Below are 56,093 nucleotides of genomic sequence, written 5' to 3' on the forward strand. Positions count from 1 at the left end.
GGATCAGCTGGTTCTGGTCGCCGATCGCGTTATGGAACACGAAGGCCGTCACCAGCGAGAATGCCGCCAGGCCGGCCGCGACGAGGCGGGTCTTGTAGCCGAGAGCCAGCAGGGCGCCGCCGCCGACCTCGATGGCGATCGCGCCGATCAGGGCGAGCGAGGCGAAAGGCAGGCCGACCGACTGGATGTAGCCCAGGGTGCCCTCCGGCGCCAGCGCCTTGCCGACGCCGCTGAAGACGAAGATCGTGGCCATCAGGATGCGGCCGATGGCGGGGACGATGGATTGGCTGGTGTGGGTGGCGTTGGCGGTCATGGTCGTTCCTTTCAATGGTTGTTTTGGTTGACGCCATTGCGTGTGCGGCGTCCATGAAGATCATCTTAGACCCATCTGATCGATCCAAGAAGCCTATATAATTCGATATCAACTATCGATGGAGTAGATGGATGCTTGACGGGATGTCCATGGACCAGCTGCGCACCTTCATTGCCGCAGCCGATGAGGGCAGCTTTTCCGCCGCCGGCCGCAAGCTGCGGCGCGCGCAGTCGGTGGTGAGCCACACGCTGGCCAATCTCGAGGCGCAGGTGGGCTTTGCGCTGTTCGACCGCTCGGGCCGTTATCCGCAGCTGACCGAGGCCGGACGCGCCCTGCTGGCCGAGGCGCGCCACGCGGCCGACAGCATGGATGCGTTCAAGGCGAAGGCGCGCATGCTGGCCGAGGGCCTGGAGCCGGAGCTCTCGGTGGCGGTCGACGTGATGTATCCGATCGCGAAGCTGACCGAGGCGGTACAGGCCTTCCACCGCGAATTTCCATCGACGCCGCTGCGCCTGTACGTCGAGGCGCTCGGCGCCGTGGTGCAGCCGCTGCTCGATGGCCAGTGCCGCATCGCGGTGATCGGTTCGTTCCCGGAAGTGCCGGCCGCATGCGCCTCGGAATACCTGCTCGGCGTGCAGGCGGCGACCGTGGTCGCGCCCGGCCATCCGCTGGCGCGCACCGAGGGCACGGTGATGCGCGCAGAAGCGCAGAACTACGTGCAGCTGGTGCTGACCGACCGTTCGACGCTGACGCGGGGCCGCGACTTCGGCGTGCTGTCGCCGCGCATCTGGCGCCTGGCCGACCTCGGCGCCAAGCACGCCTTCCTGCGCGCCGGCCTGGGCTGGGGGAATATGCCGCTGCATATGGTCGAGCAAGACCTGGCGAGCGGCGCGCTGGTGCGCATCGAACTCGAGACGCATCCGGTGCTCGGATCGGGCTTTTCGATGCACGCGATCTTCATGCGGGACCAGCCGCCGGGGCCGGCGGGGCGCTGGTTCATCGAGCGTCTGAAATGCGACGGCTGACGGCGAATGCGTTCTCCTGACGCGCCGGCAGCGGCGGCGCGGCGCGCCCGGAAGCGCAGATCGCACTCGCCAGCATGGGATCGAAGTCCGGGCCGTCCGTGCTGCGCTCCGGTGCAAGCGCATGCCGGGAGGCGAGCGTCGCGCCACTGATGACGGCAGCGGCGATGGCGAGGCCGCCCACGCCGATGAGGATGCGTGCGGCCGGCGACTCCTTGCGGCGTGGCATGGCCTTACGCCCGGTGGATGGTTTCGCGCCCGCCCGGCATCCGGTCGAGCGCGTAGCGGCCCGCGCCGAATGCCGCCACCTGCAGCAGGCCGCCGGCGATCGCGATGTTCTTGACCAGCTGGATGGCCTGCGCAATGCCGCCGAACGGATTGTGGAAGATGATACCGGCGACCAGGCAGTACACCGCAAGGACGAGCGCCACCATGCGCGTCCTGATGCCCAGGACGAGCATGGCGCCGCCGCCCAGCCCAAGCAAGACGGCAATGGCCAGGCCGAGATGGGCAAAGGGCAGTCCTACCGCGCGGATTGCCTCGATGGTGTGGCCAGGGTCCAGTACCTTTTCGATGCCGCTGAAGAGGAAGATGATGGCCATCATGATGCGGCCGAGTGCCGGGACGGCTGAGGGACTGTCGTGGAGCAAATGGGATGACATGGATGGTCCTTTCGACTGGCGTAATTGGGTGAGGAAAGTGAGCTTTCGCGTACAGCCAGACTTACTCGGATGACGTTGATTCAGATGCAGTGGTATGTGGGCGGGTGCTTTGCGGACATGCGGCGCTGGAAACTGGAATACGGCCCGCTGGCGGAGGCAAGATGCCGGCGTGATTCCAGCTTATCGATCAGTTGAAATGCGATAGGTAAAGGCGGCAGCGCATGCGGGGCATGTCGCCGATTGGCGCTTTGGTGCGCAATTCACCGTCCCAATCACGCGACTTTTTTTGCGATTCACGGTTGCGCGCTCACAAAGAATGCGCGTACTTTACGTGATTGAATTTGTCAAATCGAGAAGATGTGATATTGTCGCGGGCATCGGGCAAAATCGATCGAATAATAGGACGCTGAACCAAACAGTATGCACGGAAGCGAAGCGAAAAGAACAAGCCGGCTTGTCTGACCAATTGCTCAGGCAAGGCGGCTTTTTCTTTTCGCACCCGCAAGGGTAGCGATGTGAAACGCTGGAACGGTGACCTGTCGACGTTGGCTGAAGCGCTGCAACTGTGAGGAGTTGCAGCAGTTCAGCCGGTGCCGGATTCATTGGCCTAAATCGACGCTTGCTTTGGTCCGATGAATAATTCGCCGGGTTTGATCCGGCGGGTTTTAAACCTTGAGCGTATTTCTCATCGCAGATGAAGGAGAACAAGAATGGCAACCGCTAAGAAACCAGCAGCAAAGGCAGCAGTAAAGAGCGCGCCTTCGTCCACGACGAAGTCGAATGCAAAGACTGCAGCAGAGAAACCAGTCGCAAAGAAAGTCGCGACCAAGACCACCACCACCAAGGCAGTCGCCAAGCCGGCAGCCAAGGCAGTGAGCAAGCCGGCAGCGAAAACCGCTGCTAAGCCTGTTGCAAAGAAAGCTACTGCTACCAAGACCGCCGCGACCAAAACCACTGCTACCAAAGCAACGGCCAAAACCGCGACCAAATCGGCAGCAAAGCCTGCAGTGAAGAAAGCCGCTGCTAAACCAGCAGCTAAGTCGGCAACCAAGCCGGCAGCGAAGAAAGCTGCTGCTAAACCGGCAGCGAAGAAAGCCGTCGCTAAACCGGCAGCGAAGAAAGCCGCCGCTAAACCGGCAGCCAAGCCGGCAGCAAAGAAAGCCGCTGCTAAACCAGCAGCTAAGTCGGCAACCAAGTCGACAACTAAGTCGGCAACCAAGCCGGCAGCAAAGAAAGCCGCCGCTAAACCAGCAGCCAAGCCGGCAGCGAAAAAGGCCGCCGCTAAACCAGCCGCCAAGTCGACCGCTAAAACCGCGACCAAAGCCGCAGCTAAACCTGCAGCCAAAAAAGCGACTGCAAGCAAGGCAGCCGCTAAACCGGTAGCGAAGAAAGCGACCGCCACCAAGGCAGCCGCCAAACCGGCAGCGAAGAAAGCGACCGCGACCAAAACCGCCGCCAAACCGGCAGCGAAGAAAGTCACCGCAAGCAAAACCGCCGCCAAACCGGCAGCAAAGAAAGCAACCGCGACCAAAACCGCCGCTAAACCGGCAGCGAAAAAAGCGACTGCGACCAAAACCGCCGCAAAACCGGCAGTAAAGAAAGCGACCGCGACTAAAACCGCCGCCAAACCGGCAGCGAAAAAAGCGACCGCCACCAAAACCGCCGCAAAACCAGCTGTGAAGAAAGCGTCGCCCGCAGCAAAAAAAGCCTCGCCGGCCGCTAATAAAGCTGCGCCGGCTGCAAACAAGGCTGCTCCAGCCGCTAAAAAAGCTGCACCAGTGAAAGCTGCAGCAACCAAGACCGTTGCCGCAAAGCCAGAAGTCAAGCCAGCAGTCGTGACCAAGGCCGAAGCCAAGCCGGAAGCGAAAGTCGACACCAAGGCCGAAACCAAGCCGGAAGTGAAGACCGACGCCAAGGTCGAAGCCAAGCCGGAAGCGAAAAAGCCAGCGGCCAAGAAGCCGGCCGCCAAGCCGGCAGCGACGACCACCGCCGCGCAACCGGCAGCCGCACCTGCGGCCGCTCCGGCAGCGCCAAGCGCCGCTCCTGCAGCAAAGACCGTGCTGGCGCCGACCGCCTGGCCGTTCCCGACCAGCAGCCGTCCTTAATACCGGACGACGCCCAACCTGCCGCGCACCATGTGCGCATGGCAAGTCGGGTCTGCTTCAGGCACAATGCCGCTGTGTGATTGTTCGCACAGCGGTTTTTTTTTGAGGAGAGTCCGTGCTGTCCATTCTTCAGTTTATCGTCGATATCATCGCAGGCTTGCTGGGTGGGGTGCTGCTGCTGCGCTTCTGGACGAACGCCATCCGCGTGCGCCTGCCCGACCAGATCCGCCAGTTCGTGCACACCATTACCGACTGGCTGGTGATGCCGCTGCGGCGCGTGGTGCCGGGCACCAAGGGCTACGACTGGGCGAGCCTGATCGGCGCCTTCCTGGTGGTGCTGGTGGCCAGCACGCTCCTGCTGCTACAAGGCGGCAGCGGCGAGATGGTGCTGCTGTATGCGCTGCACCGCTTCCTGAACTGGATCCTGTACGGCTTCATGGCGCTCCTGATCATCGAGGCGATCTTCAGCTGGGTGAACCCGAACGCGCCGCTGGCGCCGTTCGTGCACGCCCTGAACCAGCCGGTGCTGCGCCCGATCCGGCGCGTGGTCCCGCCGATCGGCGGCATTGACCTGTCGGTGCTGGTGGCGCTGGTGCTGATCCAGATCCTGCTGTTCGTGTTGAGGCAGGTGTTCGGCTTCTGACCGTCGACCCCCACAACAAAATGGCCCTGCATCGCAGGGCCATTTTTTTATCCTGCGCAGGCGGGAAAATCAGCGGAAGGTGAAGCCGAACGCCGCCTCGAACTGCTGGTCGAATTCCTGCGGCGTGAAGCTGTGGTTCTGGCCGCCTTGCGAGGCGATCTTGATCGCGCCCAGCAGGCTGGCGATGCGGCCGCTGGTCGGCCAGTCGAGGCCATTGGTGATGCCGAACAGCAGGCCGGCGCGGTAGGCGTCGCCGCAGCCGGTCGGGTCGACCACGTTGGCTGCCTGCACGGCCGGGATGCGATGGTGCTCGCCACCGGCGTGGATGTCGGAACCTTCGGCGCCGCGCGTGATGATCAGCGCGTCCAGGCGCGCCGCGATATCGGCCTGGGACAAACCGGTGCGGTCCATCACCATCTCGAATTCATAGTCGTTGCACGCCAGGTAGCTGGCCTGGCCGATGAAGGTGATCAGCTCGTCGCCCGAGAACATCGGCAGCTGCTGGCCCGGATCGAACATGAACGGCACCTTCAGTTCGGCGCAGTCGCGTGCGTGCTTGATCATGCCGTCGCGGCCGTCCGGCGAGATGATCGCCACCGCCAGCTGGCCCTGGTCGGCCACGTTGTTCTCGTGCGAGAACTGCATCGCGCCCGGGTGGAAGGCGTTGATCTGGTTGTTGTCCTGGTCGGCGGTGACGAAGCACTGCGCGGTATAGGCGTCGGCGATGGTGCGGATGCCGCGCGTCTGGAGTCCTTGCTCCTGCATGCGTTTAAGGTAGTCGCCGCCGTCCATGCCCAGGGTGCCCATGATCAGCGGTTCGCCGCCCAGCAGCTGGAGGTTGTAGGCGATGTTGGCCGAGCAGCCGCCGTATTCGGTGCGCAGGGTCGGCACCAGGAACGACACGTTCACGCGGTGCAGCTGGTCGGCCAGCAGGGTGTCGCCGAAGCGGCCGTGGTATTGCATGATCTTGTCGAATGCGAGCGAGCCGCAGATCAGGGCGGTTTTGGTCATGGGGTCAGCCTTCAGGGGTAGAAAACGGCAATGTGGTAGCCGGAAGGTTCGAGTCCTTCCAGCCTGAAATGGATCTTGACCGGCTGCTCGGCGCGCGCGCCGAAGCCGGTGATGGAGTCGGCAAGCTGGGGAACGTAGTCGCGCGGACCGAACACGCGCCGCACCAGCGGCTTGTCGTCGGCGTCGTTCAGGGTCAGTTCGATGCTGGGCCACGCCAGCGCCAGGTCGCCGCCGTTGCGCAGCACGGTGCTCAGGGTATAGGCGTTGCCGCCCAGGGTAATCAACTCTCCGGTCTCGATCACCAGCGCATCGGGCCGCGCCGGCAGCCCGACCTGGCAGCCGAACAGGGCGCAGGTCGAGACCAGGGCCGGACGCAGGCCCGGATAGCGGGCGGCCAATACGTCGCGGAAGCTCACCATGGCCTGCAGGGCGAGCGCCAGCAGCAGCAGGATGCTGCCGGCGATCATCGCGATGCGCATGGCCCTGCTCGATTGCTCGCGCTGGCGGCCGCGGCGCACGAACTCGGGTTCGTCGATCTCGGGCACGCGCAGCTTGGGCGTGTCTTCGATCCGGGTCGGGGTCAGCTTGGAACGGCGCGAACGGGCGTCGGCGGCGCGTGCGCGCGGGGATTTCGCTGGCAGCGAAGGCGCAGGCGAGACGATCGGCGGCGAGCCGCCGGCCGATTCGCGCAGCAGCAGCGGCGGCGCGTCGGGCGCTGGCTGGCGCGCTGCGGGTTCGGACTCGGGGGCGGACTCAGGCTCGTCGCGCCCATCGTCCGGCGGCGGGGCGGCCACGATCTCTTCGTCGACCGGTAGCTCGGCCACCGCGGCGCCCGTATCCGGCTCGAGATCGACCGTGGCCTGCCCGTCGTTGGTGGCATGCGGCAGGATCCCGAACGGCGACAGCGTACGGTCGAATTCGAGCGTATAGATCGGTTGTTCGGTGTCGTCGGTCGCGGGAAGGTCTGGCGCAATGGCCGGTTCGGCGACTGAAGGAGGCGGAGGGGATGGGGGAAAAGACGGCGGGGCGTTCAGGTCGACCAGCCCCGTATTGCCGTCAAAGACCTGCTGGCAGGCGCCGCAGCGCACGATGCCCCCACGCAGCTTGAGCTGGTCCGCGGCGACGCGGAACAGCGTGCCGCAGTGGGGGCATTGGGTGGCGAGCGCCATGCCTGCCTAGCCGCCAGAGCGGGGCGGCGGCGCGCTGTCCTGGCCGAGCGTCCCGTGAAGGGCAACCCAGCCGTCCTGCTCGGCCCAGACGCCCAGCTTGATGAAAGGTGCATAGGCGGCGGCGACTTCTTCCGCCTGGCGCGCCAGCACGCCCGACAGGATCAGCGAACCGCCAGCGGCCACGCGGCCGGCCAGCATCGGCGCCATCAGCTTCAATGGGCTCGACAGGATGTTGGCCACGACGATGTCGAACTTGCCGCCCGCATGACGCTCGTTGCCGGAGGCAGCGAAGGTGTCGGGCAGGTAGTAGTCGATCTCGACTTTGTTACGTTCGGCGTTGGCGCGCGCCGATTCGATCGCCTGCGGATCGATGTCGACGCCGGCGACGTCTTGCGCGCCCAGCTTCTTGGCTACCATCGCCAGGATGCCCGAGCCGCAGCCGTAGTCCAGCACCGACTTGCCCGGCGCAGGATGGGCCTCGAGCCACTCCATGCACAGGCGGGTGGTCGGATGGCTGCCGGTGCCGAAGGCCAGGCCCGGATCGAGTTCGAGGATCAGGCCGGACGGATCTGGCGCTTCGTGCCAGCTCGGCACGACCCAGATGTTCTTGCCGATGTGGATAGGCTCGAACTGCGATTGCGTCAGGCGCACCCAGTCAGCGTCTTCGACCTTGCGGGTGGTGAAGGCCGGCACCACGGCCAGCTTGACCGCCTGCGCGGCCTCGGTGACGATTGCCAGCTGGTCGGCGTCGGTGTCGGTCAGGGCCACGACGCGGCTGTGGTCCCATGCGGCCTCGGTCGGCTCCATGCCCGGCTCGCCGAACAGGGGTTTTTCGTCCTCGGTGCCTTCATCGGCGTCCTCGACGGACACCGACAGCGCGCCGGCTTCCATCAGGGCGTCGGACAGCGCTTCCGCGTGGTCGCGGGCGATCTCGATGACGACTTCAGTCCAGCTCATTCTTGTACCTTGGCTTCCGATTTGGCGCCGAGCGCCGTTTCCTTCGGCAGGTCGGGCTTGGCGGCCAGCTTCTGCTCCAGGTAGTGGATGTTGGTGCCGCCTTCGATGAAGCGGGCGTCGACCATCAGTTCGCGATGCAGCGGAATATTGGTGAGGATACCTTCAACCACCATTTCGGAGAGCGCGATTTGCATGCGGCGGATTGCCTGCTCACGGGTCGCACCGTACGAAATTACCTTGCCGATCATCGAGTCGTAATGAGGTGGCACATAGTATCCCGCATACGAGTGCGAATCGACACGGATGCCAGGGCCGCCCGGCGGATGCCAGCCGGTGATGCGGCCTGGCGACGGGGTGAACTTGAACGGATCCTCGGCATTGATGCGGCACTCGATCGAGTGCCCCGACAGCATGATGTCGCGCTGGCGGAAGCGCAGCTTCTCGCCGCAGGCGATGCGGATCTGCTCCTGCACGATGTCGATCCCGGTGATCATCTCGGTGACCGGGTGCTCGACCTGGACGCGGGTGTTCATCTCGATGAAGTAGAACTCGCCGTTCTCGTACAGGAATTCGAAGGTGCCGGCGCCGCGGTAGCCGATCTTGCGGCAGGCTTCGGCGCAGCGGTCGCCGATCTTCTCGATCAGTTTGCGCGGGATGCCCGGCGCCGGCGCTTCCTCGATCACCTTCTGGTGGCGGCGCTGCATCGAGCAGTCGCGTTCGCCCAGCCAGACGGCGTTCTTATGTTCGTCGGCCAGGATCTGGATCTCCACGTGACGCGGATTCTCCAGGAACTTCTCCATATAGACTTCCGGATTGCCGAAGGCGGTGCCGGCTTCGGTCTTGGTCATCTGCACGGCGTTGAGCAGCGCGGCTTCGGTATGCACCACGCGCATGCCGCGGCCACCGCCGCCGCCGGCGGCCTTGATGATGACCGGGTAGCCCACGCGGCGCGCGGTCTGCACGATTTCCTTCGGGTCGTCCGGCAGGGCGCCGTCCGAACCGGGCACGCACGGCACGCCGGCGCGGATCATCGCCTGCTTGGCCGAGACCTTGTCGCCCATCAGGCGGATCGAGTCGGAACGCGGGCCGATGAAGACGAAGCCCGATTTCTCGACGCGCTCGGCGAAGTCGGCGTTCTCGGACAGGAAGCCATAGCCCGGGTGGATCGCTTCGGCGTCGGTCACTTCGGCCGCGCTGATAATCGCGGGCATGTTCAGGTAGGACAGGGTCGATTGCGCCGGTCCGATGCAGACCGATTCGTCCGCCAGTTTCACGTACTTGGCGTCCTTGTCGGCCTCGGAGTGGACGACGACCGTCTTGATGCCCAGCTCGCGGCAGGCGCGCTGGATACGCAGCGCGATTTCACCACGGTTGGCGATGAGGATTTTTTCAAACATGGTAGGTCCGGTATTCAGTGAAAACCGGCGCGGCTGAAACAACAGGCGGCGCCGGACACGTCATGGAGGTTAGCCGGCGGCGCGTCATGCGCGCGGCCGGCTTGGAGAAGCAGATCAGCCGATCACGAACAGTGGCTGGCCGAATTCGACCGGCTGGCCGTTTTCCACGAGGATCTTGGTGACGGTGCCGGAGACATCGGCATCGATTTCGTTCAGGAGCTTCATCGCTTCGATGATGCACAGGGTGTCGCCTTCCTTGATGTTCGCGCCGACTTCGACGAAGGCGGCGGCGCCAGGCGCGGACGAACGGTAGAAGGTGCCGACCATCGGCGACTTGACCACGTGGCCGGTCGGTTCGGCGGCGACGGCCGGCGCGGCTGCCGGCGCTGGCGCGGCGGCAGGAGCCGCGGGCGCCGAGTATTGCTGCACGCCCTGGTGCGGCAGCATGACCATCTGGTTCTGCGGGATTGCGGACGACTTGACGATGCGAACCTTGCTTTCGCCTTCGGTCACTTCGAGTTCGGCGATGTCCGATTCAGCGACCAGGTCGATCAAAGTCTTGAGTTTTCGTAGATCCATGTGAAACCCCTTGGAATTATTCGTTTTAGAGAGCAGGCCGCTACCATCAGGATAGTCGAACGGCCGCTGTTACATGAAGTTGACGTAGATTAACGCTATTTAAGTGCGAAGTCGATGGCAAACCGATATCCGTCCGTCCCCAGCCCGCAGATCACGCCGCGCGCGATTCCCGACAAATAAGAATGGTGCCGGAAGGACTCGCGTTGGTGGATATTCGAAATATGCACCTCCACGAAGGGAATGGCCACCGAGGCGAACGCATCGCGCAGGGCTACGCTGGTATGGGTCAGGCCGCCAGGGTTGATGACGATAAAATCCACGCCCTCGCTGCGCGCGGCATGGATACGGTCGATCAACGCTCCCTCATGGTTGCTCTGGAAGTGTTCCAGTGCTGCGCCAGCTGCCTGGGCTTGTGCGACTGCCGCCTGCTCGATGTCGGCCAGTGTGGCCGTTCCGTACACCGCCGGTTCCCGCGTCCCCAATAAATTGAGGTTGGGGCCGTTCAGCAGCAGGAGCTTTTTCGCCATGGTGAGTGTCTGGTTGCCCGAAAGTCAGGCATTGTGCCGCCTAGCTCAGCTATTGGCAAGCGGTAAAATTGCCGGTCGATAGGAGGAATTGGCAGCAGTTATAATCGTACGACCGTTCGCAATTTGCCCGGGTCACGAGCCCAACTTTGCAAGGTCGGCGCGCAATTCGTCGAACTTCAGTTCGCCGAGATACGTCTTGATCACCTGGCCGTCGGCGCCGATCAATACCGTATACGGCAAGCCGCCATTCGTATTGCCGAACCCGCGCGACAGCTCGGTGCCGCCCATGCCGCCCACGTACAGCGGATAGGTGACATTCATCTTGGCGGCGAACTCGCTCATATTGGTGGGCGAATCGATGCCGATGCCGATCACGTTGAAGCGCTTGCCGCCATCCTCGCTCGCCAGGTGCATCAGTTCGGGCATCTCGCGCACGCAGGGACCGCACCAGGTGGCCCAGAAATTGACCAGCAAGGGCTTGCCCTTCCACTGGGCCAGCGGCTGCGGCTTGCCTTCGAGGTCGTTGAGCGATTGTGCATACAGGTTGATGGCCGGGTTGGTGACCTGGCCGTCGTGGGCGACAGTCGCCGGAGCCACGGTCGCCGGTTTCTTGTAGACCGCCACCAGGGCGCCCATCACGCCGAACAGTGCGGCGACTGCCGCATACGCGGCCAGATGTTTCTTGTTCATTCTTCAGCTTTCACTGGGTTCACTCTTGTCGTCCGCCGCGATCAGCGCGCGCAGGCCGCCGATGTCGACGCGTTGCACACGGCCGTCGGCGCGCGGCTTGAGCGCGCCGCGCAGGTCTTGATACTCATACAGTTCGGCATGCACCGTTTCCTTCATCCAGGGGAAGGTCACGGTCTCGACCGCGGCATGGCGGCCCCCCTTGAAATGCGGGGTTTCCGAAATGTCGATATTAACATTGCGGTTGAGCAAGTAGATTTCCACCTCTTTGGCACTGTCGGCGAACAACTGAAGGTGGATGTGGTCATGCTCGCCCGCGGTGCCGTTGAGGACGGCGCCGGTGAGATAGGGATGGAAGTCGGCCAGCGCTTCCATCACCTGCAGCGCGGTGGCGCGCAGGTGCGCCAGGCGTTCGGTATGGGCGGCGCCGCCGAACAGGGCCAGGTATTTACGCACCTCGTCCTCGATCTGCCCGTCGTCGGGCAGCATATTCGGTTTAGGTGGGGTGACGCCCAGCACCTGGCGGGCGGCCTTGCGGCGGGCGGTATCGAGATCGGCGCCGTCCTGCGCGATCATGCGCGCAGCGGACAGGGCGATCTCGTTACGCAACTGGAGGAGATCGTTGTTCAGATTCGGCATCATGCCTGGGATCATACTCTTGAACGGAAAATGACAGCGGCTCGGGTAGAATCGCGTATTCGTCCATTCATTATTGGCTAGACATTCTCTCCATGCACATTCATATCCTCGGCATCTGCGGCACCTTCATGGGCGGCCTGGCCGTCCTGGCCAAGGAGGCGGGCCACCGCGTGACCGGTTGCGATGCCAACGTCTATCCTCCGATGAGCACCCAGCTGGAAGCCCAGGGGATCGAATTGATCCAGGGCTATGGCCCGGAGCAGGTAGCGCTGGATCCCGACCTGTATGTGATCGGTAATGTCATGACGCGCGGCAATCCGCTGATCGAAGAGATCCTGAACCGCGGCCTGCCTTATGTCTCGGGCCCGCAGTGGATCGGCGAACACATCTTGCGCGAAAAATGGGTGCTGGCCGTGGCCGGCACGCACGGCAAGACCACGACCACCTCGATGCTGGCCTGGATCCTGGAAGACGCGGGCTATGCGCCTGGCTTCCTGATCGGCGGCGTGCCGATGAATTTCGGCGTCTCGGCGCGCCTGCATGGCGACCAGCCGAGCGACTTCTTCGTGATCGAGGCCGACGAATACGACACCGCCTTCTTCGACAAGCGCAGCAAGTTCGTGCACTACCACGCCAAGACCGCGGTGCTGAACAACCTGGAATACGACCACGCCGACATCTTCCCCGACATCGGCGCCATCGAGACCCAGTTCCACCACCTGGTGCGCACCGTGCCGGGCGTGGGCCGGCTGGTCGTGAATGGCGACGAAGCGTCGATCGGCCGCGTGCTCAAGCGCGGCTGCTGGAGCGACAAGGAAAGCTTCGGTTCGGCCGACGGCGTCGACTGGGCGATGGTCGAACATCCGGGCGGCGCCAGCTTCGACGTCCTGTTCAAGGGCGAGCTGCAGGGCACCGTGCACTGGGACCTGAGCGGCAAGCACAACCGCTCGAACGCGCTGGCCGCGATCGCCGCCGCGCGCCACGTCGGCGTACCGACCGCCCAGGCCATCGACTCGCTGGCGCGCTTCCAGAACGTCAAGCGCCGCATGGAAGTGCGCGGCGTGGTCAATAACATCACCGTGGTCGACGACTTCGCCCACCATCCGACGGCGATCGCCACCACGGTCGGCGGCCTGCGCCAAAAACTGGGAACGGGCGGGCGCATCCTGGCCGTGCTCGAGCCGCGCTCGAACACGATGAAGCTGGGCGCCATGAAGGATGCGCTGCCGGGCAGCCTGAAGGATGCCGACCTGGTGTTCGGCTTCGGCAGCCAGCAGGCGCTGGGCTGGTCGCTGGCCGACGCCCTGAAACCGCTGGGCAAGATCGCGCACAGCTTCGACCAGATCGACTATATGGTGCAGGCCATCGTGCAGCAGGCGCAGCCGGGCGACCACATCCTGGTGATGAGCAACGGCGGCTTTGGCGGCGTGCACCAGAAACTGCTGGACGCGCTGGCGCCATGAGTTCGGCCCCGTACCTGCTGTACCTGCACGGCTTTCGCTCCTCGCCGCGCTCGTTCAAGGCGCGCGTGGTGCAGGAAAAGCTCGAGCAGGCAGGGCTGGGTGAGCGCCTGATCTGCCCGCAGCTGCAAGCGTCGCCGAAGGCGGCGATGGACCTCGCGCTGGCGCTGGCCGAACGATATGCGCCGGATAATCTAACGATCGTCGGCTCTTCGCTGGGCGGATTTTATGCATGCTGGCTGGCCGAACGCCTGGGCGTGCGCGCGGCCGTCATCAATCCTTCGGTCGACCCGACGCGCAACCTTGAGAGGCATGTCGGCGTGACCACCGCCTGGCACTCCGACGAACCGTTCGAATTCCGCCAGGAGTACATCGGCGAGTTGCAGGCGCTGCGCGTGGCGCGGATCACCCGGCCGGAGCGTTACTTCCTGCTGGCCGCGACCGGCGACGAAGTGCTGGACTACCGCGATATGGTGGCCCACTATGCCGGGGCGCGCCAGCACGTGATCGAGGGCAGCGACCATGCGATCCCGGAATTCGCGCAGTATGTGGATGAGGTATTGGCGTTCTGCGGCTTTGGCCCGGTGGACGCGGCGCAGTGAAGGGCAAGTCTTTACGCCTGGCTGCGTGGCAGCCGCATGCGCGCGCGGTGCGCGCGCCGGAAGGCATGCACGACTGGCTGCTCACACAAGGTTCGCTGACGGCGCGCCTGGTGTCCTGCAGCGCCGTGTTCCGGGTGCGCCGCCTGCACCAGCGCAGCGCCACCTGCCTGGCGGACGAGGCGCAGGCGATTGGCCTGGCGCGTCCCCAGCGGGCGTGGGAACGCGAAGTGCTGCTGGAGTGCGATGGCAAGCCGGTGGTATTCGCCCACACGGTGGTGCCGATGGATTGCGACGCCACCGATTGGCCGCTGTTCTCGGCGCTGGGCGAGCGCTCGCTGGGCTCCACGCTGTTCTACGATCCGCTGGTGCGACGTGGGCAACTGGAATTTGCGCGTCTGTCTGCCGACCATCCACTGGTGCGCCGTGCGCACGCGGCGCTCGGCAAGCCAGGCGACACTGACACGAACATTTATTACGCGCGGCGCTGCGTCTATCGCCGCCGTCAAGGCCTGCTCCTGGTCACCGAGGTATTCTTGCCCGCGGTGCTGAGTCTGAGAGCGGCCGCAACCATGAAGAACATTACTTAACTATGAACGTATTTTTCGAGGAATCGGGCGACTTCAAGGTCGGCGCCATCCTGTCGCAAGCGGGCGAGGCCTATCAGGTGGAGATGCCGAGCGGTAAGCGCACCAAGGTCAAGACGCGCGACGTGCTGCTGCAGTTCGAGAAGCCCGAGCCGCAAGCCCTGCTGGACGCGGCCAAGGCGATCGTCGCCGAGGTCGATCTCGATTTCCTGTGGGAAGTCGCAGGCGAAGAAGAATTCGGTTTCGCCGAGCTGGGCGCCGAATATTTCGGCCACGCGCCGCTGCCGCACGAAGCCGCCGGCCTGGTGCTGGCCCTGCATGGCTCGCCCATCTATTTCTACAAGAAGGGCCGTGGCCGCTACAAGGCAGCGCCGGAACAGTCGCTGAAGGCGGCGCTGGCCGGTATCGAAAAGAAAAAGCAGCAGGCCATCGTCCAGGCCGGCTATGTGGAAGAGCTGAAAGCGGGCAAGCTGCCCGCTTCGATGCAGCAGATCGTGCACCAGCTGCTGTTCAAGCCCGACAAGAACACCATCGAATACAAGGCATTCGAGACGGCCGCCAACGAACTGCAGACCAGCGCGCCGCGCCTGATGCTGGACGTCGGCGGCCTGGCCTCGCCGAAGGAGCTGCACATGGGCCGCTTCCTGTTCGAGCACTTCCCGCGCGGCGCCGGTTTCGCGCCAGTGGAGATCCCGAAAGCGCCGGGCGACCTGCCGCTGGCCAATGTTGCCGCCTTCTCGATCGACGACGTCACCACCACCGAGATCGACGACGCCTTCTCGGTCGTGCACCTGGACGACGGCAACGTGCAGGTCGGCATCCACATCGCCGCGCCGGGCCTGGGCATCCGCCCGGACGACGCGATCGACAAGATCGCCCGCGCGCGCATGTCGACCGTGTATATGCCGGGCGACAAGATCACCATGCTGCCGGACGAGGTGGTCAATGCCTTCACCCTGGCCGAGGGCAACGATTGCCCGGCCTTGTCGCTGTACGCCGTGCTCGATCCGAGCGACTGGAGCGTCAAGTCGACCACGACCCGCGCCGAGCGCGTGCCGATCAAGAACAATCTGCGCCACAACGACCTCGATCACGTGGTCAATGAAGAAACGCTGGAGAGCGGCGAGGGCAACTATCCGCACAAGGACGAACTGGGCCTGCTGTGGAAGTGGGCGCTGCAGCTGGAAGCGGGCCGCATGAAGAAGCGCGAAGCCTTCGGCCTCAAGCCGGAGCAGGCGAACCGGGTCGACTTCAATTTCTACGTCGAGGACGACGTGGTCTCGATCGTGCGCCGCAAGCGCGGCGCGCCGCTGGACAAGATCGTGGCCGAGCTGATGATCTTCGCCAACAGCACCTGGGGCAAGCTGCTGCACGACTCGGGCGTGCCGGGCATCTACCGCTCGCAGACGCCAGGCGCCGGCGGCTGGGCCGCCAAGATGCAGGTGCGCATGGTCACGCACGCGGCCCCGCACCAGGGCCTGGGCGTGGACCAGTACGCCTGGAGCACCTCGCCGCTGCGCCGCTACACCGACCTGGTCAACCAGTGGCAGATCCTGGCCGCCGCCGAGCACGGCGTGACCGCGCCGCTGGTGGCGCCGTTCAAGCACCGCGACGCGACCCTGTTCGCGATCGTCTCGAGCTTCGACGCTGCGTACTCGGCCTATAACGACTTCCAGCAGAATATGGAGCGCTACTGGTGCCTGCGCTGGCTGGCGCAAGAGCAGGTGAAACAGGCCGAGGCCGTCGTGCTCAAGGACGAGCTGGTGCGCCTGGTCGACGTGCCGCTGGTGGTGCGCCTGACCGGCATGCCGCAGGTGGCGCGCGGCGCCCAGGTGAAACTCGACATCGTGCGCTGGGACGAGATCGAGCTGAACCTGGAAGCGCGCCTGCTCGAGGTGGCGTCGGCCGAACCGGATGCATCGCTCGACTACGAGGAAGAAGCGGACACCGGCGAAGCGGCGGTGGCCGAGGTGGTCGAGGCCGAAGGTGCGGTAGCGGCGGTCGATACCGGGGATGCGCCGCAGCCGGCGCCGGCGTCGGCTTCGTAGGGTTGGCGGGTCACCCGCGACGCGGTGATGGTTATCTGTGCCGATTTCGCGCCGGATGATCCCGCCGCTAACCGTCACTAGAAGGCAACGACATCCAGCTCGCGTCCGAGCGCGGCCATCGCGTTCGCGACGGTATCGATCTTCGTGTTATGGCCCAGGTCGATAATGCGATTCACTTCCTGCGGCTTGATGCCCATGAGGCGGGCCAACTGGGACGGGCCGACCTGGCGCTCGATCATCGCGTTCAGCAACAGCACCTTGGCCGACACGCTCAATGGCAGCGCGACCAAGCGCTCGCCTCTGCGTGCTTTCGAAGGCGCGGGTACAAGGCGGCTGTCCTCAAAGTAGAAGTCCATCGCGGTGACGAGCGCATCTTGCGCTTCCTTGATCGACTCATCCTCATCGTCGCCTTGGGCAATCGCCTCAGGGATATCTCGGAACGTGACGACGAATCCGCCTTCGTCGGCTGGGGTGAAGGTTGCAGGGTATTTCATACACACACTCCATGGCTTGCATTTAATTTACTGTGGTACGGTGCTACGGGGCAAAGACTTAATCGCGTGTATTACTTGAGCTTTAACTGCTTTTTTACGCCCTCGACAAGGCCTGTCTTGAGTTCCTTGCTCGGGTGCCTAGGCAGGATGGTCTGCTGCCCGTTCAGGTAGACCTTCAAGTGGTTGGCGCCATCCTTGAACGTCGCGCCTTGAAGCTCAGCCACCTGACGAACTCGCTCTGTTTCACCGCGTGTCCCCAGTGTGCTTCGACACGTCTAAGTTAGACAGGTTTGAGTGAGAGCGCAAGTGGATTTTTAAACATATTTGTTTAAATTTTCATCCTCCAAATTTGATTGTCGGCTGTTTTTGCCTGACTTGCAGCATTGATGCGTCCGAAGTTTGGAAAAAACGCCCGAGTCTTTAGCCACTAAGCGTTATCGAACCGACCACGTTCCCGGTCCTTCACGTTTTCAACCTCCCTCAACCGTTCCTGCCGGGTTAGAATTGGTCAATTCTCTGATTCAATTGCCTCACTAGGCCACCCGTAGCGCGTGAAGTCTTTCCTCCAAAACCGTCCCCTGATGATCGCCCTGGCCGTATCGGTGGCAGCCCACGCGGGCCTGCTGGCGCTGCGGTTCGCCGCGCCGGAGGCTTTCCGCCACCAGCCGGCCGATCCCGGACTGGAAGTGGTGCTGGTCAATGCCAAGCACGACCGGGCGCCAGCCAAGGCCGACGCGCTGGCGCAGGCCAACCTGGACGGCGGCGGCACGGCCGAGGCTGGCCGAGCGAAGTCGCCGCTGCCCGACCTGCGCAAGGTCGAGGACGGCGACAGCATCAAGGCCCTGCAGCGCCGCATCTCCGAACTCGAGCGATTGCAGCAGAACGTGCTGACACGGGCTCGCGGCGGCGGCAATTTCACCGCGCCGCCGGTCACCGAGCGCGAAAAGCCGGATCCCACCCGCCAGGGTGCCGACAACATCGACACCACGCGCGCCATCTCGCGCACCAGCGCCGAGATCTTCGAGCGCATCGAGGAAGAAAACCGCCGCCCCAAGCGCACGAAAATCACGCCCAGCACGCGCCAGGTCGGCTACGCGCTGTATTACAAGACGATGCAAAAGCGCATCGAGGAAGTCGGCACGCTGAATTTCCCGCAGCAGGCGGGTCGCAAGCTGTACGGCGACCTGGTGGTCTATATCCCCGTGTTCCAGGACGGCACCCTGTACCTGGGCGATGGCGGCCCGCGCGTCGAGCGCAGCTCGGGCAACCCGGCCCTCGACAAGGCCGCGCTCGAGATCGTGCGCCGCTCGGCCCCGTTCGGCGCCTTCCCGGCCAATATGCGCACCGAAGGCAAGGACGACCTGTGGGAAGTGTTCACCCGTTTCCGTTTCACCCGTGAGGACAAGATGCAGGCAACCCTTGGAGAAGCCGCCAAATGAGCGACCGCTATTGCGTCATCGGCAATCCGATCGCCCACAGCAAATCCCCGCAGATCCACGCCGCCTACGCGCTGCAGACCGGCCACGACCTGCTATACGAGCGCTGCCTGGCGCCGCCCGACGGCTTCGAGGCCACCGTGCGGCGCCTGGTCGCCGAAGGCTATCGGGGCGCCAACGTCACCTTGCCGTTCAAGCTCGACGCGGCGCGGCTGGCGACCCGGCTGGCGCCGCGCGCCCAGGCCGCCGGCGCCGTGAACACCCTGATTTTCGACCAGGGCGAGATCGTCGGCGACAACACCGACGGCCCCGGCCTGGTGGCCGACATCGTGCGCAATGCCGGCGTGCCGCTGGCCGGCAAGCGCATCCTTTTGTTGGGCGCCGGAGGCGCCGCGCGCGGCGCGCTGTTGCCGCTGCTGATGGAAAACCCGCGCCAGATCGTCATCGCCAACCGCACCCTGGCGACCGCCGAACGGCTGGCGGCCGATTTCGCGGCGCACGCCGACCGGCTGGCGGTGAGCGGTTTCCAGGACGTGGAGGGCGGCTTCGACGTGGTCATCAACGCCACCTCGGCCAGCCTGGCGGCCGACGTGCCGCCGGTGCCGGCGGCGGTATTCGGCCCCGGCGTGCTGGCGCTGGACATGATGTACGGGAAGGAGCCGACCGTGTTCATGGCATTCGCCGCGCGCCACGGCGCAAATGTGCGCGACGGCCTGGGCATGCTGGTGGAGCAGGCGGCCGAGGCCTTCCTGCTGTGGCGCGGCGTGCGGCCGGAGACGGACGGCGTGCTGGCCGCGATGCGCCAGGCAGGCTGACCATGGCCAAGTCGCGCAAGGCCGCGCCGACGCGGCGCCGCTGGATCAAGTGGATCTTCCTGGCCCCGCTGCTGCTGGTGCTGCTGGTCCAGCTGTATTTCTTCGCCATGGTGTGCTGGTATTCCCAGTTCAATCCCGGCTCGACCAGCTTCATGCGCGAGCAGCTGTCCCAGTTGCGCGAAAAGAATCCGAACGCGGCCCTCAAGCACCAGTGGGTGCCGTATGAGCGCATCTCGCGCAACTTGAAGCGCGCGGTGGTGGCCTCGGAAGACGCCAACTTCAGCGTCCACGGCGGCGTGGACTGGGAAGCGATCGAACGCGCCTATGAGCGCAACAACCGGCGCAGCAAGGTGGTCGGCGGCGGCTCGACCATCACCCAGCAACTGGCCAAGAACCTGTTCCTGTCCGGCTCGCGCAGCTATGTGCGCAAGGGGCAGGAAATGGTGATTACTTTCATGCTCGAGACGGTGATGAGCAAGGAACGCATCCTCGAGCTCTACCTGAACGTGGTCGAATTCGGCCGCGGCGTGTTCGGCGCGGAAGCTGCTGCGCGCTACTACTACAAGACCTCGGCGGCCAACCTGAGCCAGGCCCAGGCCGCCCGGCTGGCGGTGATGCTGCCCAATCCGCGCTACTACGACAAGCACCGCTCGACCAATTACCTGCAGCGCCGCACCAACGCGATCATGCGCCAGATGCGTTTCGCCGAGGTGCCTTGACGCGAAATTCTCGTTACTGAGTTGGCTCAGTGCACGGCGAACGGTTACACTTGCGCTACTTTCCGACCCGGCCAAAGATTTGCAAGAACAGCGAACGAGACCCAGCGCATGATCAACGTATTTGTCCTACAGAATGGCCGCCTGAACCAGGCAACGATCGCTTCCCGGGAAGACCTGGAAAACGTCGCGCCGGTCTGGGTCGACCTGACCGATCCGGACGAAGAAGAGCGCACCTGGGTCAAGTCCAAGTATGGCGTCACCCTGCCGGGCGAGGACGAAGTGCAGGACATCGAAGCCTCGGCGCGCTACTACGAGGCCGAAAACGGCGACCTGCACCTGCGCACCGACTTTTTGCTCGAAGAAGAAGACGGCCCGTCGCGGGTGGTCACGGTGGCCTTCATCCTGTCCGGCAAAATCCTGTTCTCGGTCCATAACGACGACTTGCCCGTGTTCCGCCTGGTGCGCATGCGCGCGCGTTCGCGGCCCGGCTCGATCGAAGACTATATGGACGTGCTGCTCGACCTGTACGCGACCGACGCCGAGTATTCGGCCGACGCGCTGGAAGGCATCTACGAAAGCCTCGAGGAAGTCTCGACCCGCGTGCTGCAGAAGGAATTCACCGACAATGACGCGGCTGCCGCGCTGAACGCGATCGCGCACGAGGAAGACTTGAACGGCCGCATCCGCCGCAATATGATGGACACCCGGCGCGCGGTCAGCTTCCTGATGCGCGGCCGGCTGCTCAATTCCGACCAGTTCGAGGAGGCGCGCCAGATCCTGCGCGACATCGAGTCGCTCGACGGCCACACGTCCTTCCTGTTCGACAAGGTGAACTTCCTGATGGACGCCACCGTCGGCTTCATCAACATCAACCAGAACAAGATCATCAAGATCTTCTCGGTGGCCTCGGTCGCCTTCCTGCCGCCGACCCTGATCGCCAGCCTGTATGGCATGAACTTCGCCCTGATGCCGGAACTGAACTGGCGCTTCGGCTATCCGTTCGCGATCGCCCTGATGGCGGCCAGCGCGGTGGCGCCGCTGCTGTACTTCCGCCGGCGGGGGTGGTTGAAGTAAGGCGTGGGAATGCGCGGCAGTTTTTCTGCCAGTGGCCTCTGCAACGTCATTCCCGCGCAGGCGGGAATCCAAGTCACTAGCGCCGCCACCAGCATTCGCTTCAGTGGTAGGGCAAGAAACTTAGGTTCCCGCCTGCGCGGGAAGTCGTTATCTCCAGTGGAGATAACGACGTGCGAGGGCCAACAATAATGCTTAGCCGATCCGCTTGAACACGCGGCGCGCCGCCTCGATCGTCTCGTCAATGACCGCATCATCGTGCTGGATCGACACAAACCCCGCTTCGAACATGGCCGGCGCGAAGTACACGCCTTCTTCCAGCATGCCGTGGAAGAAACGGTTGAAGCGTTCCTTGTCGCCCGCCATCATTTCGCTATAACTGCCCGGCACGTCCTTCGAGAAGTAGAAGCCGAACATGCCGCCCACCGAGTCGCCGCAGAAATCGATGCCCGCTTCCTGGGCCGCCGCCGTCAGCCCCGTCACCAGGCGATCCGCCGTCGCCGTCAGCTGCTCGTAGAAGCCGTCTTCCTGGATCAGCTTCAGGGTGGTCATGCCGGCCGCCACCGCCACCGGATTGCCCGACAGCGTGCCGGCCTGGTACACCGGGCCGATCGGGGCCATCTTCTGCATCAGGTCGGCGCGTCCGCCGAAGGCCGCCACCGGCATGCCGCCGCCGATCACCTTGCCCAGTGCGGTCAGGTCGGGGGTGATGCCGTACATGCCCTGGGCGCCTTCGAGGCCCACGCGGAAGCCGCACATCACCTCGTCGAAGATCAGCACCGCGCCGTGTTCGGTGCACAGTTCGCGCATGCGCTGCAGGAATTCAGGGGTGGCGCGGATCAGGTTCATATTGCCGGCCACCGGCTCCACGATCACGCAGGCGATGGTGTCGCCCATCGAGGCGAAGGCGTCTTCCAGCTGCGGGACGTTGTTATAGTCGAGCACCAGGGTGTGCTTGACGAAGTCTTCCGGCACGCCGGCCGAGGTCGGGTTGCCGAAGGTGAGCAGGCCGCTGCCGGCTTTCACCAGCAGCGAGTCGGCGTGGCCGTGGTAGCAGCCCTCGAACTTGACGATCTTGTCGCGGCCGGTGGCGCCGCGCGCCAGGCGCAGCGCGCTCATGCACGCCTCGGTGCCCGACGAGACCAGGCGCACCTGTTCGATCGACGGCAGCAGGCGGCAGATTTCCTCGGCGATCTCGATCTCGCCCTCGGTCGGCGCGCCGAACGACAGGCCATTCTCGGCCGCGGCCTGCACCGCCTTGACCACCTCAGGACGGGCGTGGCCGAGGATGGCCGGGCCCCAGGAGCCGATGTAGTCGATATAGCGCTTGCCGTCGGCGTCCCAGAAATGCGGGCCCTTGGCGCGCTCGATGAAGCGCGGGGTGCCGCCCACCGAGCGGAAGGCGCGCACCGGCGAGTTGACGCCGCCAGGGGTCGATTGCTGGGCGCGGGCAAACAGGGTGTCGTTGCGCGAGGTGGATTGTTCAGTGGTCATGATAGCTGCTTCGTGATTGGAAAGAACCCGTCCCAGCGCAGAACGCCTAGGGACGGAAGAATTTACTGGGAATGAACTTGCCCATGCCGAAGCGCTGCGCATGTTCGAGTGCGCCGGTGGTGTATTCCTGGGCCAGCGCCAGTGCCTGCGGCGCATCCATCCCGCGCGCCAGGCAGGCGGTGAAGGCGGCCGAATAGGTGTTGCCGGCGCCCAGGAAGGGGCCGGGCAGGTGCTGCCAGTCGACCCGCGCGACTTCGCCGCTGGCGTCGTACAGGCGGTTCGAGCAGGCGCCGTGTTCGTCGCGGCTGCCGGTCACCAGCACGTAATGCAGGCCGCTCGAGGTGAGCTCGGCCACGTCTTCCTCGAAGTCGCCGTCCTTGCCCTCGGCGCCATCGCGCCACAGTTCGGCCATGCGGCCCAGTTCGGACTGCGACAGGATCAGGGCGGTGGCCTGCGGCGCCAGGATCGAGCGCAGCGCGGACAGCATTTCCTCGTCGCCCAGGCCGGCGTCGGGCAGGGCCGACAGGAAGGGGTCGAGGACCAGCGGCGCATCCGGGTAGTCGGACACGATCTCGGCGATCGCAGCCAGGTGCAGGGCCGAGCCGACGGCGCCGACCTTGAAGGCGGCGATCGGCATGTCTTCCAGCAGGGTGCGCGCCTGCTCGGCCATCCAGTCGCTGTCGAGCTCGTACATATTCTCGATGCGTGCACTGTCCGAGACCAAGAGGCCGGCGATGGCCGACAGCCCGTGGCACCCGAGGGCGGCGAATGCGGCGCAATCGGCCTGCACGCCGATGGCGCCGACGGGATCGCAGACGCCGAAGCTCAGGATGAGGGGGAACGTTTGGTTTTGCACGTCGGGTAGATTAAGATGCCGGATTCCGATTCCACATTTTACTAGATACAAGGACCAATACTGTGAGTACCGAATCCACCGCGCCTTTCCAGACCTGGATGTGCCTGATTTGTGGCTGGGTCTATGACGAGGCTACCGGTTCGCCAGACGATGGCATCGCTCCCGGTACGCGCTGGGCCGACGTTCCGATGAACTGGACCTGCCCGGAGTGCGGCGCGCGCAAGGACGACTTCGAAATGACGATGATCTGAACCCCGATTCATGCAATAAAGATCACAATGTGATCAGCTTGCCAATGGCATCTCGTCCACTCTCGGGATGCCATATTACGCAATAGTTGACTCCCTGCAACACTTTGCGCACAAGAAAGATGCGCTGTGCTATCGTGGCGCTTCAAGCCGAAGTGAAACGAAAATGACGACATCGCCGCAATCCACGGCCCTGACCATCATGGTAATCGACGACAGCAGCACGATCCGCCGCTCCGCCGAGATTTTCCTGAACCAGGCCGGTTACCAGGTGGTGTTGGCCGACGACGGCTTCGACGCCCTGGCCAAGATCAACGACCATCATCCGGCGCTGGTGTTTTGCGACATCCTGATGCCGCGCCTGGACGGTTACCAGACCTGCGCCCTGATCAAGAAGAGCGCGCGTTTTCGCGCGACGCCGGTCCTGATGCTGTCGTCCAAGGATGGCCTGTTCGACCGCGCGCGCGGCGCGATGGTCGGCGCCAGCGCCTATCTCACCAAGCCCTTTACCAAAGACAGCCTGCTGGCGGCCGTGCGCGAGCATGCCATGTCCCAGGCCTGACCTATCTACCGAGCCGGAGCCGTAAGTGGCCATCAACAAGATCCTCATCGTCGACGATTCCCCGACCGAACGCCTGTACCTGACCGACATCCTGGTGAAGAACGGCTTTGCCGTCAGCACCGCCGTGAACGGCGACGAAGCGATCGAGCGCATCCGCGCCGAACGTCCTGAATTGATCCTCATGGACGTGGTCATGCCGGGCGCCAACGGCTTCCAGGTCACGCGCGCCATCGCGCGCGACCCGGAGCTGGCGGCGCTGCCGGTCATCATCTGCAGCAGCAAGAACCAGGAAACCGACCGTATCTGGGGCCTGCGTCAGGGCGCGAAGGACTACCTGGTCAAGCCGGTCGATCCCGAGCGCCTGCTGGCCAGCATCGCGGCCCTGGCGACTGCCGGCGGCGTGAGCGCATGACGGTCGCGGCGGACGACGTCGGCGAGAGTGAAGAGGGCGGCCGGCGCGATCCCGCGGCGCGCCGTACCCGCCTGCGCCTGTACCAGGAGCAGCTGCTGGAAAAGATGCAGGCGGCCAAAACCGGCGCCGGCGCCAGCACCGGCCAGCTGGGCCTGGCGATCGGCGCCACGCGCTACCTGGTCGACCTGCTCGAGGCCGGCGAGATCGTCGCACCCCCGCCCCTGACCGCCGTCCCGCTGACCCAGCCCTGGTACCTGGGCCTGGCCAATGTGCGCGGCAGCCTGCTGGGCGTGATCGACCTGGCGCGCTACCTGGGCGAGGAAGCAGCGCCCGATGGCGCCGCGACGCCGCGCCTGGTGGTGTTCGCACCCCATCTTGGCTTCAACTGCGCCTTGCTGGCTTCGAACGTCTACGGACTGCGCCAGGCCAGCGCGATGGAACGCGTGGGGGATGCCTTGCGCGATGCCGACGGCAACACCTGGACGCCGCTGTCGCTCGCGGCGCTGGTGCGGGAAGAGCGTTTCCTCCAAGTCGCACGCTAACAACAAACACACTCACAGCAGGAAACAGGGAGCAGCAATGGGATTCGCTTCGAAACTGACCACGAACTTCTTCGCGAAGGGCGACGCCGCCCTGGAGCCGGCGCCGGCCGGCGAGTCCCCTTCGGCGCCGCACCTGGATGCGGGCGGTTCGGCCACCGCGGCCGCGCGCCGGCTCGGGGGCTTTCGCAGCCGCAGCGCGAGCGAGGCGCTGGCAGCGGAAAGCGGCGGCGACCTGCGCGCCGTCCCGATCGGCGGGCAGTTCCAGCCCGGCCGCCTGAACCTGCTGCTGGGCGCCTTCGTCGGCGGCGTGCTGCTGACCATGCTGGCAGCCTGGCAGAATTCGGCGATCGATGCCCGCCTGGCCGGGCAGAGCCAGGTGACCGGCGACGCCGTGATGCACTCCCAGCGTTTCGCCAAGGCGGCGCCGATCGCGCTGCGCGGCGACGCCGCCGCCTTCGACCAGCTCGAAGACAGCCGCACCCAGCTGGGCCGCGAACTGGACCTGCTGGCGCGCGGCGGCCAGTCGCCGACCGGCCGCATCCCGGCCGCCAGCGGCCAGCGCGCCGACGACCTGCAAAAGGCGATCGTGCTGTGGAACGCCTCATCCAAGGCGGCCGCCAGCATCATCGCCAACAAGCGCAACCTGCTGGCCTTCGGCGTCAGCCTGCGCCAGTATGAAGAGGTGGGGCCAGAGTTGACCGCGATCGCCGAGCGCCTGCAAAAGGACGAGTCGAGCGACGCCCGGCGCCAGGTGGCGGCGCTGAGCATGCAGTCGCTGGCCCAGCGCTTGTCGGCCGGCACCCAGACCTTCACCACCCCGGGCTCGGCCCAGAACGCGGTGACCTACATCATGGGCGACATCGAGTCGCTGCGCGCGATCGTCGACGGTCTGCTCGATGGCGGCGGCAAGCTGGGCCTGGCGCCGCTGACCGACCTCGAACAGCGCATGCGCCTGGCGCGCACCCGCGACAGCTTCGACGAGTACGTCAAGACCATCACCCCGTTGCTGGGCAATCTCACCAACTACGCCAGCGCGCGCGCCGCCGAGCGCGTGATCTCGCGCGACAGCGAACAGCTGCGCGTCATGCTGGCCAAGCTGCACGGCGACTATCAGCGCGACCAGGCCGGCACCAGCGGCTGGTTCTGGCTGACGGTCGTCGCCGCCCTGTTCACCCTGGTCGCGGCGCTGGGCATCTCGCGCGCCATGCTGAACGATGCCGCCGCCCGTGCGCGCGCGGCCGAGGAGCGCCGCCGCGAAGCGGAGGCGATGCGCCAGCTGGCCCAGGCCAAGGAAGAAGAAGCCAAGGCCACCAACGACCAGAACCAGGCCGCGATCCTGCGCCTGATGAACGAGCTGCAAGAGGTGGCCGACGGCGACCTGACGGTGCAGGCCACGGTGTCGGAAGACATCACCGGCGCGATCGCCGACTCGGTCAACTACACGGTCGAGGAATTGCGCGAGCTGGTGGTGCGCGTCATCAAGACCTCGGAACAGGTGGCGCGCGCCTCGAACGGCGCGCAGCAGGTCTCGACCGAGCTGCTGGGCGCGGCCGAACGCCAGTCGAGCGAGATCCAGGAAGCGTCCAGCACCACCATACGCCTGGCCGGCCTGATCACCGACGTGTCGCGCTCGGCCCTCGAATCGGCCAATGTGGCGCGCCAGTCGGTGGCGGCGGCGGAGCAGGGCGCAACCGCGGTGCAGAACGCGATTCGCGGCATGCAGGAGATCCGCGAGCAGATCCAGGAAACCTCGAAGCGCATCAAGCGCCTGGGCGAATCCTCGCAGGAGATCGGCGAGATCACCGAGCTGATCTCGGACATTACCGAGCAGACCAACGTGCTGGCGCTGAACGCCGCGATCCAGGCCGCATCGGCCGGCGAGGCCGGTCGCGGCTTCTCGGTGGTGGCCGAAGAGGTGCAGCGCCTGGCGGAACGCTCGGGCGAGGCGGCCAAGCAGATCGGCGCGCTGGTGCGCACCATCCAGACCGACACCCACGACGCGGTGGCGGCCATGGAAAAATCGACCCAGGGCGTGGTCGAAGGTGCGCGCCTGTCGGACGCCGCCGGCGCCGCGCTGTCGGACATCTCGCGCGTGTCGAACCGCCTCGGTGAACTGATCGGCGACATGTCGCACGCCACCGAGCGCCAGGCCACCAAGGCCACCGGCGTGGCCGACAAGATGCAGGAGATTCTCTCCATGACCGAACATGCCCAGCAGGGTACCCGCCAGACCGCGCAGTCGATTCATGAACTGGCCACCCTGGCCCAGGAGCTCAAGGATTCGGTGTCGCGCTTCCGCGTGGTATCCTGAGCGGCCCATGGCTACCCCGATCCCGACCTTGCAACGTTCCAGCTTCGACACCGGCCCGCTGTCCTGGGTCATCGGCGAAATCCGCGACGCCCTGGCGCGCGCGGCCACCGCCTTGCGCGAGGCCGCCGGGCGTTCGCCGGAGGCCCAGCCTACCCTGCTGCTGCACGCCAAGACCCACCTGCACCAGGCGCACGGCGCCCTGCAACTGGTCGACGTCGAGGGTGTCGGCGTCTACACCGGCGCGGCCGAGGCGGTGCTGGATGGCTTCAAGAATGGCGAACTGCCATGCACCGTGGATAGCGTGCAGGTGGTGCTGGACGCCTTCGGGGCGCTCGGCGAATACCTCGACGAACTGCTGGCCGGCATGCCGCAACAGCCGGCGCGCCTGTTCCCGTATTACCGCGACATGGTCGAACGCCAGGGCGAACGCAAGGTGCATCCGTCCGACCTGATGCCGCTCGACCTGTCGGTGCTGCCCGAGTTGCCCGCGCCGGAAGATGACGACCAGGTCGATATCGCGGCCTGCCGTGGTCGATTCGAAAAAGCCTTATTGCCCTACCTGAAGGCCGAGGACGACGCCGGGCGAAAGAATCACGCCGCCGACCTGGTGGCCGCGATCGCGCCGATCGCAGCGACGCAAGACGAAGGGCGCGCGCGCCTGTTCTGGCAGGCGATGCATGCCTTCGCCACCGTGGTGGCCGATGGCCAGGTCGAGAGCGACCTCTACATCAAGCAGCTGTTCGGGCAGGTCAACCTGCAATTGCGGCGCCTGGTCAAGGGCGAGACGGACGCGCCCGAAGCGATGCTGCGCGACGCGCTGTTCTTCATCGCCGCCGCGCGCGAACCGGGACCGGAGGCGCGCGCGCTGCGCCAGGCCCTGGGCCTGGATGGCGCCGTGCCGCCCGACTATGCCGAGCGCCGCTACGGCAAGCTCGACCCGCAAGCCCTGCAAGAGGCGCGCGAAGCGCTGGCGCGCACCAAGTCGGACTGGGACCGCATCGCCGGCGAGGGCAAGCCCGACGCCGAAGTCGAGAGCGATTTCAACGACGCGCTGGCGCGCCTGGCCGGCGCCAGCGAAAAGCTGGGCGCCCCCGCGCTGGCCCAGCTGCTGCGCGAACTGGGCCGCGCGGCCAGCGACTCGGTGCAGTCGGGCCGCGACGACCAGTTCGGGCTCGAGATGGCGGCCGCCATGCTGTTCGTCGAGAACGGCCTGGACCAGCTGCGCCAGCTGCCCGAGGATTTCTCGGAGAATGCCGAAGCCGTCGGCGCGCGCCTGCTGGCGCTGGCCGCCGGCGAGACGCCGCCCGACGCCCCGCACTGGCAGGGCGAACTGGCGCGCCAGATCCAGCAGGGCCAGACCGTGGCCGTGCTGGCGAACGAAGTCAAGGCAGGCTTGCGCCAGATCGAGAAGCTGCTCGACGATTACTACGACGACCCGGGCAAGCGCCAGGTGCTCGGGCAGGCGGCGCCGATCCTGCACCAGTTGCAGGGAGCGTTCGCCATCCTCGACCAGGACCAGGCGGTGCTGGCCGTGCGCCACGTCGAGGAAGCGGTGCGCGCTTTGGCCGCCAGCGAGGCCGACGTGACCGACCAGCATGCGTCGCTCCACAACATCGCCCAGAACATCGGCGCGCTCGGTTTCTTCGCCGACCTGCTGGCCCAGGACAGCGAGGCCGCGCGCGGCCGCTTCACCTTCGACACCGACAAGCTGCTGCTGCGTGAGCTGCCGTTCGAGTTCGTCGAGGCCGCGGCCGAAGCCGCGCCTGTGGACACGCCGGAGGCCGTGGACGGCGTCGACGCCGAACTGCTGGGCATCTTCATCGCCGAGGCGCAGGAAGTGCTGGCCTTCGTGGTCGAGACGCTGCCGCGCGCGGCCGACGAGCCGTCCAACCAGGAAATCCTGACCCAGCTGCGTCGCGCCTTCCATACGCTCAAGGGCAGCAGCCGCATGGTGGACCTGGAGGCCTTCGCCGCCACCGCCGCCGCCATCGAACGGGTGATGAACGTGTGGCTGGCCGACGGCCGTTCGGCCACCGCCGACCTGCTGGCCCTGCTGGCCCATGCCTATGCCGAACTCGATGCCTGGGTGGCCGAGCTGGCCGCTGGCCGCAGGCCTGAGCGCGACGGGGCGGCGCTGATCGAGGCTGCCGCGCGGGTGCAGGATGGCGGACCGTTCGAACCACTGACGTTCGAGCCACCGCGTGACGAGCCACTGGTGCTGGACGACATCATCGAAGCGCCGGCGCTCGACGATATCCCGCTGCTTGACCAGCCGTTGGAAATGCCGGGCGACGATGGCGTGAAGCGCGTCGGCGACCTGGCCATCCCGCAGGCCTTGCACGACGTCTACCTGGGCGAAACCGAGACGCTGTGCGCCACCCTCGAACAAGGCTTCGACGCGCTGCGCCACGGCCTGGACAAACAGGTGGTGCAGGACGCGGTGACGGCGGCGCATACCTTGTCGGGCACCTCGGCCACGGTCGGCTACGGCGCCCTGCGCGACCTCGCGCACGAGCTGGAGACGACGCTCGAGAAACTGGCGGCGCCGGGCACGAAGCTCGAGGACGGCCAGTTCGACCTGTTCGATGCGACCCTGTCGCGCATGCGCACCATGCTGCAGGTGTTCACCCTGGGCGAGCTGGCCCCTGGCCAGCCCGACCTGGTGGAACAGTTGACGGCGCTGCGCGAGCGCCTGGCCAGCCAGCAGGCGGCCGCCTTGTATGGCGAGGCCGATCCGGCCCTGGCCAACCAGCTCGACGCGCTGTTCGCGGCCGCCTACGAGCAGTTGCTGGCCGCGCCGCCCGCATTCGAAGCGCGCCGGGCGCCAGAGCCCGCGCCGAAGACGGCCGAGACCGACGACATCGACGATCTGTTCGATTCCTTCCTCGACGATACCTTCGCCGCACCGGAACTCGACCAGGCAGCTCCGCAGGCGCAGGAAGCCGCGCCGGAAGCCGCGCGGGCAGCCGATTTCGTGGCCGTCACCCCGGACGAAGCGGTGCTGGCCGAAGCGGTGCTGGAAGCCGAACCTGAACTTGAGCCGGAGCCCGAGCCCGAACTGGTCGGCGCCAGCTATGCCGACGAGATCGACCCGGATCTGCTGCCGGTATTCCTGGAAGAGGCCGCGGACCTGTTGCCGCGCATCGGCCACGACCTGCGCCAGTGGCAGCAAGAGCCGACCAATACCGCGATCGCCCAGGGCATGCAGCGCGACCTGCATACGGTCAAGGGCAGCGCGCGCATGGCCGGCGCGATGCGCCTGGGCCAGCACGCGCACGAGCTGGAAACCCAGATCGAGAACATGGTCCACGCCGGTACGTCCACCTTGCCGGCCACCGCCTTCGACGAGCTGCTGGCCAACTACGACGCGGCGATGCTGCTGTTCGAGGCGTTGCAGCAACCGGCTCAGGCGCAAGCCGCACCGGAGCAGGCGCCGGCGCACACACCGGCGCCGGCCGAGCCGGTCCGTTCGCCGCTGGTGCGGGTGCGCGCCGACATCCTCGACCGCGTGGTGAACCAGGCCGGCGAGGTGTCGATCACGCGCTCGCGCCTGGAAAACCAGATGGGCGCGCTCAAGGGTTCGCTGGGCGACTTCTCGGACAACGTGGCGCGCCTGCGGCGCCAGTTGCGCGAGATCGAAATGCAGGCCGAATCGCAGATCGCATCAAAGCTGTCGATCTCGGGCGAGCGCGAATTCGACCCGCTCGAATTCGACCGTTTCACGCGCCTGCAGGAACTCACGCGCATGCTGGCAGAAAGCGTCGACGACGTCGCCTCGTTCCAGGAAAGCCTGGTGCGCACGGTCGATGGCGCCAACGAGGAACTGGCCAGCCAGGCGCGCATGACGCGCGACCTGCAGCGCGACCTGATGCGGGTGCGGATGGTGCCGTTCGCCAGCCTGTCGGAACGCCTGTTCCGCGTCGCCCGCCAGACCGCCAAGGAAACCGACAAGCGCGTCAACCTCGACATCCGCGGCGGCGCCGTGGAGATCGACCGCGGCGTGCTGGAACAGATGGCCGCGCCCTTCGAACACCTGCTGAGGAATGCGATCGTGCACGGCATCGAGCCGTGCGCGGCGCGCCAGGGAGCGGGCAAGGCGGAGACGGGAGAACTGCTGGTGCAGGTCAGCCAGCATGGCAACGAAGTCATGATCGTGTTCGGCGACGACGGCGCCGGCCTGGACCTGGAGCGCATCCGCGCCAAGGCGCAGGCCAACGGCCTGCTCGAGGGCGGCGAAGACGCGTCCGACCAGGAGGTGACGGAACTGATCTTCGAGCCCGGCTTCTCGACGGCGGACACGCTGACCGAGCTGGCCGGCCGCGGTGTCGGCATGGACGTGGTGCGTTCCGAAGCCCAGGCGCTCGGTGGACGCGTGGCCGTCGTGTCCGAGCCGGGGCAGGGCGCGCGCTTCACGATCACGCTGCCGTTGACACTTGCTGTCGCCCAAGTGGTGCTGGTGACGGCCGGCGGGCGCACGCATGCGGTGCCGTCGACTCTGGTCGAGCGGGTGGAGCAGGTGCGCGCGCTGGAGCTGGCGGCGGCGATCGAGGCCGGCCATATTTCGTTAGCCGGCACGACGCTGGCGCTGCATGCCTTGCCCGGCCTGCTGGGCGAAGACGAGGACGAGCGCACCGCGAACCAGCGCTCGACACCGGTGCTGGTGCTGAACGGCGGCGCCAGCCGCATCGCGCTGCGCGTGGACGAGGTGCTGGGCAACCGCGAGGTGGTGGTCAAGCACATCGGCCCGCAGCTGTCGCGGGTGCCGGGCATCGCCGGCGCGACGGTGCTGGGCTCGGGCGAGATCGTCCTGATCCTCGATCCGCTGGCGCTGGCGCAGCAGCCGCAGGCCGCCGCGCAGGTAAAGCAGGAAGTGGCGCGCCAGGTGCGGCGCCCGACCGTGATGGTGGTCGACGACTCGCTCACGGTGCGCCGCGTGACCCAGCGCCTGCTGGAGCGCGAAGGTTATCGGGTGCAGCTGGCCAAGGACGGCGTCGAGGCGCTCGAACTCTTCAAGCAGGGCGCGCCCGACCTGATGCTGGTCGATATCGAGATGCCGCGCATGGACGGCTTCGACCTGACGCGCAATGTTCGCGGCAACGAGGCCACGAAAGACATCCCGATCGTCATGATCACCTCGCGCACGGCGGACAAGCACCGCAACGTGGCGCTGGGGCTGGGTGTGAATGCCTATTATGGCAAGCCGTATCAGGAGCCGGTACTGTTGGCGGCGATCGAGGGGTTGTTGAATCGCGACGGGGTGTGATGTGGTGGCTGGGTGACGGACTTGGGTTCCCGCCTTCGCGGGAACGACGTGCTTGGGCAGTGGGTGCGATCACGCGGCCTGATGGTTTGTACCGCTAGCCTCCAAACCGTCGTTCCCGCGCAGGCGGGAACCCAAGTCAACACGCCCAGCCACCACCATCAATCGCCACCCGCATCCCCCTTGACACCAACCGTCTTCTTGACCACCGCAAACCGTTCCAGCGTGCGCCTGCGCGCCGCGTCGTGGTCCACGACCGGCGCCGGATAATCCTGGCCCAGCACCACGCCGCGCTCGGCCAGCGCTTCCGGCTTGACCAGCCAGGGCGCGTGGATCTGCTTGCCATCCAGCTTGGCCAGTTGAGGCAGGTAGCGCCGGATGAATTCCCCGCGCGCGTCGAAGCGCGTCGATTGCGTCACCGGATTGAAGATCCTGAACCAGGGCTGGGCATCGCAGCCGGTCGATGCCGCCCATTGCCAGCCGCCGTTGTTCGAAGCCATCTCGTAGTCGTTCAGCTTCAGGGCGAAATAGCGCTCGCCGCGGCGCCAGTCGATGCCGAGGTCCTTGGTGAGAAAACTGGCCGTCACCATGCGCAGCCGGTTGTGCATGAAGCCGGTCGTGTTCAGTTGCACCATGGCCGCATCGACCAGCGGATAACCGGTGCGGCCCTCGCACCAGGCCGCGAACAGCGCATCGGCGTCCGGGCCGTCGTCCCACTGCACCGCGTCGAAGGCCGGCTTGAAGGAGCGCTCGACCACGTGCGGGTGCTGGGCCAGCACCATCGCATAGAAATCGCGCCAGATGAGTTCGGAGAGCCATACCGAGGCGCCGCTGCCGCCGGCGCCCGACAGCATCAATTGCTGGGCCGTGCGCACCAGGTGACGGATCGAGGTGGTGCCGAAACGCAGATGGGTCGACAACCGCGACGTGCCATCCTCGGCCGGGAAGTCGCGTGCGCGGCTGTAGTCGGCGATGTCTTCCATGAAGGCTTCGAACAGCGCTTCCGCGCCTTCCATCCCGGCCGGCAGCGGCGGTTCGCCGGCCTCGAAGCCGATGTCTTCCAGCGCAGGCAGGGCGGACGGTGCGGCGGGCGGCGCGAACGCATGCGCATAGGCGTCGACCGGATATGCCGCCAGCGTCTCGGGACGCGCCGCCAGTCGCTTGAGCCAGGCGTTCTTGTAGGGCGTAAACACCGAGTACGGCTGTCCCGCCAGGGTCAGCACTTCATCCTTCTCGAAGATGACCTGGTCCTTGTATGCATGGAAGGCGCACCCTTGCGCCGCCAACTGTTGCGCCACCTCGCGATCGCGCGCGATCGCCGCCGGTTCATAGTCGGTACAGGCATGCACCGCATCCACGCCCAGTTCATTCGCCAGTGCAACAAGCTCATCCCGGGCGCTGCCATGGCGCACGATGAGGTAGCCTCCAAGACGTCGCAATTCCTCATCCAGGCTGGCCAGGGTGGCGTGAATGAAGCGCAGGCGCCGATCGTCGCGCGGCAAGCCGTCGAGAATGTCGGTGTCATACACGAAAACACAGAACACTTGTTGCGAACAGCGCAAGGCGTGGTGCAGCGCGGCGTGGTCGAAGGCGCGCAGATCGCGCCGGAACCAGACTAAAGACTTGCTCAAATTCATCACTGTGTGCAGGGTCAAGGTGGGAGCAGATTTTACTGTCTAGGATCGGACCGTGGTGTGCGCGTCGTGATGGTTCCGGGGGGCCTCTCGGCCAAATGGGTGTAAACTAGGGAAAAGCGTAACGTTGTGCTGCAGAACGTTGGCAGTCGATCATGTTTTAACGCAAGAGTGCGCCTTTTGAGAGTATCCGTATGAAAAAAACCAAAGTTGGCAAAACTCTACCGATGCCGGGTATGCCCCGGGAGCAGGATGAATCGCTCGCCAAGGCCGGTCCGGCAGCGTCCGGACTTAATCTTGCGAACCATTTCCTGATCGCCATGCCATCGATCCAGGACCCGATCTTCGGCGGCACTGTCGTCTATGTCTGCGAGCACAACGACAAGGGCGTGCTGGGCGTGGTCATCAACAAGCCGACCGACATGACGATGGAAACGCTGTTCGACCGCGTCGACCTGAAGCTGGCCGAAGGCTTGCGCGCGACCGTGGTGGACGAGCCGATCATGTTCGGCGGGCCGGTCCAGGACGACCGCGGCTTCGTGCTGCACTCGCCGGGCGGGCGCTATTCCTCGTCCCTCAACGTCACCGACGACGTCGCCTTCACGACCTCGATCGACGTGCTCGAAGCCGTCGCCAGCGGCGGCGGCCCCGCCCGCATGCTGGTTTCGATCGGCTACGCCGGCTGGAGTCCCGGCCAGCTCGAAGAAGAACTTTCGCGCAACGGCTGGCTGACGGTGGGCGCCGACGCGCGCGTGCTGTTCGACCTGCCGATCGAGGAACGCTACAACGCCGCCATCAAACTGCTGGGGATCGATCCCTTCATGCTCGCCACCGAAGCCGGCCATGCTTGATCTGACGTACCAGCATGGTTGACATCGTTCTTGGCTTCGACTTTGGCGTCAAGCGGATCGGCATCGCCATGGGCAACACCCTGACCGGGCAGGCACAGCCGCTGCGCGTCATCGCCGCGATCGACAACGCCACCCGCTTCAAGATCATCGGCGAGCTGATCGCCGAGTGGTCTCCGGCGCGCCTGGTGGTGGGCGAGCCGCGCCATCCCGATGGCGCCGAGCACGACATGACCCTGCGCAGCCGCCGCTTCGCCAATCAGTTGCATGGCCGCTTCAACCTGCCGGTCGAGCTGGTCGACGAGCGCTATTCGTCGGCCGTCATCGCGTCCAAGCGCGGCGACGTCATCGACGACAAGGCGGCCGCCATCATTCTGCAACAATACTTTGACGCATTTTCCCCACCTAATGCCAACTTCTAACCTCAACCTCGACGCCGAAGCGCTCTACCGCGAGCTGCTGGGCCAGGTCCGCGCGGGCCTGGACGGCGTGTCCGATGCCGCTGTCGTCGGCATCCATTCCGGCGGCGCCTGGCTGGCGGAACGCCTGGCGCGCGACCTCGACCTCACCGCCCGCCTGGGTTCGATCGACGTGTCGTTCTACCGCGACGACTATGCGCGCAAGGGCCTGCACCCTGACGTGAAGCCGACCCACATCCGCTTCGCCGTCGACGGCGCCACGGTGGTGCTGGTCGACGACGTGCTGCAGACCGGCCGCACCACGCGCGCCGCGATCAATGTGCTGTTCGACTACGGCCGGCCTAGCTGCATCAAACTGGCCGCGCTGGCCGACCGCGGCGGGCGCGAGCTGCCGGTGGCGGCCGATTTCGTCGGCACCCGCGTGTCGCTCGCGGCAAACCAGTCGCTGTGCCTGCAGCGCGACGAAACAGGCCAACTCTCGCTGACCATCGAAGAAGACAATGCCGACCCTGCACAATAATCCGCAACTGAACAAGAACGGCGAGCTGCAACACCTGCTCACCATCGAGGGACTCAAGAAGTCGCACATCGACCACATCCTCGACACCGCATCGAGCTTCGTCGGCATCTCCGACCGCGAAGTCAAGAAGGTCCCGCTCATGCGCGGCAAGAGCGTGTTCAACCTGTTCTTCGAAAACTCGACGCGCACCCGCACCACCTTCGAGATCGCCTCGAAGCGCCTGTCGGCCGACGTCATCAACCTGAACATCCAGGCTTCGTCGACCACCAAGGGCGAGTCGCTGCTCGACACCATCGACAACCTGGCGGCGATGCACGCCGATATGTTCGTGGTGCGCCACGCGCAATCGGGCGCGCCCTACATGATCGCCCAGCACCTGAACCGCACCCGCTCCGACGTGCACGTGGTCAACGCCGGCGACGGCCGCCACGCCCACCCGACCCAGGGCCTGCTGGACATGTACACGATCCGGCACTACAAGAAAGATTTTACGAACCTGCGCGTGGCCATCGTCGGCGACATCCTGCACAGCCGCGTGGCGCGCTCGGACATCCACGCGCTGACCACGCTGGGTGTGCCCGAAGTGCGCGCCATCGGCCCGCACACGCTGCTGCCGGGCGGCCTGGACCAGATGGGTGTTCGTACCTTCACGGACATGGATGAAGGGTTGAAAGACGTCGACGTCATCATCATGCTGCGCCTGCAGAACGAGCGCATGAGCGGCGCGCTGCTGCCCTCGGCCCAGGAATACTTCAAGAGCTATGGCCTGACGCCGGAGCGCCTGGCGCTGGCGAAACCGGACGCGATCGTGATGCACCCGGGCCCGATGAACCGCGGCGTCGAGATCGACTCGGCGGTGGCGGACGGCGCCCAGGCGGTGATCCTGCCGCAGGTGACTTTCGGGATCGCGGTACGGATGGCGGTGATGAGCATTTTGGCAGGAACCCACGCATGAAACTTCATATCAAGAACGGGCGAGTGATCGACCCGGCGAACGGCATCGACGCAGCGCAAGACCTGTTCATCGTCGACGGCAAGATCGCGGCGCTGGGCGCCGCACCGGCGGGCTTTTCCGCCGACCAGACCATCGATGCGGCCGGCCTGGTGGTCGCCCCCGGCCTGGTCGACCTGTCGGCGCGCCTGCGCGAACCGGGCTACGAATATAAGGCCACGCTCGAATCCGAGCTGCAGGCTGCGATGCAGGGCGGCGTGACCACGCTCGTGTGCCCGCCCGACACCGATCCGGTGCTCGACGAGCCAGGCCTGGTCGAGATGCTCAAGCACCGCGCGCGCATGCTCGACCAGGCCAATGTGCACCCGCTGGGCGCGCTGACCGTGGGCCTGAAGGGCCAGGCGCTGACCGAGATGGCAGAATTGACCGAGGCTGGCTGCATCGGCTTTGCCCAGGCCGAGGAACCGGTCCTGGATACGGTCGTGCTGCTGCGCGCCATGCAGTACGCCAAGACCTTCGGCTACACCGTGTGGCTGCGTCCGCAAGACGCCCACATCGGCCGTGGCGGCGTGGCCCACAGCGGCCCGCTGGCGTCGCGCCTGGGCCTGTCGGGCGTGCCGGTGATGTCCGAGACCATTGCGCTGCACACGATCTTCGAACTGATGCGCGCCACCGGCGCACGCGTGCACCTGTGCCGCATCTCGTCCGCCGCCGGCCTGGAGCTGATCCGCGCCGCCAAGAAAGAAGGCCTGGACGTCAGCGCCGACGTCGGCGTGCACCACCTGCACATGACCGACGCCGACATCGGCTTCTTCGATTCCAACGCGCGCCTGACCCCGCCGCTGCGCTCGCAGCGCGACCGCGATGCAATTCGCGCGGCCGTGCTGGACGGCACCGTGGACGCGGTCTGCTCCGACCACACCCCGGTCGACGACGACGAGAAGCTGCTGCCGTTCGGCGAAGCCTCGCCCGGCGCCACCGGCCTGGAACTGCTGCTCAGCCTCACGCTCAAGTGGGCTGAAGGCCAGCACGATGCTGACAAGGCGCTGGCGTTGGCGCTCAGCCGCATCACCAGCGACGCGGCCCGCATCGCAAGGCTGCCGGCCGGCACCCTGGGCATCGGCGCCGCGGCCGACGTGGTGCTGTTCGATCCAAACGCGCGCTGGAAGGTGGAGGGCAAGACCCTGGCCAGCCAGGGCAAGCACACGCCTTTCCTCGGCTATGAACTGGCCGGCCAGGTCAGGGCCACCATCGTGCGCGGCCGCGTGGCGTACCAGCGCTGATTCACACCGGACGGCAAGCCTCGCATGAAGCTTGACGTCCTTCGCTCCTTCGCATCTTGAAAATCCGCCTTGCCTGGCGCCTCGCGCGCGTCGTCGTCCACCTGTGCGAGGGCCTGGCGACCTGCGCGCTGGTGTTTCCCTTCGCTCCGTCCGGCTCGCGCATGCGCCTGACGCGCGGCTGGTCGCGCCGCCTGCTGCGCCTGTGCCGGGTCGAGGTCGAACATCGCGGCGGCGTCCCCGCGCTGGAGCACGCGCTGGTCGTCGCCAACCACGTGTCCTGGCTCGACATCTTCGTCATCAACGCCCTCGATCCCTGCCGCTTCGTGGCCAAGGCCGAGATCCGTTCCTGGCCGGTGATGGGCTGGCTGGCGGCCGGCGCCGGCACCGTGTTCATCGCGCGCGGCAACCGGCGCGAGCTGCGCCATGTGTTCAAGGGACTGGTCGAGGTGCTGCAAAAAGGGGAGCGGGTCGCCTTGTTCCCGGAAGGGACGACCGGTTTGCAGGGCGGGGTGCTTCCCTTCCATGCCAACCTGTTCGAGGCCGCGATCGATGCCGGCGTGCCGGTGCAGCCGTATGCGCTGGCCTATGTCGATGCCGCCGGCCGGCATCATCCGTCGATCGAGTACATCGGCGACACCACCTTCGTCGATAGCCTGTTCAGGATCCTGCAGGGTCCACCGGTGACGGCGCGCCTGGCCTGCCTGGCGCCGCTCGAGAGCAGCGGCGCGCACCGGCGCGAGCTGGCGCTGGCGGCGCAGGAGGCGGTGGGGGCGGCGGTGGCGCGGTAAGCCCCGCTGCAGTCGCGCTCCGCCGTCGTTCCCGCGAAGGCGGGAACCCAAGTGTGCGTGCGCTACCACAGACGTTTGCGTAAGTGGTAGGCCGAAGCCTTGGGTTCCCGCCTTCGCGGGAACGACGTGCATGGGGACGGTGTCACAACACGGGAACGACGGTTAGCGCTTCTTGCCGCCATGCTCCCGGTACTCGGGACAATCCACCTGCAACAGCGTGCGGTCGTCCAGGCAGACCGCCGTCAGCTTGCCGCCCCACACGCAGCCGCTATCGAGGCCGATCAGGTTCGGCCGCTGCACCAGGCCCAGCGCCGACCAGTGGCCGAACACCACCGTCACGTCCTGGGTGCCGCGCTGCGGCAGGTCGAACCAGGGTAAAAGGCCGGAGCCGGCCGGGCCGGCGTCGCTTTCCTTGTGCTTGAAATCCATCGTGCCGTCCGGCGCGCACAGGCGCATGCGGGTGAGGGCGTTGACGATGCAGCGCAGGCGGTCCATGCCCACCAGGCCATCGTCCCAGCGGTCCGGCTGGTTGCCGTACATGGCGCCCAGAAAATCGATCCAGCCATCGCCGCGCAGCGCGGCTTCGACTTCGCCGGCCAGCGCCATGGTCTGGCGCGCATCCCATTGCGGCGCCACGCCGGCGTGCACCAGCAGGTGGGCGTCGACGAATATCGCCAGCGGGCGCTGGCGCAGCCAGGCGATCAAGTCGTCGCGGTCGGGCGCGGCCAGGATCTCGTCGAGGGTGTCGGAGCGGCTCAGGCGCTGGACGCCGGCCGCCACCGCGATCAGGTGCAGGTCATGGTTGCCGAGCAGGGCTTCGATGCGCCCGCCGCTCGATTCCGATAAAGCCTTCATGTGGCGCAGCGCGGTGAGTGAATCGGGCCCGCGATTGATCAGGTCTCCCACGAACAGGACGCGCGCATCGGGGCCCGCGGTTTCGAAGATTCGGTCCAGCAGGAGTTGCGCTTCGTGCGCGCAACCCTGGAGGTCGCCAATGGCATAGGTTTTCATATTTTTTGAGATTGGCCCGTGAAGCTGTTGCTGTTGCTTTTGCGGATACTAAATGATTTTACCCGCCGGCGTTGTCGCCGGCCCCGCGTTTGTTGATCTCCACGCCTGTCTCGTGTTCGAAATGCGTGCGCATCGACATTTTTTGACTCAGTTCCAACACTGCAGGCGACCACTTCGGGCATGTTAAATACGTGCGCCCGGAAATGCCCATCCATTCCGGTACAATGAATACGAGCCTTCACGGCTCCACATACAGGCATCGAAAGAAAACAATAATGTTCTCGTTTTTCGTGAGCTTCCTTTCCTGCGCATTGCTGACCCTGCTGGTTATCAAGACCGCGCGAAAACATGGGCTGGGGCTCGATGGCGATTTTGGCGGCGTGCAGAAAGTGCACTCGCATGCGGTCGCGCGTATCGGCGGCATTCCAATCTTTCTCGCAGTGGTGGTGGCGTCCGGGATATCGATCCTGCGCGAGCCGCAAATGATGGCGTGGCTCGCCACCCTGATCGCCTGCGCCTCGATCGCGCTCGCCGGCGGCATCGCCGAGGATTACACCGGCCGCGTTTCCCCGCTGCGCCGGCTTACGCTGACGATGATCGCGGCGGCGCTCGGCTACTGGCTGCTCGACGCGCGCGTCGGCCGGCTCGACCTGCCGTGGGCCGTGCTGCCGATCGAGGCGGTGTGGATCGTGCTGCCGCTGACGATGCTGGCGGTGGCGGGCATCGCCAACGCCATCAACATCATCGACGGCTTCAATGGCCTGGCGGGCGTGATCAGCATCTTCATGCTGCTGTCGCTGTCCTATGTGGCGCTGCAGGTGGGCGATATGTTCGTGCTGGTGGCGGCGCTGATCGTGGCCGGCGCCACCGCCGGCTTCCTGATCTGGAACTATCCGGTGGGGCTGATCTTCCTGGGCGACGGCGGCGCCTATTTCATCGGTTTCCTGCTGGGCGAGCTGGCGCTGCTGCTGGTGATGCGCAATCCCGGCGTATCGACCTGGTATGCGGCGCTATTGCTGATTTATCCGGCTTTCGAAACGATATTCTCCGCTTATCGGCGCATGTTTGTGCGCGGTAAGTCGCCGGCGATGCCGGATGGTATTCACCTGCACAGTTTGATATTCCGCCGTATCGTGCAATGGACGGTAGGGCCGCGCGAAGCACGCGCATTGATGAAGCGCAATGCGCGGACTTCTCCTTATTTATGGCTGTTTTCACTGCTGGCGGTGATACCGGCGACGGTGTTCTGGAAAAACACGACAGCCCTGATGTTCTTCTGTTTGTTGTTCATAATCAGTTACCTCTGGTTGTATGGCCGTATTGTTCGATTCAAGTCCCCGCGCTGGCTTTTTTTAAGCAAGAAGGACTAGCCACGGTTTATTGATGTATTATATTGCGACAATTAGTGAGAATTCACTAGATTCAGTAATTGCTGAATCTGCATTTAATCTTTAACGAACGAGGAACGATGATGGATCTGTCGAATATGTCCGTAGGCGATTTGCGCAACCTGCAAGAGCAAATCAAGCAGGAGATGAAAAAGCGTGAAGTCCAGGAAGTGCAAAAAGCCCGCGAGCAAATCCTGGCCATCGCCCAAAGCGTCGGCCTGCCGCTGAAAGACCTGATGGCCGCCACCGGCCGCGGTTCGAAAGGCGCCACCGTCGCCGTGCGCTATCGCCACCCAGACGATTCCAACCTGCAATGGACCGGTCGCGGCCGCCAGCCGAAGTGGGTCAAGGAATGGGTCGAAGGCGGCAAGTCGATCGACGATCTGCGCGTCTGATCGTATTCCCCCTGCGTTGCGGAACCTCACTTCCGCACTGCAGGCGGTGGCAGCATTCCGCAAGGCATCGGGCGCATCCACGCCGCCCGTACTCAACCGATCCTACGCGCGCCAATCCCACGGCGCCAGCGCTTGCCGGTACAATAGCAAGCGATTTTTTATCATTCCTCCAACATCCGGCGATGACCACGGTCGATCAAGTGACCGGTGCATGCCTCTCAAGAATTCCAAGGAAGAACATGGTTGCTCTCTCGAAAACGATTTTCAAAGCCTATGATATTCGCGGCATCATCGGCAAGACCCTGGATGCGGGCATCGCACGTCATATCGGCCGTGCCTTCGGCGCCGCCGCGCTGGCCAAGGGAGAGCGCAAGGTCGTGATCGGCCGCGACGGCCGCCTGTCGGGTCCGGAGCTGGCCGCCGCCCTCTCCGAAGGCCTGCGCGACGCCGGCGTCGACGTGATCGACCTGGGTATGGTCGCCACGCCGATGGTCTATTTCGGCACCAATGTGCTGGAAACCCGCTCGGGCATCATGGTCACCGGCAGCCACAACCCGCCCGACTACAACGGCTTCAAGATGGTGATGGCGGGCGAGGCGATCTACGGCGACGCCATCACCGGCCTGCACGACAGCATTGCCGCCTATGACGGCAAGATCGCCGACCAGCGCGGCGGCTACGGCACCCACGACATCCGCGCCGCCTATATCGAGCGCATCGTCGGCGACGTCAAGCTGGCGCGTCCGATCAAGATCGTGGTCGACTGCGGCAACGGCGTCGCCGGCGCCTTCGCGCCCGAGCTGTTCACCCGTATGGGCGCCGAGGTCGTCGAGCTGTTCTGCGACGTCGACGGCACCTTCCCGAACCACCACCCTGACCCGGCCCACCCCGAGAACCTGCAGGACGTGATCCGCGCGCTGCAAGAGACCGACGCCGAGATCGGCCTGGCCTTCGATGGCGACGGCGACCGCCTGGGCCTGGTCACCAAGGATGGCCAGATCATCTTCCCGGACCGCCAGATGATGCTGTTCGCGGCCGACGTCCTGTCGCGCAACCCGGGCGCCGAGATCCTGTACGACGTCAAGTGCACCCGTCACCTGGCGCCCTACATCGAAAAGAACGGCGGCAAGCCGCTGATGTGGAAGACCGGCCACTCGCTGGTCAAGGCCAAGCTGAAGGAAACCGGCGCCCCGCTGGGCGGCGAGATGAGCGGCCACATCTTCTTCAAGGACCGCTGGTACGGCTTCGACGACGGCCTGTATGCCGGCGCGCGCATGCTCGAGATCCTGACGAAAGGCCAGAACCCGTCGGCGCTGCTCAACGGCCTGCCGATCGCCAGCAGCACCCCGGAACTGCACCTGCAGCTGCAGGAAGGCGAGAACTTCGCCCTGATCGACCAGCTGCGCCGCGACGCCACATTCCCGACCTCGGAAAAGATCAACGACATCGACGGCCTGCGCGTCGAGTACGCGGACGGCTTCGGCCTGGCGCGCTCGTCGAACACGACCCCGGTCGTGGTGCTGCGCTTCGAGGGCGAGAATCCGGAAGCGCTGGCGCGCATCCAGTCCGAGTTCAAGAACGTGATCCTGGCCGCCAAGCCCGATGCTGATCTGCCGTTCTGAGGTGATTGCTTGAAGATTTTACTTGTGCGGGTGTCGTCCCTGGGCGACGTGCTGCACAACCTGCCGATGGTGGCCGACCTGCTGCGCCGCCATCCGGGCGCCACGGTCGACTGGGTGGTCGAAGAGGGCTACGTCAGCCTGGTGCGGCTGAATCCGCACGTGCGCAAGGTGATCCCCTGGGCGCTGCGGCGCTGGCGCAAGAGCCTGGGCAAGAGGGAGACGCGCGCCGAGATCCGCGGCTTCTTTCGCACCCTGCGCGAGGAAGAATACGACTATGTGTTCGACACCCAGGGCCTGCTCAAGACCGGCATCATCATGGGCGCTGCGCGCGTTCGCAAGGGCGGCAAAAAGGTCGGCCTGGCCAACGGCAGCGAAGGCTCGGGCTATGAAGGCATCTCGCGCATCTTCCATACCGACAGCATCCCCCTTTCCCCGCGCACCCACGCGGTCGCGCGCGGCCGGCTGGTGGCCGGCGCGGCGCTCGACTACCCGGTCGATACGGCGCCCGATTTCGGCCTGCCGGCGCCGGATGCGTCGACGCGTCCGGCTTTCCTGCCGCAGGAAGACTACGCGGTGTTCTTCCACGGTACGGCGCGCGCCGCCAAGAAGTGGGCGGACGCCAACTGGATCGCGCTCGGCAAGGCGCTGGCGCCGATGCCGGTGCTGCTGCCCTGGGGCTCGGAAGCCGAACGCCGGGACGCCGAGGCGCTGGCCGCCGGCATCGCGAACGCGCGCGTGCTGCCCAGGCTGTCGATGATGGACGCCGTGACCCTGGCCCAGCATGCGCGGCTCGCGGTCGGCGTCGACACCGGCCTGACCCACATCGCCGCCGCCTTCGTGCGGCCGACGATCGAGATCTATTGCGATTCGCCGAAGTGGAAGACCGAGGGCAACTGGTCCGAGCGCATCGTCAACCTGGGCGAGCTGGGTGCGCCACCATCCGTCGACGAGGTGGTGGCGGCCGCGCGCCGCCTGCTGGCCGCGGCATGAACCGCACGCTGTACTCCGCCCTGTGGTGGGTGGCCCTGCCGGCCGTGCTGGGCCGCCTGTGGTGGCGTGGCCGCAAGGAGCCGGGCTATCGCGCGCATTGGGGCGAACGCCTGGCCCTGACTGGTCCGGCGCCGGGCGAACGTCCCACCATCATGGTGCACGCCGTCTCGGTCGGCGAAACGCGCGCCGCCGAACCGGTGGTCGACGCGCTGCTGGCCGCCTATCCCGACTGCCGCATCCTGCTGACCCATATGACGCCGACCGGGCGCGCCACCGGCAAATCCCTGTTCGCGCATCACGGCGAACGCGTGGTGCAAAGCTACCTGCCGTACGACACGGGCGCGATGACGCGGCGCTTCCTGCGCCGCCATCGCCCGCGCGCCTGCATCCTGATGGAGACCGAGGTCTGGCCGAACCTGATCCACGCCTGCACGCGATTGGACATCCCGGTGGTGCTGGCCAATGCCCGCCTGTCCGAAAAATCCCTCAGGCGCGGCCGCAAGGCCGGCGCCGTGATGCTGGAGGCGGCGCGCGGCTTTACGCTGGTCGCGGCCCAGACCGAGCTCGATGCCGAGCGCATCGGCTCGCTCGGCGCGCCAAACGTGGTGGTCACCGGCAGCGTCAAGTTCGACGTGACGCCGCCGCCGGCGGCGCTGGAGAAGGGCGACTGGCTGCGCAGCCGCATCCGTTCCGGCGGCCCCGAACGGCCGGTGTTCCTGTGCGCCAGCACGCGCGAGGGCGAAGAGGCGCTGATCCTCGACGCGTGGCAGCGGATGCCTGACAAGCCGGCCGGAGCGCTCTTGGCGCTGGTGCCGCGCCATCCGCAGCGCTTCGACGAAGTCGCGGCGCTTGCCTCGGCGCGCGGATTCACGCTGGCGCGCCGCTCGCAACTCGATCTCGATCATGGCGTGGATGGCGCCGACGTGCTGCTGGGCGATTCGATGGGCGAGATGTTCGCCTATTACGCGGCCTGCGATTGCGCCTATATCGGCGGCAGCCTGCTGCCGTTGGGCGGCCAGAACCTGATCGAAGCCTGCGCACTGGGCAAGCCGGTGCTGGTGGGCGAGCATACCTTCAACTTCCTCGACGCCACCAATGAGGCGGTGGGCGACGGCGCCGCGCTGCGGGTGCCTGACGTCGACGCCCTGGTGGCGGCGGCCGTGCGCCTGCTGGGCGACAGCGCGGCGCGGATGGCGATGGGGGAAAAGGCGCTGGCCTTCGCCCGCCGCCACCGCGGGGCAACCCTGCGCACTGTTGAACTCGTGCAACGGCATATCCGGTAGGTTTTGTTACCATTCAAAACTGCACGGTACAAAACAAAAGGGGATGCGCCATGTTGTCGTTCAATCGCCCGGTCGGTAGCGGAAAGCCCGCGGTTTTCCCAACGTCGGTCCTGGTCCAGGAACAGGCGGCAGAGGCGCTGGAGGCAGTCATGACCGCAGCACCGACCGAAGTCCAGGCGCCGCCGCGCGCTGACGCTGCGCTCCCTCTGGATGCGCTGCACTTTTTCGTGCGCTATTCGCTGCGCGAGTACACCAGTTTCATGTGGCAGCATGGCGGCTTCCTGATCCGCCGCCGGCGCGTGCGCTGGCCGGCCAGCTTGCTCCTGCGCCTGAGAAGCACCTTCAGCGCGGCCCTGAACTTCGTCCTGCTCGGACGCGGGCGGCGCACCTATGAATTCACCATCGACGAACACGGCATCGTGCGCACCAGCGGCGGCGTGACCCTGATCGACTGGGACGACGTGGCCGCCGTGCGCACCTATTCGCGCGGCTTCATGATGGTGCTCAAGCGCGGCACCTTGCCGATTCCCTTCCGTTGCCTGTCCGAGGGCCAGGTGGCCACCATGCGCGAGCTGGCGGCGGCGCGGCACGAGCTGGCTTTGCGCTGATTTTTTCCCTGCCTGCGAGCGGTGTTGGACGCGTGGACGGGGGACCCGTCCACGCTACTCGAACAACACCGGCATCTCATGCGAGCGGCGGCGCAACGCCAGGCGGGCGCCGTCGTAATCCGGATATACCTCGCCCACCGTGGCCCAGAACGCCGGGCTGTGGTTCATCTCGCGCAAGTGGGCCAGTTCGTGCACCACCACGTAGTCGATCAGCGCCAGCGCATAGTGGATCAGGCGCCAGTTGAGGCGAATGCTGCCGCCCACCGTGCACGAACCCCAGCGCGAGCCGGCCGACGACAGCGTGAAGCTGCTGTAATTCACGCCCAGCTGCGGCGCGAAATGGTCCAGGCGCTCGCGGAACAGGCGCGTGGCCTCGGCCTGGAACCAGAGCTTCACCCTTTCCTTGAGCTGCCATTCGGACAGCCCCGGCACCACGCCGATCCACAGTTCATTGCTGGCGGCGTCGAACTGGCAGTGGCTGCGCGCCGCTTCCTCGAGGCGCAGCACGATGTCGCCGCCCAGGTAGGGCAGGCGCGCGCCATCCTTCCATTCGACCGGCTGGCGCAGCTGGCGCTGGTCGCGCCGCTCGCCGCGTTCGAGCAGCTTGGCGACGATCCAGCGCTGCTTGGCGCGCAGCGCGTTGTCGATTTCCTCGAGCGTCACGCGGCGCGGCGCCGTCACGCGCAGTCCGTCGTCGTCGATCGTGAAGCCGATCGAGCGCCGCGACGAACGGCGCAGGGCGTACTCGATGGTGTGGTGGCCGAGATTGATGCGTTTCAGGGGAGGGTCTTGCGGGCCGACGGGCGGCGAGGGAAGCTTGATGCGGGGCGGCGCCGGCGGCGCCTTGAACAGCGGCTGCGCGGGCGGGAGAGGCCTGTCGGAAGGCCTCAGCGCCGCGAAGAATTCTTGCGCGAACAACTCCAGCTGGTGGCCGTCGACCTTCGCCGAGGCCATGGTCTGTGGCCTCGACTCACGAATCTGGGCGCTGACGTCGCTCAACCACCTTTGTAGGCGTGGGGCGAAATGACGCGCATTTCGGATTCTATCCAATTTTCTACCTCTGCCATCAGGCTGTCGGGGGTATGGCCTTCGGGCGAGATCGGCTTGCCGATCGAGACCGTGATCAATCCGGGCCGTTTGATGAATGAATTCTTGGGCCAGCACTCGCCCGAATTATGCGCGATCGGCACCACCACCGCTTGGGTTTCCACAGCCAGGCGTGTGCCACCGCTCTTGTACTTGCCCTTCTGGCCAACCGGGATGCGGGTGCCTTCGGGGAACATGATGATCCACTGGCCGTCGGCCAGGCGGCGCTTCCCGTGGCGCACGACGGAGCCGAAGGCATTCTTGCCCTGCTTGCGGTCGATCGGGATCATGCGCAGCAAGCCCATGGCCCAGCCGAAGAAGGGGATGTACAGGATTTCCTTCTTGAAGACGTAGACCAGCGGCCGCGTGAGATTGGGCAGCAGGAAGATCGTTTCCCATGCCGACTGGTGCTTAGAGAGCACGATGGCCGGCGCGTCGGGCAGGTTGTCGTAGCCCTTGAATTGGTAGCGGATGCCGCAGATGACGCGCGCGCACCAGATGATGAAGACGTTCCAGCGCGAGGTGAACCAGAAACGCTTGTTGTACGACAGCGGCGCCGCCAGGAAGCAAAGGCAGGCCCAGATGACGGTGGCGACGATCATGACGATCGTGAACAGCAGGGAACGCAGGAACAAACTGAAGTTACGCAAAGGGGCTCCGGACAAATCGATCTGGTTCTGGATAGTGCAGGACTACTTTTTTATGATGGCTTTTTTTATGATTATGCAGCTTGTGGGCCGGTTGCACCAGTAGCCCCCGGCTTGAGGAATGCAGTGACCATCGACGCCAGGTCCGGGAACACCTGGGTGCCGGGCGGCAGGCCGCCGGTGGCCTCTGTCTTTTCGCCTTTCCCGGTCAGCACCAGATAGGGCGTGCAGCCGCGGTTGAAGCCTGCCTGCAGGTCGCGCAGCGAGTCGCCCACGGTGGGCACGCCCTTGAGATTGACCTTGAAACGCTTGCCGATCTCTTCGAACATGCCCGACTTGGGCTTGCGGCAATCGCAGCCGTCGATCGCCGCGTGCGGGCAGAAGAAGATGGCGTCGATGTCGGCGCCCACCAGCTGGGCCGACGCATGCAGCTTGGCGTGGATGGCGTTCAGGGTCGCGATGTCGAACAGCCCGCGCGCGATGCCCGACTGGTTGGTCGCGATCACGACCCGGTAGCCCGCCTGGTTCAGGCGGGCGATCGCCTCGAGCGAGCCGGGGATAGGGGTCCACTCCGCCGGCGACTTGATGAAGTCCGGCGAATCGTGGTTGATCACGCCATCGCGGTCGAGGATGATGAGCTTCATCGTCCGTTCTTCCTTGGCTCGCTCGTGACCCATCTACGCCGCCAGCTTGGAGATGTCGGCCACGCGGTTCATCATGCCGTGCAAGACCGCCAGCAGGGCCAGGCGGTTGTTGCGCAGCGCGACATCGTCGGCCATCACCATCACGTCGTTGAAGAAAGCGTCGACCTGGTCGCGCAGCTGGGCCAGGGTCTTGAGCGTGCCGCTGAAGTCGCCCGCGGCGAAGGCCGCATCGACGTCGGGCTGCACGCGGGTGACGGCGGCCGCCAGGTCCTTCTCGGCCTGGTCCTGCAGCAGGCCAGGGTCGACCGCGGCATCCTTCGGCATCGCTTCCTCGTTCTTCTTGAGGATGTTGGTGATGCGCTTGTTGGCGGCGGCCAGCGAGGCTGCCTCGGGCAGCGCCGCGAAGGCCTGTACCGCTTCCAGGCGCTGCACCACGTCGTCGACGCGGTCCGGGTTCTGGGCCAGCACCGCCTCGACCTCGTTCGGGGAGAAGCCGCGCTCGCGCAGCATGCTCCGCAGGCGGTCGAGCATGAAGGCGGTCACTTCCACGCGCGGATCCCGCAGCGATGCAAAGCGCGCCGGTTCGTCGGCGAAGGTGGTCATCGCGTCGGCCAGCATGTCGGCGATCGACAGCGGCAGGCGCTTCTCGACCAGCATGCGCACGATGCCCAGCGCGTGGCGGCGCAGCGCGAACGGATCCTTCTCGCCGGTCGGCTGCAGGCCGATGGCCCAGATGCCGACCAGGGTTTCCAGCTTGTCGGCCAGGGCGACCGCGAGACCCGTATTGGTGGCCGGCAGGGCATCGCCGGCGAAGCGCGGCTGGTAGTGTTCGGACGCCGCGCGCGCGACGTCGTCATGCTCGCCATCGTGGCGCGCGTAATACGTGCCCATGATGCCTTGCAGCTCGGGGAACTCGCCGACCATGTCGGTCAGGAGGTCGGCCTTGGACAGGCGCGCGCCGCGCTCGGCCAGCGCCGCGTCGAAGCCCAGGCGGGTGGCGATATAGGTCGCCAGCTTGGTGACGCGCTCGCTGCGCTCGGCTTGCGAGCCCAGCTTGTTGTGGTAGACCACGCTGGCCAGTTGGGGCAGGCGCGACTCCAGCGTTTTCTTTTTATCCTGCTCGAAGAAGAACTTGGCGTCCGACAGGCGCGGACGCACCACGCGCTCGTTGCCGCCGACGATGGACTCGGGCGCATCGGTCGCGATGTTCGACACGATCAGGAAGCGCGAACGCAGCTTGCCTTCGTTATCGGTCAGCGCGAAGTATTTCTGGTTCGTCTGCATGGTGAGGATCAGGCATTCCTGCGGCACGGCCAGGAATTCTTCCTCGAAGCGGCATTCATAGACCACCGGCCATTCGACCAGGGCCGCCACTTCGTCCAGCAGCGATTCGGGCATCAGGACCTGGTCGGCGCCGGCTTTCCCGAGCAGCTGGGTGCGGATGCTTTCCTTGCGCGCGTCAAGCGACGACAAGACCTTGCCTTCGGTTTCCAGCACTTGCGCGTAGTCGTTCGCGTGCCCGATCGTGATCGGACCGCCATGCGACAGGAAGCGGTGGCCCATCGTGGTGCGGCCGGCGGCCAGGCCCAGCAGGGACAGCGGCAGCACCTGGTCGCCATGCAGCGCGATCAAAAGGTGCACCGGACGCACGAACTGCACGGTGTCGCCGCTCGGGCGCTGGTAGCTCATGACCTTCGGGATCGGCAGCTTGGCCACCGTCTCGGCCAGCACGTCCTGCAGGGCGCCGGCGAGCAGGCTGCCGGCGGCCGTATAGGTGTAGAAGAAGCTTTCGGCCTTGCCGTCCTGGGCGCGTTCGAGCTGGTCGACGGAGAGGTCGGGGAAGCCCAGCGCGGCCAGCTTCTTGGCCAGCGGCGCGCTCGGATTGCCTTCCTTGTCGAGGGCCACGGAGACAGGCAGCACCTTCTCGCGGATCGATTTGTCGGGTGAAGTGTCGCGCACGTTCGTGATCGACACGGCCAGGCGGCGCGGGGTGGCGTGGGTGGTGACGCTGCTATCGGCTTCCAGGAAGTCGCGGGCTTTCAGGCCGTTCGAAATGCCGGCGGCAAAGGCCGCGCCCAGCTTGACGAGCGCCTTCGGCGGCAGTTCTTCGGTCTGCAGTTCGACGAGGAGTGTTTGGTTCATGGTCTGTTCTGTTCTTTTCAAGCCGCGGCTTGTTCGCTTTTAGGCGCCATCGGGAAGCCCAGCTTCTCGCGCGAATCGTAATAGGCTTGCGCCACCAGGCGCGACAGGGTGCGCACGCGGCCGATGTAGGCGGCGCGCTCGGTCACCGAGATCGCGCCGCGCGCGTCCAGCAGGTTGAAGCTGTGCGAGGCCTTCATGATCTGCTCGTAGGCCGGCAGGGTCAGTTGCAGCTCGACCAGGCGCTTGGCTTCGGATTCGTGGTTATTGAAAGCCTGGAACAGGATTTCGGTATTCGAATGCTCGAAGTTGTAGGTCGATTGTTCGACCTCGTTCTGGTGGAAGACGTCGCCGTAGGAGAGCTTCTTCTTCTCGCCGTTCTCTTCCCACTCGGTCCACACCAGGTCGTAGACGTTCTCGACGCCCTGCAGGTACATGGCCAGGCGCTCGATGCCATAGGTGATCTCGCCCAGCACCGGCTTGCAATCGAGGCCGCCGACCTGCTGGAAATAGGTGAACTGGGTCACTTCCATGCCGTTCAGCCAGACTTCCCAACCGAGGCCCCAGGCGCCCAGGGTCGGGCTTTCCCAGTCGTCCTCGACGAAGCGCACGTCATTCTTCTTGAGGTCCAGTCCCAGCGCCTCGAGCGAACCGAGGTACAGATCGAGAATGTTCTCGGGCGCGGGCTTCAAGGCCACCTGGAATTGGTAGTAGTGCTGCAGGCGGTTCGGATTCTCGCCATAGCGGCCATCCTTCGGGCGGCGCGACGGCTGCACATAGGCGGCGCGCCACGGCTCGGGGCCGATCGCACGCAGAAAGGTGCCGGTGTGGAAGGTGCCCGCGCCGACTTCCATGTCGTAGGGCTGGAGCAGTGCGCAGCCCTGCTTGTCCCAGTAGGACTGCAGGGTGAGGATGATTTGTTGGAATGTGAGCATCTCGAATGGGACGGGGCTGGTGGGCCGCGAACACGGTATGTTTGCCAAATGACTAATTCTACTGAATTTTTGCGCCCCTCTGGGGGGCGATTTCACTCATCTATTTGAATCGGCGCGATTTGCGTAGGGTTGGCGGCTCTGCCGCCGACGCGGTGATGGTTTGCAATGAGATCATCCGGTGCGAAATCGGAGGCGATAGCAATCACCGCGTCGGCGGCGTAGCCGCCAACCCTACGTGGCTACGGTAGCGGCGGCCCGCAAACCAGGCGCCGAGCAGCATCAGGCCTCCCAGCATCAGGAAGGCCGCGCTGCCGAGACGGATGAACGGCGTCATGCCGCTCGCGCCGCGCACCGTCGCGCTCAGGACACCGTCGGTGTAGAACGGCAGCACTTGCGTGATGTTGCCGCGGTGGTCGATCACGGCGGTGGCGCCGTCGTTGGTCGAACGCAGCATCGGGCGGCCCGTCTCCAGGGTGCGCATGCGCGAGATCTGCAGGTGCTGCGGGATGGCCACCGACTGGCCGTACCACGACAGGTTCGACACGTTCAGCAGCAGGGTCGCCGGGTGCTGCGCATTGCGCAGCTGGTAGGCGATCTCTTCTCCGAACACGTCTTCGTAGCAGATATTCGGCAGCACCCACTGGTCCTTGACCTGGAACGGGGCCTGCAGCGCGGCGCCACGGGTGGCGTCGCTCAGCGGGATGTTCATCATGTCGGTGAACCAGCGGAAGCCCGGCGGGATGAATTCGCCGAACGGCACCAGGTGCGCCTTGTCGTAGCGATAGGGCCTCGGTTCGGGGCTCATCGCGATCAGGCTGTTGCCGTATTTTTCCGGACCGTCGAACAGCGGCAGGCCGATCGCCAGTGTGCTGCCGCTGGTCGTTGCGAAACGCTGCAGGCCGTCCAGGTAGCCGTCCGGCAGATTGTGCGGGAAGACGGGCAGGGCGGTTTCGGGCGTGGCGATCAGGTCGGCCGGGGCCGCCGTGATCATGGCCTGGTAGCGCGTTACGATGCTGGTCAGGAATTCCATATCGAATTTCCTGTCTTGCGGGATATTGCCTTGCAGCAGGCGCACGGTGATCGGCTGGCCCGTCTCCTGGGTCCATTCGACCGTGCGCAGGCCCGCGCCCACCAAAATGAGGCCCGCCAGCAGGCCGATCGCCGGCCAGCGCGCGCGCTGGGTCAGCATCGCGATGCAGCCGGCGCCGACGCCGGCCAGGATGCCGATGCCGTATACGCCGATCAGCGGCGCGAAGCCGGCCAGCGGCGCCAGGTCGTGAGCATAGCCCGACGAGGCCCAGGGGAATCCCGTAAACACCCAGCCGCGCAGCCATTCGGACACGCCCCACAGCGTGGGCAGCACCAGCAGCAGGAAAGCGGCCACCGGCAGCGACCAGCGCTTGCGCAGCCAGGTCGCGACGCCGGCAGTGAAGGCGGCGAACAGGCCCATGTACAGGCCGAGCAGGACGATCGCCACGACTGCCAGCAGCACCGGCAGGTGGGCGAAGCGGGTCATGAGGACGGACAGCCAGTGCATGCCGGCGACCGACCAGCCGAAGCCGAAGGCCCAGCCGATCAGGGTCGCGCGCTTGACCGAACTCTTCAACCCGACCTGGTAGAACAGCCAGGCCAGGGACAGCAATTGCAGCGGCCACCAGCCGAAGGGCTGGAACGACAGGATGGAAGAACCGCCGGCCAGCGCGGCGGTGAGCAGCAGCAGCGCGGATGGCTTGTCGCCGCGCAGCGCGGCGGCAGGCGCCGCGGCTGGCGCCGATGCAGTCTTGGTCCGGCGGCGCAGCATCAGTCGCGGTCGTCTTCAGGCGACGGCAACTGTTCGACCAGCAGGACGTGGATCTGGCGCGCGTCGGCGCGCAGAATCTCGAAGCGCAGGCCGTGCAGGTCGACCACTTCGCCCTTGTGCGGCATATGCCCCAGGTGGCTGGCGATCAGGCCGCCGATGGTGTCGACATCAATGTCCGGCAGCTCGGTGCCGAGTTCCTCGTTGAACTGCCCGATCTCGGTCAGCGCCTTGATGCGCCAGCGCGGGCCATGCTGGCCTTCGCGGATCGAGATGATGTTGTCTTCTTCTTCATCGAAATCGTATTCGTCCTCGATGTCGCCGACGATCTGCTCGAGCACGTCCTCGATCGTGATCAGGCCGGCCACGCCGGAATACTCGTCGACCACGATCGCCATGTGATTGTGGTTGGCGCGGAAGTCGCGCAGCAGCACGTTCAGGCGCTTCGATTCGGGAATGAAGACCGCCGGGCGCAGTTTGGTGCGCACGTCGAAAGATTCTTCAGCGTAATAACGCAGCAAATCCTTGGCCAGCAGGATGCCGACCACCTTGTCGCGCTCGCCTTCGATGGCGGGGAAGCGCGAGTGGGCGGTTTCGAGCACGTTGGGCATCCATTCCTCGATCGGTTTCGTGATGTCGATCACGTCCATTTGGGAACGGGGAACCATGATGTCGCGCGCCGACAGGTCGGAAACCTGGAACACGCCCTCGATCATCGACAGCGCATCGGCGTCGAGGAGGTTGCGTTCGTGGGCATCGTGCAGCACTTCGAGGAGCTCTGCGCGATTTTCGGGCTCGGGGGAGATGAAGGCGGTCAGCCGTTCAAGCAGTGACCTGTGGGGTTTGGCGTCCGGTCGGACGTCACTGGGATACTCGGGCATAGTTGGCGGGAAGCCGTTGTTGCAATGGGGTGTAGGATACACCAAATAGGGGTGCGACCAGTATTTACACGAGTGCGCACTGATGTTGCGTAGAATTGGCGGCACTGCCGCCAACCCTACTCCGCGTACGGATCCGGAAAGCCCAGCACCTCCATGATGTCGCGCTCGAACTGCTCCATTTCTTCGGCGTCGTCCTCGTTTTCGTGGTCCCAGCCCTGGGCGTGCAGCACGCCGTGCACGACCAGGTGGGCCGTGTGCTCCTCGACCGTCTTGCCCTGTTCCTCGGCCTCGCGCTGCAGCACGTCGGTGCACAGCACGATGTCGGCCTGGGTCGGGTCGTCCTCGCCCAGCTCCTCTTCTTCGTTATAGGCAAAGGTGAGGACGTTGGTGGCGTAGTCCTTGCCGCGGTAGGCCTTGTTCAGGGCCTGGCCTTCCTCGGCATTGACGAAACGGATGGTCAGCTCGGCCGGGCCGAGCAGGGACTCCTCGACCCAGCGCTGCAGCTTGGCTTCGGTGATCTCGCCTTCGAGGCGGGTATCGGCGAACTGGACTTCCAGCTCAAGGGGATGTTTTTTTTCTTGCATGTTTCACCGGGGTCGGTTTGGGGAGGGCGCCCAGTTCCTGGACGGACATATCCTTGTCATACGCGTCGATAATGCGCGCCACCAGCGGGTGACGCACTACGTCGGCGCTCGAAAACTGGGTGAATTCGATGCCGCGCACATCCTTCAGCACGTGCATGGCGTCGACCAGGCCGCTGCGCTGGGTCTTGTGCAGGTCGACCTGGGTCACGTCGCCGGTGACGACGGCCTTGCTGCCGAAGCCGATCCGGGTCAGGAACATCTTCATCTGCTCGACGGTCGTGTTCTGGGCTTCGTCCAGGATCACGAAGGCGTGGTTCAGGGTGCGGCCGCGCATATAGGCCAGCGGCGCGATCTCGATCACCTGTTTTTCGAACAGCTTCTGGGTGCGGTCGAAGCCCAGCAGGTCGTACAGCGCGTCGTACAGCGGACGCAGGTAAGGATCGACCTTCTGCGCCAGGTCGCCCGGCAGGAAGCCCAGGCGCTCGCCGGCCTCGACGGCCGGTCGGGTCAGGATGATGCGCTTGACGGCGTCGCGCTCGAGGGCGTCGACGGCGCAGGCCACGGCCAGGTAGGTCTTGCCGGTGCCGGCCGGGCCGATGCCGAAGCTGATGTCGTGGTTGAGCACCGCGTTCAGGTACTGGATCTGGTGCGGCGTGCGGCCGCGCAGGTCGCTGCGGCGGGTCTTGAGGATCGGGCTCTCGAGGCTTTCCGGAGCGTCGCTGGTTTCTTCAGGAGCGTCGGCCTTGCCCGCCGGGGCGGCATCGGGATCGCCGGCGCGCGGCTTCAGGCCGGCGCGCTGCTCGACCAGGGCCAGTTGCACTTCTTCGATCGGCACGATCTTGTTGGCGACCGCATAGAAGCGTTCCAGCAATTCGACGGCGCGTCCGGCATTGGCGCCGCTGACGATGAATTTCTCGCCGCGGCGGAACACCGTGACGTCGAGAGCGGCCGAGATCTGGCGCAGGTTTTCGTCGAGCGGGCCGCACAGGTGGGCGAGCCGCGTATTGTCGAGC

Annotated in this window: 56 protein-coding genes (2 of these 56 cut by a window edge); 29 read left to right on the plus strand and 27 right to left on the minus strand. The window is 65.6% G+C overall.

The window, feature by feature from the left end:
- Nucleotides 1–313, minus strand: the 5' portion of a protein-coding gene (locus AC3A6F_RS14735) for a DoxX family protein (RefSeq protein ID WP_487681935.1). It extends 116 nt beyond the left edge of the window; the window shows 313 of its 429 coding nt (coding positions 1–313); it begins with the start codon at nt 311–313; its stop codon lies off the left edge, out of view.
- A 131-nt stretch (nt 314–444) separates the two neighbouring features.
- On the opposite strand from AC3A6F_RS14735, the gene AC3A6F_RS14740 reads away from it, so the two are divergent.
- On the plus strand, nt 445–1,338 hold the full coding sequence (locus AC3A6F_RS14740; protein WP_487681936.1) for a LysR family transcriptional regulator: 894 nt from the start codon (nt 445–447) through the stop codon (nt 1,336–1,338).
- Here AC3A6F_RS14740 and AC3A6F_RS14745 read toward each other — a convergent pair.
- The 3 genes from AC3A6F_RS14745 to AC3A6F_RS14755 form a co-directional block, all read right to left on the minus strand.
- A complete protein-coding gene (locus tag AC3A6F_RS14745; RefSeq protein WP_487681938.1) occupies nt 1,310–1,564 on the minus strand; it encodes a hypothetical protein in 255 nt (84 codons plus the stop codon). The genes AC3A6F_RS14740 and AC3A6F_RS14745 overlap by 29 nt on opposite strands.
- Nucleotides 1,565–1,568: 4 nt before the next feature.
- Nucleotides 1,569–1,997, minus strand: a complete 429-nt coding sequence (locus AC3A6F_RS14750) for a DoxX family protein (protein ID WP_487681940.1) — start codon at nt 1,995–1,997, stop codon at nt 1,569–1,571.
- A 685-nt stretch (nt 1,998–2,682) separates the two neighbouring features.
- The gene (locus AC3A6F_RS14755; RefSeq protein ID WP_487681942.1) at nt 2,683–3,744 is read right to left on the minus strand and encodes a hypothetical protein; all 1,062 of its coding nucleotides are present in this window, start codon (nt 3,742–3,744) and stop codon (nt 2,683–2,685) included.
- 31 nt (nt 3,745–3,775) lie between these two features.
- Between AC3A6F_RS14755 and AC3A6F_RS14760 the strand changes: the two genes are divergently transcribed.
- Nucleotides 3,776–4,102 carry a hypothetical protein gene (locus tag AC3A6F_RS14760; protein WP_487681943.1) on the plus strand — a complete coding sequence of 109 codons (327 nt, stop codon included), beginning with the start codon at nt 3,776–3,778 and terminating at the stop codon, nt 4,100–4,102.
- 115 nt (nt 4,103–4,217) lie between these two features.
- Nucleotides 4,218–4,745, plus strand: a complete 528-nt coding sequence (locus AC3A6F_RS14765) for a YggT family protein (protein WP_123071999.1) — start codon at nt 4,218–4,220, stop codon at nt 4,743–4,745.
- Between the two features lie 69 nt (nt 4,746–4,814).
- Here AC3A6F_RS14765 and AC3A6F_RS14770 read toward each other — a convergent pair whose 3' ends face one another.
- From AC3A6F_RS14770 to AC3A6F_RS14805, 8 genes are all read right to left on the minus strand, one after another.
- Nucleotides 4,815–5,756, minus strand: a complete 942-nt coding sequence (locus tag AC3A6F_RS14770) for a carbohydrate kinase family protein (protein WP_487681946.1) — start codon at nt 5,754–5,756, stop codon at nt 4,815–4,817.
- A gap of 11 nt (nt 5,757–5,767) precedes the next feature.
- Nucleotides 5,768–6,925, minus strand: coding sequence for a DUF3426 domain-containing protein (locus AC3A6F_RS14775; protein WP_487681948.1), 1,158 nt, complete (start codon nt 6,923–6,925; stop codon nt 5,768–5,770).
- Nucleotides 6,926–6,931: 6 nt separating this feature from the next.
- Nucleotides 6,932–7,882, minus strand: coding sequence for a 50S ribosomal protein L11 methyltransferase (gene prmA / locus AC3A6F_RS14780; protein WP_147933321.1), 951 nt, complete (start codon nt 7,880–7,882; stop codon nt 6,932–6,934).
- Nucleotides 7,879–9,279 carry an acetyl-CoA carboxylase biotin carboxylase subunit gene (gene accC / locus AC3A6F_RS14785; RefSeq protein ID WP_123072003.1) on the minus strand — a complete coding sequence of 467 codons (1,401 nt, stop codon included), beginning with the start codon at nt 9,277–9,279 and terminating at the stop codon, nt 7,879–7,881. Before accC ends, prmA begins: the two co-directional genes overlap by 4 nt.
- 114 nt (nt 9,280–9,393) lie before the next feature.
- A complete protein-coding gene (accB, locus tag AC3A6F_RS14790; protein ID WP_147933322.1) occupies nt 9,394–9,858 on the minus strand; it encodes an acetyl-CoA carboxylase biotin carboxyl carrier protein in 465 nt (154 codons plus the stop codon).
- Nucleotides 9,859–9,953: 95 nt separating this feature from the next.
- On the minus strand, nt 9,954–10,385 hold the full coding sequence (gene aroQ / locus AC3A6F_RS14795) for a type II 3-dehydroquinate dehydratase (protein ID WP_123072005.1): 432 nt from the start codon (nt 10,383–10,385) through the stop codon (nt 9,954–9,956).
- 132 nt (nt 10,386–10,517) lie between these two features.
- Entirely contained in the window at nt 10,518–11,075 is a 558-nt protein-coding gene (locus AC3A6F_RS14800; RefSeq protein ID WP_487681951.1) for a TlpA family protein disulfide reductase, read from the minus strand.
- A 3-nt stretch (nt 11,076–11,078) separates the two neighbouring features.
- On the minus strand, nt 11,079–11,714 hold the full coding sequence (locus tag AC3A6F_RS14805) for a hypothetical protein (RefSeq protein ID WP_487681953.1): 636 nt from the start codon (nt 11,712–11,714) through the stop codon (nt 11,079–11,081).
- Between the two features lie 89 nt (nt 11,715–11,803).
- On the opposite strand from AC3A6F_RS14805, the gene mpl reads away from it, so the two are divergent.
- The 4 genes from mpl to AC3A6F_RS14825 are packed head-to-tail and all read left to right on the plus strand — an operon-like array spanning nt 11,804 to nt 16,405.
- Complete coding sequence (mpl, locus tag AC3A6F_RS14810; protein ID WP_487681955.1) at nt 11,804–13,174, plus strand: UDP-N-acetylmuramate:L-alanyl-gamma-D-glutamyl-meso-diaminopimelate ligase; 1,371 nt, start codon at nt 11,804–11,806, stop codon at nt 13,172–13,174.
- Nucleotides 13,171–13,773 carry a YqiA/YcfP family alpha/beta fold hydrolase gene (locus AC3A6F_RS14815; protein WP_487681957.1) on the plus strand — a complete coding sequence of 201 codons (603 nt, stop codon included), beginning with the start codon at nt 13,171–13,173 and terminating at the stop codon, nt 13,771–13,773. Before mpl ends, AC3A6F_RS14815 begins: the two co-directional genes overlap by 4 nt.
- On the plus strand, nt 13,770–14,360 hold the full coding sequence (locus tag AC3A6F_RS14820; protein ID WP_487681959.1) for a chorismate--pyruvate lyase family protein: 591 nt from the start codon (nt 13,770–13,772) through the stop codon (nt 14,358–14,360). Before AC3A6F_RS14815 ends, AC3A6F_RS14820 begins: the two co-directional genes overlap by 4 nt.
- Before the next feature lie 2 nt (nt 14,361–14,362).
- Entirely contained in the window at nt 14,363–16,405 is a 2,043-nt protein-coding gene (locus tag AC3A6F_RS14825) for a ribonuclease catalytic domain-containing protein (protein WP_487681960.1), read from the plus strand.
- Nucleotides 16,406–16,482: 77 nt separating this feature from the next.
- Here AC3A6F_RS14825 and AC3A6F_RS14830 read toward each other — a convergent pair whose 3' ends face one another.
- Together AC3A6F_RS14830 and AC3A6F_RS14835 are read right to left on the minus strand one after the other, a co-directional pair.
- Nucleotides 16,483–16,899 (minus strand): type II toxin-antitoxin system HicB family antitoxin, encoded by a 417-nt coding sequence (locus AC3A6F_RS14830; RefSeq protein WP_487681962.1) that lies wholly within the window; start codon nt 16,897–16,899, stop codon nt 16,483–16,485.
- 71 nt (nt 16,900–16,970) lie between these two features.
- Complete coding sequence (locus AC3A6F_RS14835; RefSeq protein WP_487681964.1) at nt 16,971–17,123, minus strand: type II toxin-antitoxin system HicA family toxin; 153 nt, start codon at nt 17,121–17,123, stop codon at nt 16,971–16,973.
- 357 nt (nt 17,124–17,480) lie between these two features.
- Here AC3A6F_RS14835 and AC3A6F_RS14840 point away from each other — a divergent pair, with 357 nt between their 5' ends.
- From AC3A6F_RS14840 to corA, 4 genes are all read left to right on the plus strand, one after another.
- Nucleotides 17,481–18,338, plus strand: coding sequence for a TonB C-terminal domain-containing protein (locus AC3A6F_RS14840; RefSeq protein WP_487682099.1), 858 nt, complete (start codon nt 17,481–17,483; stop codon nt 18,336–18,338).
- A complete protein-coding gene (gene aroE, locus AC3A6F_RS14845) occupies nt 18,335–19,150 on the plus strand; it encodes a shikimate dehydrogenase (RefSeq protein ID WP_487681966.1) in 816 nt (271 codons plus the stop codon). Before AC3A6F_RS14840 ends, aroE begins: the two co-directional genes overlap by 4 nt.
- A gap of 2 nt (nt 19,151–19,152) precedes the next feature.
- On the plus strand, nt 19,153–19,869 hold the full coding sequence (gene mtgA / locus AC3A6F_RS14850; RefSeq protein ID WP_487681968.1) for a monofunctional biosynthetic peptidoglycan transglycosylase: 717 nt from the start codon (nt 19,153–19,155) through the stop codon (nt 19,867–19,869).
- A gap of 108 nt (nt 19,870–19,977) precedes the next feature.
- Entirely contained in the window at nt 19,978–20,943 is a 966-nt protein-coding gene (gene corA, locus AC3A6F_RS14855; RefSeq protein ID WP_123072015.1) for a magnesium/cobalt transporter CorA, read from the plus strand.
- Between the two features lie 192 nt (nt 20,944–21,135).
- On the opposite strand, the gene hemL is transcribed toward corA, so the two are convergent.
- Together hemL and thiD are read right to left on the minus strand one after the other, a co-directional pair.
- Nucleotides 21,136–22,434: a glutamate-1-semialdehyde 2,1-aminomutase gene (gene hemL / locus AC3A6F_RS14860; RefSeq protein ID WP_487681971.1), complete on the minus strand. Its 1,299-nt coding sequence runs from the start codon at nt 22,432–22,434 to the stop codon at nt 21,136–21,138.
- Nucleotides 22,435–22,480: 46 nt separating this feature from the next.
- Nucleotides 22,481–23,290, minus strand: a complete 810-nt coding sequence (gene thiD / locus AC3A6F_RS14865; protein ID WP_487681973.1) for a bifunctional hydroxymethylpyrimidine kinase/phosphomethylpyrimidine kinase — start codon at nt 23,288–23,290, stop codon at nt 22,481–22,483.
- 98 nt (nt 23,291–23,388) lie between these two features.
- Here thiD and AC3A6F_RS14870 point away from each other — a divergent pair, with 98 nt between their 5' ends.
- The 6 genes from AC3A6F_RS14870 to AC3A6F_RS14895 all read left to right on the plus strand — a co-directional run bounded on the left by AC3A6F_RS14870 (nt 23,389) and on the right by AC3A6F_RS14895 (nt 32,628).
- Nucleotides 23,389–23,541 (plus strand): rubredoxin, encoded by a 153-nt coding sequence (locus AC3A6F_RS14870; RefSeq protein WP_123072063.1) that lies wholly within the window; start codon nt 23,389–23,391, stop codon nt 23,539–23,541.
- A 163-nt stretch (nt 23,542–23,704) separates the two neighbouring features.
- Nucleotides 23,705–24,100, plus strand: a complete 396-nt coding sequence (locus AC3A6F_RS14875) for a response regulator (protein ID WP_320467398.1) — start codon at nt 23,705–23,707, stop codon at nt 24,098–24,100.
- Between the two features lie 25 nt (nt 24,101–24,125).
- On the plus strand, nt 24,126–24,512 hold the full coding sequence (locus AC3A6F_RS14880; protein WP_320473083.1) for a response regulator: 387 nt from the start codon (nt 24,126–24,128) through the stop codon (nt 24,510–24,512).
- Complete coding sequence (locus tag AC3A6F_RS14885; protein ID WP_487681975.1) at nt 24,509–25,054, plus strand: chemotaxis protein CheW; 546 nt, start codon at nt 24,509–24,511, stop codon at nt 25,052–25,054. The genes AC3A6F_RS14880 and AC3A6F_RS14885 overlap by 4 nt, the downstream gene beginning before the upstream one ends.
- A 37-nt stretch (nt 25,055–25,091) precedes the next feature.
- The gene (locus AC3A6F_RS14890) at nt 25,092–27,365 is read left to right on the plus strand and encodes a methyl-accepting chemotaxis protein (protein WP_487681977.1); all 2,274 of its coding nucleotides are present in this window, start codon (nt 25,092–25,094) and stop codon (nt 27,363–27,365) included.
- A gap of 7 nt (nt 27,366–27,372) precedes the next feature.
- Complete coding sequence (locus tag AC3A6F_RS14895) at nt 27,373–32,628, plus strand: Hpt domain-containing protein (protein ID WP_487681979.1); 5,256 nt, start codon at nt 27,373–27,375, stop codon at nt 32,626–32,628.
- Between the two features lie 158 nt (nt 32,629–32,786).
- Here the strand turns inward: AC3A6F_RS14895 and AC3A6F_RS14900 are convergent, their stop codons facing one another.
- Nucleotides 32,787–34,262, minus strand: coding sequence for a cryptochrome/photolyase family protein (locus tag AC3A6F_RS14900; RefSeq protein ID WP_487681981.1), 1,476 nt, complete (start codon nt 34,260–34,262; stop codon nt 32,787–32,789).
- Nucleotides 34,263–34,495: 233 nt separating this feature from the next.
- On the opposite strand from AC3A6F_RS14900, the gene AC3A6F_RS14905 reads away from it, so the two are divergent.
- The 6 genes from AC3A6F_RS14905 to AC3A6F_RS14930 are packed head-to-tail and all read left to right on the plus strand — an operon-like array spanning nt 34,496 to nt 39,069.
- Entirely contained in the window at nt 34,496–35,110 is a 615-nt protein-coding gene (locus tag AC3A6F_RS14905; RefSeq protein WP_320473419.1) for a YqgE/AlgH family protein, read from the plus strand.
- 14 nt (nt 35,111–35,124) lie between these two features.
- Complete coding sequence (gene ruvX / locus AC3A6F_RS14910) at nt 35,125–35,529, plus strand: Holliday junction resolvase RuvX (protein ID WP_320473078.1); 405 nt, start codon at nt 35,125–35,127, stop codon at nt 35,527–35,529.
- A complete protein-coding gene (gene pyrR, locus AC3A6F_RS14915) occupies nt 35,516–36,046 on the plus strand; it encodes a bifunctional pyr operon transcriptional regulator/uracil phosphoribosyltransferase PyrR (protein WP_320473077.1) in 531 nt (176 codons plus the stop codon). Before ruvX ends, pyrR begins: the two co-directional genes overlap by 14 nt.
- On the plus strand, nt 36,027–37,001 hold the full coding sequence (locus AC3A6F_RS14920; RefSeq protein WP_320473076.1) for an aspartate carbamoyltransferase catalytic subunit: 975 nt from the start codon (nt 36,027–36,029) through the stop codon (nt 36,999–37,001). Before pyrR ends, AC3A6F_RS14920 begins: the two co-directional genes overlap by 20 nt.
- Nucleotides 36,998–38,281 (plus strand): dihydroorotase, encoded by a 1,284-nt coding sequence (locus tag AC3A6F_RS14925; protein ID WP_487681984.1) that lies wholly within the window; start codon nt 36,998–37,000, stop codon nt 38,279–38,281. Before AC3A6F_RS14920 ends, AC3A6F_RS14925 begins: the two co-directional genes overlap by 4 nt.
- A 56-nt stretch (nt 38,282–38,337) precedes the next feature.
- The gene (locus tag AC3A6F_RS14930) at nt 38,338–39,069 is read left to right on the plus strand and encodes a lysophospholipid acyltransferase family protein (RefSeq protein ID WP_487681986.1); all 732 of its coding nucleotides are present in this window, start codon (nt 38,338–38,340) and stop codon (nt 39,067–39,069) included.
- Nucleotides 39,070–39,231: 162 nt separating this feature from the next.
- On the opposite strand, the gene AC3A6F_RS14935 is transcribed toward AC3A6F_RS14930, so the two are convergent.
- Nucleotides 39,232–40,080 (minus strand): symmetrical bis(5'-nucleosyl)-tetraphosphatase, encoded by an 849-nt coding sequence (locus tag AC3A6F_RS14935; protein WP_487681988.1) that lies wholly within the window; start codon nt 40,078–40,080, stop codon nt 39,232–39,234.
- 275 nt (nt 40,081–40,355) lie between these two features.
- On the opposite strand from AC3A6F_RS14935, the gene AC3A6F_RS14940 reads away from it, so the two are divergent.
- The 6 genes from AC3A6F_RS14940 to AC3A6F_RS14965 all read left to right on the plus strand — a co-directional run bounded on the left by AC3A6F_RS14940 (nt 40,356) and on the right by AC3A6F_RS14965 (nt 46,366).
- Nucleotides 40,356–41,450 (plus strand): MraY family glycosyltransferase, encoded by a 1,095-nt coding sequence (locus tag AC3A6F_RS14940; RefSeq protein WP_487681990.1) that lies wholly within the window; start codon nt 40,356–40,358, stop codon nt 41,448–41,450.
- Between the two features lie 101 nt (nt 41,451–41,551).
- The gene (locus tag AC3A6F_RS14945; protein ID WP_320476743.1) at nt 41,552–41,863 is read left to right on the plus strand and encodes an H-NS histone family protein; all 312 of its coding nucleotides are present in this window, start codon (nt 41,552–41,554) and stop codon (nt 41,861–41,863) included.
- A 239-nt stretch (nt 41,864–42,102) separates the two neighbouring features.
- Nucleotides 42,103–43,485 carry a phosphomannomutase/phosphoglucomutase gene (locus AC3A6F_RS14950; protein ID WP_487681992.1) on the plus strand — a complete coding sequence of 461 codons (1,383 nt, stop codon included), beginning with the start codon at nt 42,103–42,105 and terminating at the stop codon, nt 43,483–43,485.
- Between the two features lie 9 nt (nt 43,486–43,494).
- Nucleotides 43,495–44,475, plus strand: coding sequence for a lipopolysaccharide heptosyltransferase I (gene waaC / locus AC3A6F_RS14955; RefSeq protein ID WP_487681994.1), 981 nt, complete (start codon nt 43,495–43,497; stop codon nt 44,473–44,475).
- Nucleotides 44,472–45,758, plus strand: coding sequence for a lipid IV(A) 3-deoxy-D-manno-octulosonic acid transferase (gene waaA / locus AC3A6F_RS14960; RefSeq protein WP_487681996.1), 1,287 nt, complete (start codon nt 44,472–44,474; stop codon nt 45,756–45,758). Before waaC ends, waaA begins: the two co-directional genes overlap by 4 nt.
- A 149-nt stretch (nt 45,759–45,907) precedes the next feature.
- The gene (locus AC3A6F_RS14965) at nt 45,908–46,366 is read left to right on the plus strand and encodes a YcxB family protein (RefSeq protein WP_487681998.1); all 459 of its coding nucleotides are present in this window, start codon (nt 45,908–45,910) and stop codon (nt 46,364–46,366) included.
- Between the two features lie 54 nt (nt 46,367–46,420).
- Here AC3A6F_RS14965 and AC3A6F_RS14970 read toward each other — a convergent pair whose 3' ends face one another.
- From AC3A6F_RS14970 to AC3A6F_RS15010, 9 genes are all read right to left on the minus strand, one after another.
- Nucleotides 46,421–47,320, minus strand: a complete 900-nt coding sequence (locus AC3A6F_RS14970; protein ID WP_487682000.1) for a M48 family metallopeptidase — start codon at nt 47,318–47,320, stop codon at nt 46,421–46,423.
- Nucleotides 47,321–47,361: 41 nt separating this feature from the next.
- Nucleotides 47,362–48,102: a lysophospholipid acyltransferase family protein gene (locus AC3A6F_RS14975; RefSeq protein WP_487682002.1), complete on the minus strand. Its 741-nt coding sequence runs from the start codon at nt 48,100–48,102 to the stop codon at nt 47,362–47,364.
- Between the two features lie 71 nt (nt 48,103–48,173).
- On the minus strand, nt 48,174–48,743 hold the full coding sequence (gene gmhB, locus AC3A6F_RS14980; RefSeq protein ID WP_487682004.1) for a D-glycero-beta-D-manno-heptose 1,7-bisphosphate 7-phosphatase: 570 nt from the start codon (nt 48,741–48,743) through the stop codon (nt 48,174–48,176).
- A 33-nt stretch (nt 48,744–48,776) separates the two neighbouring features.
- Nucleotides 48,777–50,885 (minus strand): glycine--tRNA ligase subunit beta, encoded by a 2,109-nt coding sequence (gene glyS / locus AC3A6F_RS14985; protein ID WP_487682006.1) that lies wholly within the window; start codon nt 50,883–50,885, stop codon nt 48,777–48,779.
- A 17-nt stretch (nt 50,886–50,902) separates the two neighbouring features.
- The gene (gene glyQ / locus AC3A6F_RS14990; protein ID WP_487682008.1) at nt 50,903–51,817 is read right to left on the minus strand and encodes a glycine--tRNA ligase subunit alpha; all 915 of its coding nucleotides are present in this window, start codon (nt 51,815–51,817) and stop codon (nt 50,903–50,905) included.
- A 202-nt stretch (nt 51,818–52,019) separates the two neighbouring features.
- A complete protein-coding gene (lnt, locus tag AC3A6F_RS14995) occupies nt 52,020–53,618 on the minus strand; it encodes an apolipoprotein N-acyltransferase (RefSeq protein ID WP_487682010.1) in 1,599 nt (532 codons plus the stop codon).
- Nucleotides 53,618–54,496: a CorC family transporter gene (locus tag AC3A6F_RS15000; protein WP_487682012.1), complete on the minus strand. Its 879-nt coding sequence runs from the start codon at nt 54,494–54,496 to the stop codon at nt 53,618–53,620. The genes lnt and AC3A6F_RS15000 overlap by 1 nt, the downstream gene beginning before the upstream one ends.
- Before the next feature lie 116 nt (nt 54,497–54,612).
- Complete coding sequence (gene ybeY, locus AC3A6F_RS15005) at nt 54,613–55,080, minus strand: rRNA maturation RNase YbeY (protein WP_487682014.1); 468 nt, start codon at nt 55,078–55,080, stop codon at nt 54,613–54,615.
- Nucleotides 55,055–56,093: the 3' portion of a PhoH family protein gene (locus AC3A6F_RS15010; RefSeq protein WP_487682016.1), read on the minus strand. Its footprint extends 44 nt past the window's final position; only the last 1,039 of its 1,083 coding nucleotides appear in the window; its start codon lies beyond the right edge, outside the window; it ends in the stop codon at nt 55,055–55,057. Before AC3A6F_RS15010 ends, ybeY begins: the two co-directional genes overlap by 26 nt.

The organism is Massilia sp. Soil_C_3, from assembly GCF_057657035.1.

Coding starts and splice junctions, on each gene's coding strand:
- glyQ (WP_487682008.1), bottom strand. CDS start 51,817: ATGCTCACATTCCAACAAATCATCCTCACCCTGCAGTCCTACTGGGAC.
- lnt (WP_487682010.1), bottom strand. CDS start 53,618: ATGCTGCGCCGCCGGACCAAGACTGCATCGGCGCCAGCCGCGGCGCCT.
- AC3A6F_RS14945 (WP_320476743.1), top strand. CDS start 41,552: ATGGATCTGTCGAATATGTCCGTAGGCGATTTGCGCAACCTGCAAGAG.
- AC3A6F_RS14900 (WP_487681981.1), bottom strand. CDS start 34,262: ATGAATTTGAGCAAGTCTTTAGTCTGGTTCCGGCGCGATCTGCGCGCC.
- aroQ (WP_123072005.1), bottom strand. CDS start 10,385: ATGGCGAAAAAGCTCCTGCTGCTGAACGGCCCCAACCTCAATTTATTG.
- AC3A6F_RS14825 (WP_487681960.1), top strand. CDS start 14,363: ATGAACGTATTTTTCGAGGAATCGGGCGACTTCAAGGTCGGCGCCATC.
- AC3A6F_RS14925 (WP_487681984.1), top strand. CDS start 36,998: ATGAAACTTCATATCAAGAACGGGCGAGTGATCGACCCGGCGAACGGC.
- mtgA (WP_487681968.1), top strand. CDS start 19,153: ATGGCCAAGTCGCGCAAGGCCGCGCCGACGCGGCGCCGCTGGATCAAG.
- AC3A6F_RS14885 (WP_487681975.1), top strand. CDS start 24,509: ATGACGGTCGCGGCGGACGACGTCGGCGAGAGTGAAGAGGGCGGCCGG.
- AC3A6F_RS14750 (WP_487681940.1), bottom strand. CDS start 1,997: ATGTCATCCCATTTGCTCCACGACAGTCCCTCAGCCGTCCCGGCACTC.
- waaA (WP_487681996.1), top strand. CDS start 44,472: ATGAACCGCACGCTGTACTCCGCCCTGTGGTGGGTGGCCCTGCCGGCC.
- AC3A6F_RS14805 (WP_487681953.1), bottom strand. CDS start 11,714: ATGATGCCGAATCTGAACAACGATCTCCTCCAGTTGCGTAACGAGATC.
- AC3A6F_RS14740 (WP_487681936.1), top strand. CDS start 445: ATGCTTGACGGGATGTCCATGGACCAGCTGCGCACCTTCATTGCCGCA.
- AC3A6F_RS14950 (WP_487681992.1), top strand. CDS start 42,103: ATGGTTGCTCTCTCGAAAACGATTTTCAAAGCCTATGATATTCGCGGC.
- AC3A6F_RS14745 (WP_487681938.1), bottom strand. CDS start 1,564: ATGCCACGCCGCAAGGAGTCGCCGGCCGCACGCATCCTCATCGGCGTG.
- prmA (WP_147933321.1), bottom strand. CDS start 7,882: ATGAGCTGGACTGAAGTCGTCATCGAGATCGCCCGCGACCACGCGGAA.
- AC3A6F_RS14940 (WP_487681990.1), top strand. CDS start 40,356: ATGTTCTCGTTTTTCGTGAGCTTCCTTTCCTGCGCATTGCTGACCCTG.
- ybeY (WP_487682014.1), bottom strand. CDS start 55,080: ATGCAAGAAAAAAAACATCCCCTTGAGCTGGAAGTCCAGTTCGCCGAT.
- AC3A6F_RS14770 (WP_487681946.1), bottom strand. CDS start 5,756: ATGACCAAAACCGCCCTGATCTGCGGCTCGCTCGCATTCGACAAGATC.
- AC3A6F_RS14920 (WP_320473076.1), top strand. CDS start 36,027: ATGCCGACCCTGCACAATAATCCGCAACTGAACAAGAACGGCGAGCTG.
- gmhB (WP_487682004.1), bottom strand. CDS start 48,743: ATGAAGCTCATCATCCTCGACCGCGATGGCGTGATCAACCACGATTCG.
- AC3A6F_RS14830 (WP_487681962.1), bottom strand. CDS start 16,899: ATGAAATACCCTGCAACCTTCACCCCAGCCGACGAAGGCGGATTCGTC.
- AC3A6F_RS14935 (WP_487681988.1), bottom strand. CDS start 40,080: ATGAAAACCTATGCCATTGGCGACCTCCAGGGTTGCGCGCACGAAGCG.
- AC3A6F_RS14895 (WP_487681979.1), top strand. CDS start 27,373: ATGGCTACCCCGATCCCGACCTTGCAACGTTCCAGCTTCGACACCGGC.
- AC3A6F_RS14890 (WP_487681977.1), top strand. CDS start 25,092: ATGGGATTCGCTTCGAAACTGACCACGAACTTCTTCGCGAAGGGCGAC.
- corA (WP_123072015.1), top strand. CDS start 19,978: ATGATCAACGTATTTGTCCTACAGAATGGCCGCCTGAACCAGGCAACG.
- AC3A6F_RS15000 (WP_487682012.1), bottom strand. CDS start 54,496: ATGCCCGAGTATCCCAGTGACGTCCGACCGGACGCCAAACCCCACAGG.
- accB (WP_147933322.1), bottom strand. CDS start 9,858: ATGGATCTACGAAAACTCAAGACTTTGATCGACCTGGTCGCTGAATCG.
- AC3A6F_RS14815 (WP_487681957.1), top strand. CDS start 13,171: ATGAGTTCGGCCCCGTACCTGCTGTACCTGCACGGCTTTCGCTCCTCG.
- AC3A6F_RS14870 (WP_123072063.1), top strand. CDS start 23,389: ATGTGCCTGATTTGTGGCTGGGTCTATGACGAGGCTACCGGTTCGCCA.
- AC3A6F_RS14965 (WP_487681998.1), top strand. CDS start 45,908: ATGACCGCAGCACCGACCGAAGTCCAGGCGCCGCCGCGCGCTGACGCT.
- AC3A6F_RS14875 (WP_320467398.1), top strand. CDS start 23,705: ATGACGACATCGCCGCAATCCACGGCCCTGACCATCATGGTAATCGAC.
- AC3A6F_RS14800 (WP_487681951.1), bottom strand. CDS start 11,075: ATGAACAAGAAACATCTGGCCGCGTATGCGGCAGTCGCCGCACTGTTC.
- pyrR (WP_320473077.1), top strand. CDS start 35,516: ATGCCAACTTCTAACCTCAACCTCGACGCCGAAGCGCTCTACCGCGAG.
- AC3A6F_RS14970 (WP_487682000.1), bottom strand. CDS start 47,320: ATGGCCTCGGCGAAGGTCGACGGCCACCAGCTGGAGTTGTTCGCGCAA.
- AC3A6F_RS14905 (WP_320473419.1), top strand. CDS start 34,496: ATGCCCCGGGAGCAGGATGAATCGCTCGCCAAGGCCGGTCCGGCAGCG.
- glyS (WP_487682006.1), bottom strand. CDS start 50,885: ATGAACCAAACACTCCTCGTCGAACTGCAGACCGAAGAACTGCCGCCG.
- AC3A6F_RS14775 (WP_487681948.1), bottom strand. CDS start 6,925: ATGGCGCTCGCCACCCAATGCCCCCACTGCGGCACGCTGTTCCGCGTC.
- AC3A6F_RS14840 (WP_487682099.1), top strand. CDS start 17,481: ATGATCGCCCTGGCCGTATCGGTGGCAGCCCACGCGGGCCTGCTGGCG.
- hemL (WP_487681971.1), bottom strand. CDS start 22,434: ATGACCACTGAACAATCCACCTCGCGCAACGACACCCTGTTTGCCCGC.
- ruvX (WP_320473078.1), top strand. CDS start 35,125: ATGGTTGACATCGTTCTTGGCTTCGACTTTGGCGTCAAGCGGATCGGC.
- accC (WP_123072003.1), bottom strand. CDS start 9,279: ATGTTTGAAAAAATCCTCATCGCCAACCGTGGTGAAATCGCGCTGCGT.
- aroE (WP_487681966.1), top strand. CDS start 18,335: ATGAGCGACCGCTATTGCGTCATCGGCAATCCGATCGCCCACAGCAAA.
- mpl (WP_487681955.1), top strand. CDS start 11,804: ATGCACATTCATATCCTCGGCATCTGCGGCACCTTCATGGGCGGCCTG.